This is a genomic window from Sphingosinicella microcystinivorans, assembly GCF_003634215.1.
GTDB lineage: Bacteria > Pseudomonadota > Alphaproteobacteria > Sphingomonadales > Sphingomonadaceae > Sphingosinicella > Sphingosinicella microcystinivorans.
Window position 1 is genome coordinate 57,672 of record NZ_RBWX01000012.1, and the last position, 57,671, is coordinate 115,342.

Consider the following 57,671-nt stretch of genomic DNA (forward strand, 5'->3'; position numbering starts at 1 on the left):
TGAATATCGAACCGGTGCGGCTCCAAAAACTCTCTCTCGTCCCGGCAAGCCGCGGCGTAAAGGAACAGCACGGATTGCCCTTCGCGCATCGTCTCGCCGTGAAAGGATCGATCGCGAACCAACCTGCGGCCGAGCAGGTTCGTCGGCTGGTCGAAGCGTGCAGCTTCCTCGAAAGCGGCCCCGGCCAAGCTCGGATCGTCTCGCAGAGCGGCAAGCTGATCGGGATGGCGATCGAGCTGATAGATGCAGCCCGCCGTCGAAAGCGGCAGCGTATCCGATCCCGTTATCACCATAGCGAATATGTTGAAGAACAGCTGATCTACGCTCATTCCACCGTCGAACCCGGCGTTCATCCACGCGACAAGATGGCTGTGTTCGGCGGGCGGTGCACGGCGATAGTGTTCGATCAGTCCGACGATGTAGGAATGCGCCTCGGAAAAGGCCTTCGCACCGGCCTCGGTCGTCCCCCGCACGCCGGACTCGCGCTCATAAAAGCGGTCCACGTATTCCCGTATCTGCAGCACTTCTTCCAGACGCAGACCGATGAATGCTGCGATAAGCTCCAGCGCCGTGCGGCTGGCAAGGCGATACACGTCAAGACGGCCTTCCTCCAGCATGGGAGCCATCAGGCGCCTGACGATATCGCGGACGTGGCTTTCGATCGTCGCGATCTTGTCCTTGGTGTAATCGCGCGCGATCAGATTGCGATACTGGGCGTGTTGCGGTGGATCCATGAACAAAAAAACGGCGGGCGGCGGATTTGCCGAGAGAAACAATGCATCCGTGGATGTGCCGTGCGTGGCGGTGAAGGATGCGCGGTCCATGCTGGCCTGCCAGACATCCTCGAACCGGGACAACACCCAGCAATCGAGATCGTCGATATAATAGGCGGGGGCCTCCGCCTGCATTCGGGCGTAGGTGGGCCACGGATTTGACCACAACGTCTCGTTATAGGGTGAATAATCGATTGCCATCGGCGAAATCCTCATCCCTTTACCGAGATCTCTGCGAGCAACGCCTTGAGCGCGCCCTCATGTTCGATCCCACTGTGCGCGAGTGCCTGAAGGCTTGCGCAGTGATCCAGAAAATAGTCGAGCCGCGCTGTCTGTCCGCTGACAAGCAGGCGCTTGGCCATACGCAGCGCCCGGCGTGGTTTGGCTGCAAAGTCCCGCGCCATATCCTGTGCCCGGGTCAGAAGGTCATCAGGCGTGCAGATTTCCAGCAGCAGGCCGATCGCCAGTGCCTCGTCGGCATCGATGACACGGCCCGAGAAAGTCAGTTCGGCAGCGCGCTGAGCTCCGACGATGCGGGGCAAGAACCAGGCACCGCCGTCACCCGGTACAAGACCGACGTTGACGAAGGATTCCGCCATACGCGTACGCGTCGAGCCGAGGCGGATGTCGCACATGCAGGCAAGGTCGAGACCAGCTCCGATCGCCGGGCCGTTCACGGCGGCGATCACCGGAATCTCCAGTCTGTGCATGGCCAACGTCATTTTCTGGATACCGCGGCGGTATCCGTTCTGAATATCGAACGGCTCGCCCGCGAATATGCCGGTTTTCGACGCCATATCCTTGATGTTGCCGCCAGCCGAAAATGCGCGGCCGTCGCCCGTCAGCACAAGCGCGCCAACGCGCTCGTCCATGCTCGCCCAGTCGCACACGGCAATAATATCGTCCGCAAGCTGCGTACCCGTCAGGACGTTTCGAACGTCATCGCGGCAGAAACGAAGGGTCGCCACGCCGTCAGCAAGGACAAGCTCGCTGTCGCGGCATATCGGCAGGCCGGTTGTGGCACTCATTTCAATGCCTCTCGCTCTGCTTCGAGCAGCCGGTCACTCCTTGCCGTCAGCCAATGCCAAAGGGGAATTGGGCGAGCGGCAAGCGTGAAGCGACCTATCCACTGCGCCCAATATTGTTCGGATCCGTGCTCGCCGCGCCATTTGAGGGCCTGCAAGCTGAAGCGGTGCAGCGGATATTCGCGGGTGAAACCAATTGCGCCGTGCACCTGATGCGCAATGTCCACGGATATCGCCGCAGCGCGGTTGGCACGCCACTTCGCTGCAGCGATTTCAAAACGAGCATCACCGTACGTTGCCGCCTGACACGCGCTGGCGGATGCACAAGCGACGGCAGCGCACTCCTCGGCAAGGACGGCCAATTGCTGTTGCACGGCCTGCAGCCGGGCAAGAGGCTTTCCGAACTGGACGCGAGCGATCACATGCTCGACCGAAAGCCCCAGCATGCCTTCCATCGCACCCGCGATCTGGCAGCTCCGCAGCAGGGCGGCTTCGAAATGCAAGGCGTCGACATCCAGCGTCATGCGGCCGGAAGCGATGATCTCGCCGTCCTCCGCGGACAGGAGCGTCCAATGCCGGCGCTCCAAAACCAGGCTCCGCCGGTCTCCTGGCGAATGTGGATGCGCTTGTCGACCGCCCATACCCTCCGCGAGAATGAAGCCCACCGGACCGCTCGGAAGAACAACACCCATCCGCGACAGCCACGACCGGGCAAGTATGGTTTCGCCGACCGGTATAGCCAAACCGTGACGGCCTGCGGCGTGGAAGACGACCCCGGCATCCTTCCAGGAACCGCCGAAACCGCCAGCCTCCTGCCCGACCAGCAAGTCGTGCAAAGACAAAGCCTCGATCTCTGCCCAGATATTGCCCTTGGCTTCCTTCCCAGCGCTTCGCGCGGCAAGATCGGCAAACAGACTGTCAGCCATATCCTGGATGAGGGCCTGGTGACTGTCGTTCATCGCAAACCGAGTCCCCGGGCGATGATCCCGCGGAGGATCTCGCGCGTTCCGCCGCGCAGTGAAAAGCACACGCTTGTTCCCAGAAGAAAGTTCAGCGTCTCATCGAGTTCTTCATCCCAACCGCCGAAACTTGTATCGTCACATAAAGCCTGCAGATCCCGGGGTACGGCCTGCTCGAAGCGCGCACCCAAATCCTTGACGATCGACGCCTCGATCATGGGGTTCTCCCCCCGGCCGAGCTTCGCGGCCACCGACAAGGACATCTGCCGAAGCGTCCATATCTCGGCGGCCCAGCTGCCGACGAGGCCCGAGGCAGCATCGGACGCTTCGATGTCGATGGCCGCCAGCGCCGTTTCGACGAGAACGTGACTGCTCAGATAGCGTTCGGGCCCGCTGCGCTCGAACGCCAACTCGGTCGTCACCTGTTCCCAGCCGTGGCCGACCTCTCCGAGCACCATGTCGTCCGCGACGAAGACATCATCGAGAGAGATTTCGCAGAAATGCTGTTCGCCCATCTGGTCCACGATCGGCCGGATGGTGATTCCGGGAGAGGCAAGATCAACAAGAAGCTGGCTGAGGCCCCTGTGCTGGTTTTCCGTCCCGTTATCCGTTCGAACGAGTGCGATCATGTAGTGCGAATGGTCCGCGTGCGACGTCCAGATCTTTGACCCGCTGACCTTCCAGCCGCCCTCGACACGCCGGCCCCCCGTCGAAAGTGCGGAGAGGTCTGACCCGGCACCCGGTTCGCTCATGCCGATACAGAAATACAGCTCTCCGCGTGCCATGGCTGGCAGGAAGCGACGCTTCTGCGCGTCCGATCCGTAACGCAGCAACATTGCGCCGCTTTGCCGATCCGCAAACCAGTGGGCCGCGACCGGCGCGCCGGCGGCGATCAACTCCTCAGCGATGCGATAGCGCGCGAGGTGCCCGGCCTCCTCACCGCCGAATTCACGCGGCCATGTGATGCCGATCCAACCCCTGGCTCCGAGCGTGCGGCTGAATTCCTCGTCACGCGCGGACCAGCTTCGCGCGCGCTCGGACGTGGAGAGATGACGGACAGCCTCATCGATAAGCGCCCTGACTTCGGCCCGGGTGGGGCCGGCTTCGGGAGCGACATCAATCGGCGTCCAGTTGGAAAGATACGTCATTCATTTCCCCGATGGTGACGGCGGCGCCGGACCATTGGGCCAAAACTACCAGAGCCGGTTTCCGGGGCACCTCGCATTCGGCTCACGTCTCTTTCCGCGACTTCAGTCCCGCGAGGCGTACACGTGTTTCATCGCTGCTGATCAGTTCGGAAAGTTGATCCATTTCCGCCGCCATGATTTCCGCGACGCATTGACGTTTTGGCGATCGCATGAGGGCACGGCAAGCATCGACCGAGGATGCCGGCAACGCCGCCAGGCGTTCCGCTGCGGAACGTGCATCTGCTTCAACCAAGTCGTCTGATACGATTGCGGAAACCAGCCCTATATCACGGGCTTCAGAGGCACTCATGGGCTCGCCGAGCAGCAGCCAGCGTGCCGCGCGCGCATGTCCCGCCATGCGGGGTAGAAAATAGGAGGAAGCAAATTCCGGGACGAGCCCGAGCCGTGTAAACGGAAAATGAAACCGCGCATCAGGCGTACAATAGACGAGATCGAAATGCAGCAGCATCGTCGCGCCGATGCCGACGGCATTGCCGGAAACTGCTGCTATCAACGGCTTGGAGCATTCGGTGAGCGCTTGCATGAATCGATACCCGGGCCGCTCATGTTTCGGCAGGCGGCGCACAAGGTCGAATCCGGCGGCATCGTTGCCAGCGCAGAACGCAGGCCCCGAGGCGGTGACGAGAACGGCTCTTGTTGCGCGGTCTTCTACGGCAGCCTTTATCGATCTGCGCATTTCATCGTACATCGCAGGGGTCAGCGCATTGCGCGCCTCCGGTCGGTTCAGTCTGAGGTGAATAACGGCGCCGCACCGCTCGACCGAGAGCCCTTCCGCTGCCCGCAGGGCTTCAAGCGGCAATGTGGAAGCCGCCGTCAACAGAAAGATGCTGCCCTGTGATATAGCTCGCCGCGTCGGTGAGGAAGAACCAGGTGGCTGGCGCTACCTCTGCGGCGTCCGAGAACCGACCCAACGGAATCTGCCGCAGATATCGATCTCTGAATTTCTCGTTGCGGATCGTGTCGGTCATCGGCGTCTCGACCACACCGTAGCAAATGCTGTTCACCGTGATACCATGTCGCGCCCATTCGCGTGCGGCACTCATCGTGAGACCAAGCACGCCGGATTTTGCCGCGCCGTAATTGATCTGCCCGATCGTTCCCCGGCGGCCTGCATCAGAGGAAATATTCACAATCCGGCCGGGATTAGGATCGCCGCGTTCTGCCTTTTCGATCAGCCGACGACCAACCGCGCAGAGACATAGGAACGCGCCGGTAAGGTTCACATCAATCACTTTCTGCCACGTCGCAAGCGCCATCTCCTGAGCCATGGCAGCACGAACGATCCCGGCATTATTGATGAGTCCGTGTACGTCCCCGAACCGTGCGATGGTGCTCTCGACCATGGCTTCGACATTGGCTTCAACTGCGACATCCGCCGTAAAAGTCATCAGCCGTGGATGATCAAGGTGCGCAGCCGCATCGTCGAGTTGCGCTGGGTTGATATCGACCATCACCACGTTGGCACCGCGGGACAGGCCGAATTCCACGAGCGCATAGCCGACGCCCTGCGCACCGCCGGTAACAATGTACGTGCGATCCTGAAGTTGAAACGGGTCGGTCATGCGCGGAATAATCCTGTCCTTGAGGAGCGCATCAGCACGTCCCGAAGATCGAGACACTGCAAACATTCTTGTTGGGATACCCGCCGAGATTATGGGTGAGCCCCAGGCGCGGCGCGTTCAACTGCCGGTCCGCGGCAGTCCCGCGAAGTTGCTGATAAATTTCGTAAGCCATGCGCAGTCCGGTGGCGCCAATCGGATGGCCGAAGCACTTCAGTCCGCCATCGATATTGCACGGGACTTCACCAGAACTGTCGAATGTCCCATCAAGGACCGCCCGCCAGCCTTGCCCTGGTTCCGCGAGCCCGAGATCTTCCATCGTCACAAGTTCGGTGATCGAGAAGCAATCGTGGACCTCGACAAGATCGAGCTCGCGCCGCGGATCTCGAATACCGGCCTCCCGGTATGCGCGCTCGGAAGCCAGGCGGGTGGTTAGTGCATAGCTGCCGTCCCAATTGTCGTAGCCGACCTCAGAGCCGTTGCTGAGTGCCAGCTGGATGGATTTGACGGTGACAAGAGGACCTGTGCGCCCCAACCTTTCGGCAATTGCCGGTGTCGTGACGATCGCACAAGCTGAACCATCACTAACGCCGCAGCAATCATAGAGCCCGAGAGGATAGGCGATCATTGGCGCCGCGAGAATCTTTTCCTTGCTCACACGTGCCCGCAGATGCGCCTTCGGATTTCGCGATCCGTTCTCGTGGCTTTTCCACGAGACATGAGCCATCGCTTCTTTCAAGCCATCCATATCGATGCCGTGTCGCGCCACATAGGCACTCGCGAACTGCGCAAAGCTGCCGGGTGCGGTAACGCTCGGAAACCAGAGGTCTTCGAAGGTGCCCTTCGTGCGTTCCGGCAGGCCGCCGTAACCTGTGTCCTTGAGCTTTTCGACACCCATGGCGAGGGCGATATCGTAGGCGCCAGATGCGACCCCGTAAACCGCGCCTCGGAGCGCTTCCGTACCGCTCGCGCACATGTTCTCAACCCGTGTCGCCGCGATATTCGGCAGTCGCAGCGCGGTGGTCAGCGAGAGTGCGGACTTGCCCAGGCCGTGCTCGTCCACGGACATGCCGAACCATGCGGCGTCGATCCTGTCCCGTTCTATCCCTGCATCAGCCAATGCTTCCGCGAAGGATTCGACCATCAGATCCTCAGCGCTGCAGTCCCAACGTTCGCCGAAGCGGCTACAGCCCATGCCGAGGATTGCGACCTTGTCTCGAATTCCCTCAGCCATGGGGCGTGTCCTCCGATGTCGATAAGGCCGGGCGGACGCCGGGTGGCGTCGCTTTCCAGCAATAGCGTCTGAAGCCCCGCTTCTCGTCGATGTCCTTGATACGGAACGCCAGTTCCAACGGCGCGCCCACCCGAAGCTCTCCGGGCTCGAAGTCGCTGAACTCGAGCATGGCGACACCACCACCTTCGAACCGGATATTTCCGTACATCAACGGAGGGCTGAACGAGAGCGCCAACCAATCTTCCGTAAAGGATTTCACGGACGCACGTTTGTGGGCGAAACCTTCCGGTTCCTGGGTATCTGTCGCGCGACACTCAGGATTGACGCATACGCGCGTGCGCGGGAACTGGGGTGTATCGCACTTCGTGCAACGGCCCCCGACCGCCTGTGTCACCGTTTGGCGATGACGATAAAAGGCGGATTGCGCCGTTCGGTTATCACGCTCGGCGCGCATACCCCTATCGATGGGGAGAAGGCCGTTGAAGCACAGGAAACGGAGATAATTCCGATCGGTCAAGCCGTGTGTCAGCAGGTCATCGGCACCGATCATCGACCGGGCCTCGATAACGCGATCTGTAGCGCGGAAAAGTATGACCTCTCCTCCGTGCCCGTATCCGAGTAGAAGGATAAAATCGCCGGGCTCTGCGGATTGTAGTGCCTTTGTCAACAGCAGCAGCGGGTGTGCGCTTCCCGTGTCACCGACCTTATCGTGGAGATCAGCGATTATGGCGGCGTCATCTATTCCGCAACGTTTTGCAATTCCACGCGATTCCTGGGCCGAAAAATTGGCAAACACGCAGTGTTGAAGGTCTGCTGCAGCCACATCTGCCTTTTCGAGAAGGGCCGCGATCAGCTTCGGCACGATCTCGAATTGCCCTTGCTCGCGTGCCCAGCGTTCCTCAAGCACATAATCAAATCGTGCTTCGCGCGAACGATAATGGTCGTTGAAATCGACCGACACCGAATGCGAGTCCACATATTCGGCGATTAAATCCTCCGATCCGACAAGAACGGCGGCCGCGGCGTCTCCCAATCGCAGTTCCTGGGTGCTGCCCGGCGCAGCCTGCCGGTTGTCGGCGGCGATAACGAACCCGGTGCCGCCCGCTTCGATCGCGCTCAGAAGCGCACCGACACCCGAACGAAGAGAGCCCGCAACATCGGCCGTGCGTATCTCCGACGGCAGCGAAAGTGCCTCGCCGATGAGGGTTGCATTCTGCCGGTCGGCAAACGGCATGGTTGTCGATGCGAACCTTAACGATGAAACCTGCCTTTTCCCTACGCGCGGCATCAGCGCGGCGCGCCCTGCCGCAACTGCCATCGTCAGGCTGTCTTCATCATGCGCGCACATTGCACGCTGGCCGCGCGCGGCTCCGACGAGCACGGGATTGGCCCACGCATTCGCCTCGGCGATTGCCTGTCGGTCAAGCCGGCGTCGAGGGATATAGGCCCCGAACGACATGATACCGCGTTTCTGCAAAAGCTCACTCCTGATTGACCGCGATTTGATGAATAGGTCGCGCCGGACGGCAAGGGGCTATCGCCTCGCCCGCTCAGCTTGAACTCGCTTTCCCATTGCGCGCGGCTCGGGTCGGCGGGTCCGAAGACGGCACCGATTGCGAGTTTGATGTGAGGCGCCGGCTTCCTAGGCTCGAATAGCATTGTTCGACCAGAAAACCGGAGTGAGACCCGCCGATGAATGTCGCCGAAGACTCGGAACACATCGTGATGCTGCGCGACACGTTGCGGCGATTCATCGAAAAGGAAATGCCGCGCGATCAGGTCAGTCGCTGGGATAAAGAGAATATGTTTCCCCGCGACGTGCACGACAAGCTCGTCGCGCTTGGGCTCACCGGGCTGACCGTTCCTGAAGAATACGGCGGCAGTGGACGCGATATCACCGCAACGATCGTCACCATCGAGGAACTCTGTTCGCGCAGCATGGCGGTCGGCTGCGCCTATATCCAGTCCAGCTGTTATGCCGGGCTGAACCTTGTCGAGGTGGGATCCGAAGAGCAGCGCCGGACACTTCTGCCGCGCGTGGCGTCGGAAGGCCTTATGTTTGCGTATGGCTTCACGGAGCCTGATGTCGGCGCCGATCTCGCCTCTGTTCGGACGAGTGGTCGCCGCGAGGGCGATGAACTGGTGATAAGAGGCAGCAAGCGTTTTTGCTCCGGCGCCGCCATTTCAGACTATATCTACGCGCTCGTACGGACCGGGCCGGCCGAAGAAAAATACCGCAACCTGTCGCTGGTCCTGATCCCTCCCGATACACCGGGGGTTGTGCTTGAACATCAGGAAACGATGGGCCTGAAAGGCGGCGGCACGTTTGATGTGAGTTTCGATGATGTCCGCGTTCCCGTTAAAAACGTCGTCGGCGGAGCGGAAGGCATTGGTCAGGGCTGGCCGAAACTTGTGGGACCGGGCCTCGATGTCGAAAAGATAGAGGTGGCGGCGATGGCGCTCGGCATCGCCAAGGGCGCCATTGGCGATGCCTGGGCCTATGCGCAGGAGCGTGTACAGTTCGGAAAGCCGATCTGCTCGATCCAGTCGATCCGTCACATGCTCGCCGACGTGAAGACGCGCTTCGAAGCGTGTCGGCTCATGACCTACAGTGCCGCCGCACTGATCGATTCACGCCGACCCGCCGCTGCGGAAACGGCAATGGCCAAACTCTTCGTTTGCGACACGGCGCGCGACATTGTGCTCACATGTCAGCAGATACTGGGCGCATACGGCTACGTCCGCGACTTCGACATGGAGCGCTATGTGCGCGATATACTGGTAATGCCGATCCTCGGCGGCTCGTCCGCAATCCAGAGGAACAATATCGCTAATCTTCTCAAGTTACCGCGATAATCGTTAGATGAGCGGCTTCAATGCGCTGGTTGGGCTGCGCATAATCGGCAAAGAAGGAGAGGAGTTCGTGGTGAGGCTCGACGTTGACGAGCGCCACCACCACGATCTCGGATCTGTTCATGGCGGCATCTTTCTCGCGCTTGCAGACGTCGCCATGGCCCGTGTCGCGATGAGCGCCCTCGAAAACGAGTCGGTGCAGACCGTGGAGCTCAAGGCGAATTTCCTGCGTCCTTTTACATCAGGAACAATCGCTGCACGGGGCAGAATTGTGTCTTTGGGACGGCGTCTTGTCTATACGGAGGCGCACATCAAGAGCGGCGAGCGTCTGCTCACCACGGCATCCGCCACGATGATGAGAAACGGTAACGGGGAGAGTATGAAATGAAGATGGGCTGCCGCAACATACAAGGACTATTCGTCGTTCTCTCAATGGTCGCGGGGTGGACGTTTCCGGCTTCGGCGAATACCACAGCAACACCTCCCTTCGAACTGGTCACGCTGGGAACGGTCGGCGGCCCCCTTCCGAACCCGGTGCGCGGACAGCCGGCAAATCTGCTGACCAATGGTTCGGATTCGTTCCTGATCGACTGCGGGGATGGCGCCGCGGAGCGCATGGCGGCGGCAGGCGCGGGCTTCCCCTCACTCCGGGCGATATTTCTCACGCATCATCACTTCGATCATATCGGCGGTCTTTTCGCGGTGCTGGGCCTACGTTTCCAGCTTGATACGCAAGGCCCTCTCACGATTTACGGACCACGCGGCACGAAAACGATCGTGAACGCGCTACTTGCGGCCATGGGGCCGAGCGCCGAGGTGCGCTACGGCGTACCGGGTGAACGTTTCGTTTCCCCCGCGCAGAATATCGATGTCGTGGAGCTGACGGACGGTTCTGTTGTAAAGTTGAACGGTGCCACGATAACGGTCGCGCTCAACAGTCACTACAGCTTCGACCCGGGGAGCGCTGATCACCAGAAGCATCAATCGCTGTCGTACAGATTTGATTTACCCACCCGGTCAATCGTCTTCACCGGCGACACCGGCCCGTCTTCCACGGTTGAAAAACTCGCTTCCGGTGCAGACGTACTCGTCGCAGAAATGATCGATCTGCCGAACACGCTGAAAAAACTGGAAGCCTTCGCGCGCGACCTGCCTCCGCATATCAAAGTCCACATGGCGGAACACTTCGAGAAGCAGCACCTGGTTCCTGCCGAAGTCGGCAAAATGGCAAGCCGTGCCCGGGTCGGCTCGGTGATCGTTACACATTTGGCCGGTACGCGCGACGAGGACGCTCTCGACTATTTATCTGATATAGCCAGGAATTACTCTGGCCCCACCATTGTTTCCAGCGACATGCAAAGGCACTGAGGCACGTGCGATATGCGCGATGACCAAGCATTCGAACGGAAGACAAAGAGAAAAATCGCACTCGTTGGAAATCTCGGCAGTATCAATACCGTGCGGACCGATTTCGAACACCACATGATCAGCGTGGTACACATGTAAAAGTCATCAGTGAGCATGAAAAATGCGCCGCCATGGGAATCGCATTGAGGACCTCCATTCTGACGGTACGCCATGCGCGCTACGAATTTTCATCCAATTGAAGATTTAGAGAAATTATGTGTATTGGATTTCAGCCATACCACGAGGGCTCATAACGGATTGAAAACGCTAGTGCTTGTTGGCGATTTCTGTCGCTTCCCTCAATCCGAAGACTGTAATTCCGCCGCTAGACAGGCGACGAGGTCGGCGGCCGGCATAGTGCGGGACAGCGGCGCGCCTTGTCCTGCCCACTGGGCCGCATAGCCGGTCTCACCAGAGGCCTTGGCCGCCGCGATCAGCGCCTTGCCCGCGTCGTAGGTCATCGGATAGCCGGGAGATGGCAGGCCGACGCTATCGCCCCATTGCGTGAAGCGATTCGGCAAGCCCCGCGCGAGCCGACCGGAAATTGCGGAGGTCATGACCGTGCTCATCGCGGCAGGACCGGCAAGCGGCTCGCGATAGGCCGCATCGGCACTGCTTTCGGGGCAGGCGACGAAGGCGGTGCCCAATTGCGCGGCGATGGCACCGAGATCAAGCGCGGCGCGGATGCCCTGGCCATCCATGATTCCGCCAGCCGCAATAACGGGCAGGCCGCATCGCTGCACCAGCAATCGGGTCAGCGCCACGGTACCAAGGCGACCGTCAGGCGCATCTGGATCGAAGACGCCGCGATGGCCGCCCGCTTCCCATCCCTGAGCCACGACGGCGTCAATCCCCGCTTCCTTCGCGGCCAGCGCTTCGTCGAGGTTTGTGGCGGTCGCCAAGAGCGCGCAGCCCGCGCCCTTGAGCGCGCTGATCCGTCCGGCATCGGGCAGGCCGAAGTGAAAGCTGACAACGGCTGGCGCGGTATCGATCAGCAGCGCCAGCATCTCGTCGTCTTCGATGAAGCTCTTGTAAATCGGACGAAGCGCCGTCGGCGGGCGCGCACCATATGTTTCGAACAGTGGCGTCATCGCAGAGAGCCACGCTTTTTCGCGCGCGGCATTCTGCTGCTCTGGCTGATGGACGAAGACGTTGACGTTGAACGGCCGAGGGCAGAGCGTCCGCACGCGCGCGATCATCTCCCGTGCGCCGGCAGCCCCGGTAGCGGCAACGGCTATCGAACCCAGAGCGCCCGCATTGCTGACGGCTGCGGCCAGTTCCGGTGTGGACACGCCCGCCATTGGGGCCTGTACGATTGGGAGCGGTACTCCGAGACTATCCAGCAGCGCCATGCTGCTGCCCTAGCATGATGTCCGGTGATTGCGAACAGAAGGGAAAAGCGGCGGCTGCCTTAATTCCCGGAGACACGAATTGACACCACTTCGATGGCATCGTTCACGTTTGCGAAGTCCAGCGTGTCTCCCGGCTCAGCCTCCATCAGCGTGCGGCTGAGCGGTGCGGAGAAGGAGAGAAGCCCGGCGGCCGGGTCCGCCTCGTCGTTGCCGACAATGGTGACGGTGCGCTCGGTACCGTTCAGCCGGAAGGTGACGGTGGAGCCGAACGCCACGCGGGCGCCGTCCGCCTCTTCCATCAATTGCATCGTGGCTTGCCGGTTGCGCCAATAGCGCAGGTCGCGCCGCGTCGCCTTGATCGCGTCTTCGTCGCTGAGGCCCTGCAGCACGGCTTCGAGTTCGGCCACCTGGGCGCGTATCTGTGCTTGCCCGCGCGCGGTCACGAGGTTTGGTCCGGGCGGGATCGGAAGCTCGAACTTGGGTTCCAGATGTTCATCGTCGCTTTCGCGGCGAAAGGCGACACTCATGCTCCGCTCTCCTCTGGCGCGATCCAGTCCGCGATGTCGGGTGCCGCGCCGATGAGCGCAAGCCCATGTGCGATCGAAGTGAGCTCCTCGCCGCCGGCAAGTCGGCTCTCCCCAAAGCGTTCGGCGAACACCTGGCGAACCGCCGGTATGAGCGACGAGCCGCCGGTCAGGAACACGTGGTCGATGTCGGCGGGCGCGAGGCGCGCTGTCGCGAGCGCGCGGTCCACCGTTTCGGCGATAGGCGCGAGGTCAGGTGCGATCCAGCGCTCGAAGTCGGCGCGGGCAACCTCGACATCGATCGAGAAGTCGGCGCTCTCGAAGTCGAACTTTGCATGGTCCTCGGTCGACAGAGCCCGTTTCAGCGTGCCGACGGCTTCGTAAAGGCCATGGCCGAGTTCGTGTTCCACCACCGCGATCATGCGGTCGATTGCGGCCGGATCGAGCGCCGCGCGCTTCAGTCGTGCCAGTTCATCGAGCGTTCTGCGGCTCCGCATGAGCGCGAGCCGCGACCAGTCCCCAAAATCCGTGAAATGGCCGGCCGGAATTTCCAGCACCTTGTCGAAGGAGCGATACCGACCGCCCTTGCCGAGCAGCGGCAGGACAAGGCGGTCCATGATCCGGTAGTCGAACCGGTCACCGGCGATGCCGATACCCGCTGCCCCGAGCGGCACGCACCGTTGCGCCGCATCGGGCACGACGCGGACGATCGAAAAGTCGCTGGTGCCGCCACCGAAGTCCGCCACCAGCAGTGTCGCGGGTTCGCTCAGCCGCGAGGCGAAGCTGTAGGCGGCGCCAAGCGGCTCGTAAACGTAGTGGACCGGTCGGCCCAGGGCCTCGAACATCGCGTCGTAGCGCGCTCGCGCGAGCGCCGGATCGGGCCGTGCGCCGACATAGCGCACGGGGCGCCCGACGACGATGCGCTCCGGCAGGTCGGCAAGCGCATCGCCGCCGTGGGCCCGCAGGTGAGACAGGAAAATCTGCCCAAGCTCCTCGAAGCGCATCCGCGCCTCAAACACGCTCGCATGCTCGAAATTGGGGTTTGCAGCGACTGACTTGAAGGATTGCAGGAAGCGCGAGCCTTGCGGAAATTCGAGGAACTCGGCGATGGCCCACGGCCCGGCTTCATGCGCAAGGCCGCCGCGCGCATCCTCGACCTGCCAGAAGCACAGCGCCGAGCGAAAAACGCTCGCCGGCCCATCAGGCCCCGCGAAGCTGACAAGATCTGCCGCTGCCTCGCCATTGGCGCGCGCCACCACCGAATTGGTTGTGCCGAAATCGATGCCGATGGCGCTGGCTTTGTCGGCGGACACTGCATTTCCTTTCCAGCCTCGAACGGCCGGCGGCTATGGCAGTACAGCGCCCCTTGGACAACCATGGCTTGGGATTTTTTGTCGACCACAGTGGCGATGAGGGAAAGGCGGCTTCCAGCTAGTTCCATACGTCACTCCGCCCGTTCTCACATGCCGACACGTGTGGCGTGTTGGAAGAACTTAGTGCGAGCAGAGTGCTGTGGAACCAGCGACAGATTTCGCCAAAGCCTCGTTAAGGATATTTACAGTCGTGTGACGGCATGATTCGCTGTGTCTGGGTTCCACAGGGAAGGAGCTTGCGATGCACGATGACGGACCGCACGGCGTTGATGGTGATTTCGTCCGGCAGATGCAGGATTGGCGACCGCTGATCGCCAACATCCTCTATCATATGCCGGATCATCCGCACGTGCTGCAGAGCTTCACGTGGCAAACGCTGGACAAGGCGCCGCGCTTTCCGCGGTTGATCCGGTTCCTCGATTTCTGGTCTCACAGCATCGACGGAATGCTGCATTCGGTACGGATCATGCACGGCGCATCGATCCGACCGGCAGAATACCGCTTCGTCGACCACGAACTCCGTCTGAACTGACGCCTATTTGAGCGCAGTGATATCCAGCGGTGTCAGCGCCGCAGCCGCAGCGGCGCTCGCCTTGCGCTCGGCATCCGGCTCGGCGATCAGGCCGCGCGATTTGAGATAGCCTTCAGGGCCGAATGCCGCTTCGCTCGTGTATTCCTGCAGGAACACGGCGAGCGCGGGCTTGGCGCGAGCGTGCTCGCCCTTCACGTAGATGTAGAGCGGACGTGAGGCCGGATAAGCACCGCTCGCGATCGCTTCGTATTCCGGCGCGACGCCGTTCATCTTCACGCCCTCGATCTTGTCGAGGTTTTCTTCGAGATAGGAGTAGCCGAAGATGCCGACCGCCGTGGGGTTTGCGACGAGCTTCTGGACGATGAGATTGTCGTTCTCACCGGCTTCCACATAGACGCCGTCCTCACGGAGCTTGGTGCAGCGCGTCTTGTATTCGTCCTCGTTCGAGTCCTTCAGCGCCTTCAGGTTCGGGAAGGTGGAGCAGCCCGCTTCCATCACGAGTTCGTTGAAGGCGTCGCGCGTGCCCGAGGTCGGCGGCGGACCGAGCACTTCGATCTTGCGGCTCGGGAGCTTCGGATCGATCTGGTTCCAGGTGGTGACGGTGTTCTTCGAACCATCCGGCTTCGTGGCAGCGAGCGCGAGGAATATCTGTGCGGGCGTCACGTCGAGATGCGCATCGGACTTCGACTGGGCGATGGCGATGCCATCGAGGCCGACCTGAATCTCTACGATCTGCTTGACGCCGTTCGTGTTGCAGAGCTCGACCTCGCTCTTCTTGATGCGGCGCGAAGCGTTGGCGATGTCCGGATGCTGCGTGCCGACGCCGCCGCAGAACAGCTTGATGCCGCCGCCGGTGCCGGTCGATTCGACGATAGGCGCGGCTGCCGCCGGATACTTGCGGCGAAAATTCTCGGCGACCGCCGTGGTGAATGGGTACACGGTCGACGAACCGACGATGCGAAGCGCCGGGCCGGAGACGTTGACGCCACCGGTCGCGGCCGTGTCGCCGCCCTGCGGCGGCGTGGGCGCAGGCGAAGAATCGCAGGCGGCGAGCGCCAGAAGACCGATACCGGCAAGAGCAAGGCTGGTGATGCGCATGGGATTCCGTCTCCGCTTCAACGATGACCTGTTTCTGACGCCGCCCCTAGGCGCGTTCGATGACGCTTTGGTGACAGAGAAATGTCGGATGCGTGACAGTGCCAATCAGTGGGCAGCGTTCCAGTTCTGGCCGGTGCCGACTTCGACGACGAGCGGGACGGCCAGTTCCACCACGGGCGCGCAGGCATCCTCCATCACGCGCTTGATAACGGCACCCGCCGCTGCGGCTTTTTCCGCAGGCACTTCGAAGACGAGTTCGTCGTGGACCTGCAGCAGCATTTGGGCATCCGTGAGGTTCTCGGCTTCGAGCGCATCCTCGATACGAATCATCGCCCGCCGGATGATGTCCGCCGCCGTGCCCTGGAGCGGCGCGTTGATCGCAGCGCGCTCGCCGAAGGCGCGCTCTGCCTGATTCGACGACTTGATGAGCGGCGTGTGGATACGGCGGCCGAACAATGTTTCGACATAGCCGACATCGCGCGCGCCCATCTTGGTGCGCTCCATGTAGTCACGGATGCCGGGGAAGCGCTCGAAGTAGCGCTTGATGTAATCCCCGGCCGCACCGCGATCGATGCCGAGATTGCGCGCGAGGCCGAACGCCGAAATGCCGTAGATGATGCCGAAGTTGATCGCCTTCGCCTGACGCCGGATGAGCGGTGTCATCTCCGCCATCGGCACACCGAACATTTCGGACGCGGTCATGGCGTGAATGTCGAGCCCGTCGGCGAACGCCTGCCGGAGTTGCGGAATCTCAGCGATCTCGGCGAGTAGACGCAGCTCGATCTGGCTGTAGTCGGCCGACAGCAGGACGTTGCCGCCCTCCGGCACGAAAGCGTCGCGGATCTTGCGGCCTTCCTCGGTGCGGACGGGAATGTTCTGGAGGTTGGGATCGGTGGAGGAGAGGCGACCCGTGGTCGTGGAGGCGAGCGCGTAGCTGGTGTGGACGCGGCCGGTTTCGGGGTTGATCTGTTCCTGCAGCGTGTCGGTATAGGTGGACTTGAGCTTGGCGAGCTGGCGCCAGTCCAGCACCTTCTGCGCAATCTCGATGCCTTCGCCGGCGAGTCGGTCGAGCACATCGACGTCGGTGGAATACGCGCCGGTCTTGGCAGACTTCTTGCCGCCCTGAAGCCCCATCTGCTCGAACAGGATCTCGCCGAGCTGACGGGGCGAGGCGACGTTGAACGGCGTGCCCGCAAGCGTGTGAACTTCCGCCTCCAGCCGTTCGAGGCCCTGCGCGTAATCTGCCGAAAGACGCGCGAGCGCCGCGCGGTCCACCTTGATGCCGCGCCGCTCCATGCGCATCAGCACCGGCGCGAGCGGACGCTCGAGCGTTTCGTAGACCCCGGTCACATGCTCCCGCCACAGGCGAGGCTTCAGATGCTGCCAGAGGCGGAGCGTGCAGTCGGCATCTTCGGCGGCGTATTTCGTCGCGGCATCGAGCGGCACCTTGTCGAAGGTGACCTGCGCCTTGCCGGTGCCCGCCACCTGCTTGAACGGGATCGGCTTGTGGCCGAGCAGCCGTTCCGAAAGCCCGTCCATACCGTGTCCGGCCGGGCCGCCGTTTTCGAGCGCCTTTCCCGAATCGAGCGCATAGGAAATCAGCATCGTGTCGTCGAACGGCGCGATCGTGATGCCCTGCCGCGCGAGGACGAGCATGTCGTACTTGAGGTTCTGGCCGACCTTCAGCGTCGCGGCGTCTTCGAGCAGCGGTTTCAGCCGCGCGAGCGCTTCCACGCGGTCCACCTGTACCGGCGTCTCGCCGAGCAGCCCCTCGCTCGCGACGTGGCCGAGCGGAATGTAACAGGCGCGGTTCGGCGCGGTCGCGAGGCTGACGCCGACGAGATTGGCGCGCATCGCATCGAGACTGTCCGTCTCGGTATCGACCGCGACGGTGCCCGCCGCGAACGCCTCTGCGATCCAGCCATCGAGCGCCTCAAGCGTCGCGACGGTCTCGTATTTGTCGTGTTCGAAGGGCAGCAAGGGCGGTGAGAAGGCATCGGGCGGCGGCAGCGCGGCACCCGGCTCACCCGACGCGGCTTCCATCGCGGCATGTTTGCCGAGCTTGGAGAGCAAAGTGCGAAAGCCGTGCTTCTTGAAGAACGCCGAAAGCGGCTCGTGCGGCGGGTCCTTGAGCGCGAAGGTTTCGATCGGCTCGGAAAGCGGCCAATCGGTTTTCAGCGTGACGAGCACGCGCGACATGCGGATGTCATCGACGCTCGACGTGATCATTTCACGCAGCTTGTCGCGCTTGATCTCGGCCGCGCGCGCGATCAGCGTCTCCGTATCGCCGAACTGCTGGATGAGCTGCGTCGCCGTCTTGGGGCCGACGCCGCGCACGCCGGGGATGTTGTCGACCGCGTCGCCCATCAGCGCCAGCACCTCGCCGACCTTTTCCGGCGGCACGCCGAACTTCTCCTCGACATGCGCCACGTCGATGCGGAGGTCGCGCATGGTATCGAGCATGTCGATGCCGCCGCCGACGAGCTGCATCAGATCCTTGTCCGACGAGACGATCGTGACCTTCATACCCTCGTCGCGCGCCTTCACGGCGTACGCGGCGATGATGTCGTCAGCCTCGATGCCGATTTCCTCGATGCACGGCACCGAAAAGGCGCGCACGGCATCGCGGATCAGCGGGAACTGCGGAATCAGATCCTCGGGCGGCTCTGGCCGGTTCGCCTTGTATTCGGGGTATAGCTCCATGCGGAAGCTGTGCTTGGACGCATCGAGGATGACCGCGAGATGCGTTGGCCCCTCGCCCTTGTTCAACTCCTCGATCAGCTTCCAGAGCATCGCCGTGAAGCCGAAGACCGCGTTGACCGGCGTGCCTTCCGGATCGGTGAGCGGCGGCAAGCGGTGATAGGCGCGGAAGATGAAGCTCGACCCGTCGACGAGGTAGAGATGCTGGGGGGCGTCGGTCATGGACGTGCGTGTAGCAAGCCGCGCTCCGATTGGCGACTAGGGGATGAGCACAGTGTCCTCCGCGACCGGCGAGGGCTGCGGATAATCGAGCGTGTAGTGGAGACCGCGGCTTTCGTGGCGGCGGAGCGCCGAACGGACGATGAGATCGGCGGCGGTAAGCAGATTGCGCAGCTCGATAAGGTCGGGTGTCACTCGGAAGTGGCCGTAGAAATCCTCGACCTCGCCGGTGAGCAGCTTGATGCGGTGCTGCGCGCGTTCCAGTCGCTTGGTGGTGCGGACGATGCCGACATAGTTCCACATGAACCGGCGGATTTCCGTCCAGTTCTGCTTGATGACGACCTCTTCGTCCGAATCGGTGACGCGGCTCTCGTCCCATGCGCGGATTGCCGGGGGAGATGCGAGACCGTCCCAGTTCGCCGTGATGTGCTTCGCTGCCGCCTCGCCGAACACGAAACATTCAAGAAGCGAGTTGGACGCGAGACGATTCGCGCCGTGGAGGCCGGAGTGGCTGACCTCGCCCGCCGCATAGAGCCCGGGAAGGTCGGTCTTCCCATCGCGATCGATGACAACGCCGCCGCACGTGTAGTGCTGCGCCGGAACGACCGGAATCGGCTCCTTCGTCATGTCGATGCCGAGGCCGAGCAGCTTTTCGTAGATGTTCGGGAAGTGGTGCTTCACGAACTCCGGTTCGCGGTGGCTGATATCGAGGTGCACGTAATCGAGGCCGAGGCGCTTGATCTCGTGGTCGATGGCGCGGGCGACGATGTCGCGCGGCGCAAGCTCGGCGCGGCTGTCGAAGCGCGGCATGAATCGCTCGCCGCCGCCGGGGACGCCGGGTGGCAATTTGAGATGCCCGCCCTCGCCGCGCACGGCCTCGGTGATGAGGAAGTTCTTGACCTCCAGGTTGTAGAGGCAGGTCGGGTGGAACTGCATGAATTCCATGTTGGCGACGCGGCAGCCTGCGCGCCATGCCATGGCGATACCGTCTCCCGTGGCGCCGCGCGGCGCGGTGGAAAACAGATAGGTGCGGCCCGCGCCGCCGGTGGCAAGCACGGTGGCGCGCGCGGTCAACGTCTCGACGCGGCCGGTGGCGCGGTCGAGCGCATAGACGCCCCAGACGTGGCCGTCGCCAGAATAGCGCTCGCCGTGACGGCTGGTCACGAGGTCGATGCCCACCCGGTCCGGCAGCAGCGTGATATTGGGGCTGGCGGCAGCGGCCTTTTCGAGCGCCTGCTGGACGGCCCAGCCGGTCGCGTCGTCGACGTGGACGATGCGGCGATGGCTGTGCCCGCCCTCGCGCGTCAGATGCCAGCGCTCGGTGCCGCCCGCGTTGAAGGGCACGCCGATCTCGGCGAGGCGCTCGATCGCGGCGGGGGCGTTTTCAACGACGAATTCCACGATGTCGCGGTGGTTGAGCCCGGCACCCGCCACCATCGTATCTTCGATATGGCTTTCGAACGTATCGCCCGGCTCCAGCACCGCCGCGATGCCGCCCTGCGCCCATGACGTCGAGCCGGCGGACAGGTCCGCCTTCGAGATCACGCCCACCTTGAAATGCTGCGCGAGGTTGAGCGCGCAGGTGAGCCCGGCAGCGCCTGAGCCGATGACGAGAACGTCGAACTGCATCAATTCCATCCGCATCCAAAAATCGTATGATCAGCGTTCGCGGGTGAACGGGCCAGCGTCAAGCTGTGCTCGTAACCGTCACTATCCGGGAGACTGATCATTTCTTGGGTGGTTACAGGGAAGCCAGCTGCTCTCAGCCGTTCGCGAACCTGTTCGAGAGGGACATCGAGCACAAAGTGGAAATCGCCCGGGTCACCGCCCTCGGGAAAAGACTGGGAGATTTCCAGCAGTCGCATTCCGAGCCAACGCCCGGATACCGAGGTGCTCACGACCTGATAGCCATCCGCACGGCGGTACTGAATTGGGCCAAACGCGGCAGAAAGCGCATGGGACGCCGCTATCCTTCCCGGATACACGGTTTCGTTATCGATCCTGACCATCGCGTTCATGAAAGCCTCGTGTTGAGGAGATCTCTCGCAGGTTTCCGGACGAGCAAACGCAAGCAAATTGTCGAGGTCGACCACCACAGCGCGGCGCGACTGGCCGGTGGCACACGCTGCAAGCACCAGAGCTATGGCGACGGGTGCAAGGCGCACCTCACGCCGCCCGCTGCTGCGTGAGGTGGAGGAAGATGTCTTCAAGGTCCGCCTCGCGTGTCGAGACATCGACGACGCCGAGGCCGGTGGCGCTGATCGCCTGCAGAAGTTCGCCGGCGGTCAGCACGCTGCGATTGTAGGTGAGGATGAGCTGGCGGGTGCCCTTCATCTCGACCTTCTCGGCGGGGAGACCCGCGGGCGGGCTATCGAGATCACGGTCCACCGTGACGATCAGGCACTTTTCCTGCGCGCTCGCGAGGAGCGCATGCGTTTCGTCGTTCGCCACGACCTCGCCGTTGTTGATGATGGCGATACGGTCGCAAAGCTGCTCCGCCTCTTCGAGATAGTGCGTGGTGAGCACGACCGTGGTGCCCGCCGCATGGAGCTGGCGCACATAGGACCAGAGCTGCTGACGAAGCTCGATATCGACGCCCGCGGTGGGCTCGTCGAGGATCAGGATCGGCGGATTGTGAACGAGCGCCTTGCCGATCAGCAGGCGCCGCTTCATGCCGCCGGAGAGCGTGCGGGCGTAGGCGTGCGCCTTATCTTCGAGGCGCAGTGCGCGGAGGATTTCCATCGAACGGCGCTCGGCCTTGGGCACGGCGTAGAGCCCGGCCTGAATCTCCAGCGCCTCGAAGGGCGTGAAGAAGGCGTCGAACAGGATCTCCTGCGGTACGATGCCGATGGCGCGCTTGGCGTTCCTGCGGTCGGCGTCGATGTCGAAGCCCCAGATGCGCGCAGTGCCGCCGGTCTTGTTCACAAGGCCCGCGAGGATGTTGATGAGAGTCGATTTGCCCGCACCATTGGGGCCGAGCAGGCCGAAGATTTGACCGCGCGGCACGTCGAAGCTGACGCCCTTCAGGGCGCGCTTTCCGTCCGAATAGGTTTTTTCGAGGTCGCGGATTTCGATGGCGGGCTGCATGGACGCCCCGCATAGCGCGGACGCCCACGCCCGCCAAGCGGACTTACGCGGCCTCCACCATCGCGGCGATGGCATCGGGCGGCAGATTGGTCGCTTCCTTGGCGATCTCGGCGACGATGCGGCCTGCAACCTCCTTGTGATAATGTTTGCGCATCTCGCCGAGCGTGGCGGGCGGCGCGATCACGACAAGGCGGTCTGTTTTTCCTGCCAGCGCGCGCTTTTTCAGGATATCGGCGACGTCCGCTGCGAAACGATCCTCGGCGAGCTGCTTGAAATCGGTTTCCTCGTAGCCGTGGCGGCGCGCACCGACGCTCTGGAAGCTGCGGCCGGGACGGTCGGTTGAAAGTTCGCGGTCGGGAAGCAGCTCCTGCTGCTCCTCCCGGATCACCTGAAGGTCCGGGAACTTCGTGTCGCCCTCGTTGACGAGCAGCAAAAGCTTTCGCCCGTCGGCGACGCAAATCTCGGTCTTGTGCTGGAGGATCATGGCGGGTCCTTTTTCTGCCTCTGTGTGAAGCTTCAACGAAGCATGGCGAAACCGGTTGCGACCCAAAGGCGCGCGTTCCATAGAGCCTTCGCCATGCATGATATCCGTTATATCCGGGAAAACCCCGCCGAATTTGATCTGGGTCTAGCACGCAAGGGCCTCGCGCCCCTGTCGGCAGAGATTCTGGGCCGGGACGCTGCGCTGCGCGAGACCGTGACGGCCCTACAGGCCGCGCTGACCCGCCGCAACGAGGCCTCGAAGGCAATCGGCGCCGCGAAAGCGCAGAAGGATGAAACAACCGCCGCCGCGCTGATGGCAGAGGTGAGTGAGCTCAAGACACGCATTCCCGACCTTGAAGCGAAGGAACGCGAGCTTTCCGACGCACTGAACGCGCAGCTTTCAGCGATTCCGAACCTGCCCGCCGCCGACGTGCCGGAAGGGCCGGACGAAACCGCGAACGTGGTGCTGAAGACATGGGGCGAACCGCGTGCCTTCGATTTCGAAGCGAAGGAGCACGATGCCGTCGCCGCGCCGCTCGGCCTTGATTTCGAGCGTGCCGCCAAGCTTTCCGGTGCGCGCTTCGCGGTGATGAGCGGCGGCGTCGCCCGTCTGCACCGCGCGCTCGCACAGTTCATGCTCGACCGGCAGATCGCGAACGGCTTCACCGAAACCGCCGTGCCGTTGCTGGTGCGCGACGAGGCGGTTTACGGCACCGGCCAGCTTCCCAAGTTCGCCGAAGACCTGTTCCAGACGACGGACGGCCGCTGGCTGATCCCGACCGCCGAGGTCTCGCTGACCAACCTCGTAGCGGATGAGATTCTCGACACGGCGAACCTGCCGCTGCGCCTCACCGCGCTCTCCCCCTGCTTCCGCGCCGAAGCAGGATCGGCGGGGCGCGATACCAAGGGCATGATCCGCCAGCACCAGTTCGAAAAGGTCGAGATGGTGGTGATCGCGGCGGCGGACCAGTCCGAAGCCGAGCATACGCGTATGACCGAATGCGCCGAGGGCATCCTGCAGGCGCTCGGCCTTCCCTACCGCGTGATGCTGCTCTGCTCCGGCGACATGGGCTTCGCTTCCCGCAAGACCCATGACCTTGAGGTGTGGCTGCCCGGGCAGGGCTGCTATCGCGAGATTTCGAGCGTTTCCAACTGCGGCGACTTCCAGGCGCGGCGCATGAACGCGCGCCACCGCGCGGCGGGCGAGAAGGGGACGGCGTTCGTCCACACGCTGAACGGCTCCGGCCTCGCTGTTGGCCGCACGCTTGTCGCGGTGCTGGAGAACTACCAGCAGACAGATGGATCGGTAACGATCCCCGAGGTGCTGCGCCCGTACATGGGCGGGGTGGAGGCGCTGCGGCCATGAGAATCCTGCTGACCAACGACGACGGCTACCATGCCCCCGGCATGGCGGTTCTGGAAGCGATCGCGCGCGAACTCAGCGACGACATCTGGGTGGTCGCGCCCGCCGAGGAACAGTCGGGCGCCGGGCATTCGCTGACGCTCTCGCAGCCGATCCGCCTGCAGAAGCACGGCGAGCGCCGCTTCGCGGTGCGCGGCACGCCGACCGACAGCGTGATGATGGCGCTCGGCCTGCTGATGAAGGACAGCCCGCCCGACCTCGTGCTATCGGGCGTCAACCGCGGCGCGAACCTTGCCGAGGACGTCACCTATTCGGGCACCGTCTCGGCGGCGATGGAGGCGACGCTGTACGGCGTGCCCGCGATCGCGCTCAGCCAGTGCCTCGGTTCGATGCGCGCCGTGGAGGCGTTCGAGACGGCGGCGAAATGGGGCGCCACGGTCGTGCGCGCGCTTGCCGCGAAGACATGGCCGAAAGGCGTTCTGATGAACGTGAACTTCCCTGCCGTCGCGCCCGACGCGGTGAAGGGCGTGCGTGTGACCGAGCAGGGCTTCCGCGACTACGGCGCCACCGCCATCGAGGAACGCGTCGATCCGCGCGGCTTCACCTATTACTGGTTCGGGCTGGGGCGCGAAGCGACGGAGGCCGGGCATCTGACCGATCTGCAGGCGACGCATGAGGGCCTGATCGCGGTGACGCCGCTCCACCTCGACCTGACGCACTACGAAACGCTGGAATCGCTGAAAGATGCGGTGAAGCACCTGTCTTAGGCGCGATCGGCGATTCAAATCCGTATCGCACCGGGTTAGAGACTTACCCATGTTCCGCTTCGCCGTTCCGCTCGTCCTGCTTTTCGCCGCTGCCTGCTCGGCCCCGTCGCGGCCGCAGTTTCCCGTGCCGACGCCGAAGAAGCCGATCGAAGGTACGGCGACCCCCGCACCCACACCCCCGACGGCACCCAAACGCGCGCCCTGGAAACCGGTGAAGGTGGTGCCGGATGCGGTGGACGTACCGCAGCAGACAGTGACCGTGGTGCGCGGCGATACGCTCTCCGGTATCGGTCAGCGCACGGGTTCATCGGTGCAGGCGATCGCACAGGCGAACAGGATCGCGCCGCCCTACACGATCGAGGTGGGGCAGGTGCTCACCATCCCGGGCGGGCGCTATCACACGGTGAAGGCGGGCGAGACGGGCATCACCATCGCGCGCGCCTATGGCGCGGACTGGGAAGGCATCGTCACCACCAACGAACTGAAGGCGCCCTATACGCTGCGCGTCGGCCAGCGGCTGCGGCTGCCGACGAAGGCGCAGGTGCGCGAGATGACGCTCGCCGAACGCGCCGCCGCCTTCACCATCGACATCGACGACCTGATCACCGGCAGCGAACCCGCTGCGACCGAAGCCGCTGCAGCCGCACACCCCGCAGGCGAAACCGCGCCCCCGCAGGCCGTGGCCGCGCTACCCCCACCGCCCGCTTTCAACGGTCGCTTCATGGCGCCCGTGGAGGGCAAGCTCATCAGCCGATTCGGCGCCAAATCGGGCGGGCTCTACAACGACGGCATCAACCTCCGTGCGCCTGCAGGCGCGCCGATCCGCGCGGCGGCGAACGGCGTGGTCGTCTATGCCGGAAACGCAGTCGAGGGCTTCGGCAACCTTGTGCTGCTGAAGCACGATGGCGGCTGGGTGACGGCCTATGCCCACGCCGAAGACCTGCTCGTGATCCGCGGCGACACCGTCCGCCAGGGCGACCCCATCGCCCGCGTCGGCAAGACCGGCTCCGTCGACGAGCCGCAGCTTCACTTCGAGATCCGGCAAGGCAAGAAGCCGGTCGACCCGATGCCGCTTTTGCCGGGGGCGGGGTGAGCCCCCCCTTGCATCCCGGCGTGTTTTCCGTCACTGGCGCGCGTCTCATGACCGTGAAAACGCTCCCCGCGCCGCCGAAGGTCGGCATGGTGTCGCTCGGCTGCCCAAAGGCGCTGGTCGACAGCGAGCGGATTCTGACCAAGCTTCGCTCGGACGGTTACGCGATGAGCCCGGATTATGCGGGCGCGGACGTCGTGCTGGTGAACACCTGCGGGTTCCTCGATAGCGCCAAGGAAGAGAGCCTTGCCGCGATCGGCGAGGCGATCGCCGAGAACGGCCGCGTGATCGTGACCGGGTGCATGGGGAACGAGGCGGACGTGATCCGCGCACGCTTCCCCGATGTGCTCGCCGTGACGGGCGCGCATCAGTATGAGGCCGTCGTCGAGGCCGTGCACGAGGCCGCGCCGCCGGTGCCCTCGCCGTTCGTCGATCTGGTGCCGGAGGCGGGGCTGAAGCTGACGCCGCGCCACTATTCGTATCTGAAGATTTCCGAAGGCTGCAATCACCGCTGCAAGTTCTGCATCATCCCCTCCCTGCGCGGCGATCTCGTCAGCCGGCCGGCAGCGGCAGTGGTACGGGAAGCCGCGAAACTGGTGGAAGCGGGCACGAAGGAACTGCTCGTCATCAGCCAGGACACGTCGGCCTACGGCGTCGATATCCGCCACGCGACATCGAAGTGGGAAGGGCGCGAGTATCGCGCGCACATCACCGATCTGGCGCGCGATCTGGGCAAGCTCGGCGCGTGGGTGCGGATGCACTACATCTACCCCTATCCGCACGTTGATCAGCTGATGCCGCTGATGGCCGAGGGGCTCGTGCTGCCCTATCTCGATATCCCCTTCCAGCACGCGAGCCCGGCGGTGCTGCGCCGTATGGCGCGGCCCGCGAACGAGGCGAAGGTGCTGGAGCGCATCCGCTCGTGGCGTCAGGTCGTGCCCGATCTCGCCATCCGCTCCACCTTCATCGTCGGTTTCCCCGGCGAGACGGAAGAGGATTTCCAGTACCTGCTCGACTGGCTGGAAGAGGCGGGGATCGATCGCGCCGGCTGCTTCAAATACGAAGCCGTTGAAGGTGCCGCCGCGAACGCGCTGGATGGCGCTGTCCCCGAAGAGGTGAAGGACGAGCGCTGGCACCGCTTCATGGCGGCGCAGGCCCGGATTTCAGCCGCGCGCCTGCAAAGCCGCATCGGCCGCGAGATCGACGTGATCGTCGACGAGGCCGACGACGAAGGCGGCGCGACCGGGCGATCGCAGTGGGACGCGCCGGAGATCGATGGCCAGGTGCTGCTGCGCGACGCCGATGTCGCGCCGGGCGACATCGTGCGCGTGCGCATCGAGGATGCCGACGAGACGGACCTGTTCGGCGTTCCCGCTTAAGACTTCAGACGAAAATTTTGCCCGGGTTCATTATGCCGTTCGGATCGAGCGCGGCCTTCACGGCGCGCATCGCGGCGAGCTTCGCCGGATTGCCGAGTCGGGCCAGCGTTTTCGCCTTCGACGTGCCGATGCCGTGCTCGGCGCTGATCGAGCCGCCATACCGCGCGACGATATCGTAGACCTGCTCGCTGAGCTCGTAACGGCGAGCCATCAGCTCCGTTCGCGGCCCCGGCTCCGCCGTCTTGACGTTGTAGTGCACGTTGCCGTCGCCAAGGTGGCCGAACGCCATCACCTGCGTACCTGGCCAGTCCGCCTCGATGATCCGCGTCGCCTCTTCCATGAAGCGCGGCATGTCGGAAACCGGCACGGAGACGTCGTGCTTGATCGAAGGTCCATCGAGACGCTCCGCCTCCGGAAGCTCCTCGCGGAGGCGCCAGAAATCGAGACCCTGCGTGCGGTTCTCGGCGAGGGCCGCATCAACCACGAGCCCGTCTTCAAACGCAGCGGCAAGCGCGGTTTCAAGCGCCTGCCGCTGCGTTTCGCCGGCCATCGCCGAAGTCACCTCCACGAGCACGTACCACGGATACGGCGCCGAAAGCGGATCGCGCGCCCCCGGGATATGCTGAAGAACGAGATCGAGGCCGTGGCGCGGGATCAGCTCGAAGGAATCGACGTTGTCGCCGGTCGCAGCCTTGAGACGGGCGAGAAGCGTAAGCGCGGCGTGCGGATCGGCGAGCGCGACGAATGCCGTTGCCACCTCGCGCGGTGCCGGCACCAGCCGAAGCGACGCGGCGGTGACGAAGCCGAGCGTGCCTTCGGCGCCGATCAGCAGCTGCTTGATATCGTAACCGGTGTTGTCTTTCCTGAGCGGTGTCAGCTGATCGAGGATACTGCCATCCGGCAGCACGGCTTCGAGCCCGATCACCTGCGCGCGCATGTTGCCGTAGCGAAGCACCTGCACGCCGCCGGCGTTTGTGGAAATAAGACCGCCGATCGTTGCCGAGCCCTTGGCACCGAGCGAGAGCGGGAACATGCAGTCCGCGTCTTCAGCGGCCTTGTGCAGCGTTTCCAGGACGACGCCCGCTTCTGCAATGACCGTGAAACCCGGCGCATCGAGCGCACGGATGCGATTCATGCGATCCATCGAAACGAGCACGGCCGCGCCGTCTTCCTCGGGCACACCCGCGCCGACGAGACCCGTATTGCCGCCCTGAGGAACGAGTGGCGTGCCGGTTTCGTTCGCGATCTTCACGATACGCGCCAGCGTTTCCGTATCGCGCGGAAGCAGCAGCAACGGAGAAACGCCGGTTTTCTGATTTCGCCAGTCCGTAAGTTTGGACGCGAGACGATCAGGATCGTCGGACCAGCCGCCGGGCCCGGCGGCTTCGCGGAGTCGGTCGAGGGCTGTCATATCAAGGTGTGTCGCCATGGGTCCGACGCTCTAGGCGAAACCGCTACATTGCGGAAGATGCAACGTTTGGCGACATGGACCCTGCAAAAACCGATAGGCTGAATGGTCACAAACGTTGCAATCGGGCAACGCTCTGCTGTCAGCGGTGTCAGTATACCTGTTCAAAACCGGGGGGCAGCGCAGCGCCGCTGGACAAGCCCTTGAATCCGGGTTTCTATGCCCTTCAAGCGGTACAGGAATGGCCGTCGCTGTGATGGGCCGGCCCTTCCTCCGCGATCCGACGCGCTACATCAGACTGGCGCGCGGATGCAACGGTAACCTTGGGAGGGTACTCGTCATGCAATCTCGTTTCCGCGCACGTAGTGTATTCGTTTCCAGCGCATCTGCACTTGCCGTTCTTGCCGCTTCACCCGCGTTCGCACAGGTGACCGAGCAGAACGATTCCGGCATCGAAACCATCATTGTTACCGCCCAGCGCCAGGCGGAATCGCTGCAGGATGTGCCGATCGCCGTCAGCGCGTTTTCATCTGATGCGCTGGAGCGCCAGCAGATCGAGAATTCGAGCGACCTTCAACTTACCCTGCCCAACGTGACCTTCAGCAAGACGAACTTCACGTCTTCGAGCTTCACGATCCGCGGCATCGGTGACCTCTGCGTCGGCGTGACCTGCGACCAGGCAACCGCCATCCACGTGAACGACACACCGCTGCTGCAAACTCGCCTGTTCGAGACGGAATTCTTCGACCTTGAACGCGTCGAAGTGCTGCGCGGCCCGCAGGGCACGCTGTTCGGACGCAACGCGACCGCCGGTGTCGTGAACGTCATCACCGCGAAGCCGGATCTCGGAAGCTTCGGCGCCGCGGGCGACGCCGAATACGGCAACTTCAATGCCTACAAGCTGAAGGGCATGATCAACCTGCCGATCGGCGAAACGATCGGCATCCGTCTCGCCGGTTTCTATCAGAAGCGCGACGGCTATACGGAAAACGTCTACGACGGCAGCGACATCGACGACCGCGACATGTACGCGATCCGCGGGTCGCTGCGCTGGGAGCCGACCGACTCCACAACCATCGATCTGATGGCGTATTACTTCCGCGAGGACGACAACCGGTCCCGCATTCAGAAACAGAAGTGCCAGCGCGATCCGACCGGCATTCTCGGCTGTCTTCCTGCCAACCTGAAGTTTGAGACGCTGAACGGCAATGCCACGATCGCGGGGCTCCTGACGTCGCAGCAGTTCCTCTCCAGCCAGGGCATCCCGACCGCATTCGCGCTTGGCAGCATCTATGGCACGGACGTCTATGCAGGCTTCACCAACCCCGCCGACGTCCGCAAGGTGAATACGGACTTCACGCCCACGTACTTCACGGATGAGGAGCAGTATCAGGCCCGCATCACGCAGGACATCGGCGCGTTCACAGCCCAGCTGACGGGCCTCTACCACGTGAGCCGCGTCGATTCGATGCAGGACTACAACCTCTCCGTGCAGAACCGGGCCGGATACACGCCCGGCCTCACCGCGCTCTATGCCGGCGCGAACGGCCTGATCCCGCTGCCGCCGGGCCTTGCGGGCTATCTCGCCCCCGTCGCGTCCGCGCTCATCCCGAGCGGCCCGGGCGGAGAGCTTTGCACGTCGCAGGCCGAACCGAGCGGAACCGGCAGCTACGGTGGCCACTCCGTCTGCGCGATGACGCCGCAGGATTTCGACCGCTCCGTCCAGACCAGCAAGGACTGGTCGGTCGAAGGCATTCTCACCAGCAACTTCGATGGCCCGCTCAACTTCCTCGTCGGCGGCATCTATGCGGACCTGAAGCTGAGCGAGAACAGCTACTACGTGAACGCCTTCGGCCTCGACTACGCGACGGGCCTCCTCGGGGCATTCAACTCCTACAGCAACGCCCTGCCGCCGAGCTTCCTGGCAACGCCGTCGTACCGCAACAATACGGATTATTTCCGGCTGAAGTCGTACGGCCTCTTCGGTGAGGCCTATTACGAGTTCAGCGACCGCGCGAAACTGACGCTCGGCATTCGTTACAACAACGACAAGAAACTGGTGCGCGCGCGGACGACACTGGCGAACTTCCTGGTTCCCCACGGCCTTGATCAGGCCTTCGACTCCCCGTTCGTCGGCCTCTACGACGCCGATCCCGGACTGGCGGGCAACCAGATCATTCAGGAACGCCGGGTGTCGTTCAAGGAATGGACCGGCCGCGCCGTGTTCGACTTCAAGATCACCGACGACAACCTGCTCTACGCCTCGTACTCGCGCGGCTATAAATCGGGCGGCATCAACCCGCCGCTGTCGCCGATCTTCGCGGTTTCCGACAGCTTCGAGCCGGAGTTCATCGATGCCTTCGAAATCGGTTCGAAGAACAGCTTCCTCGACGGGACGCTGCAGTTCAACCTCACGGCGTTCTACTACAAGTACAAGGCCCTGCAGCTGAGCCGCATCGTCGCCCGCACCTCCGTGAACGACAACGTCGACGCCGACATTTACGGCATCGAGGGCGACGCGATCCTGAGCCCGACGCCAGGGCTGCTGTTCAATGTCGGGTTCAGCTACCTGCACACCAAGGTTGCCAGCGACAAATACCTATCGAACCCGCGCGATCCTTCGGGCGGACGTTCGGACGTCGTGATCATCAAGGACATCACGAACGCTTCGAACTGCGCGGTGGTGCCGACCACCGCCGGCAATGCCGCGGGTGCCAACGCGTTTGTGAACTACGTGAACGCCAACGTGATCAACCCCAGCATCGTCACCTCGGGCGGGCTGGTCCCACGGACGGCAGCGCAGCCGAATACCGCACCGCTGGCCGGCACGACGCCGTTCCCGTCGGGAAGCGGAATCGACGCCACGGGCGCATTCAGCATCTGCAGCGTGCTCAACGCCGCCGCCGCTTCGGCCGGCGCACTGTTCGGGGGCATCTCGGTCGCGCCTTCGGGCGTCGAGGTCAACCTGAAGGGCAACAAGCTGCCGCAGGCGCCGAACTACAAGTTCTCGGTGGGCGCACAGTACACCGCCGACTTCGACAACGGCATGTCGCTCGTCCCGCGCGTCGACCTGACCTACACCGGCGAAAGCTACGGCAGCATCTTCAACGGGCAGGTCAACAAGATCTCGGGCTACGCCCAGATCAACGCCCAGTTGCAGCTGAACGGCGCGAACGACCGCTGGTACATCCGCGGCTTCGTCCAGAACCTTCTGGATAACAACGCCACGACCGGTCTTTACGTGACTGACGCCTCTTCGGGTCTGTTCACCAATATCTTCACACTGGAGCCGCGCCGCTACGGTGTGGGTGCCGGCTTCAAGTTCTAGAACAGTTTTCGTACCGGGATGTGGGCGGGACTTCGGTTCCGCCCGCGTTTTTTATAAAGGCTTAATTCAGGTTCCACGCTATATCGCGCTTCAAACGGGCGGGGACTCATGCTGAATCAAGGCTTCTACATGACCGAGAAGCGCGCGGTGCGGGCGAAAGGTCCGTTCACCACGGGCCCACTCATCGTCGGCCTTGCGCATTTCATCATCGCGCTCATCAACATCCGTCTGACGGGCTGGTCCGTCGGCATGGCGACGGTGTGGGCGGCGAACGCCCTGGTTTTTGCCGCGCTGGTCGTCGTACCGACGCGGCGCTGGACACCCTATGTGATTTCCGTCTGGATCGCGGGGTTCGCGGCGAATCTTCTGGGCGGCTATCCAGCCTTCGCCGCCGCGCCCTTCGCCGCGCTCAATATCGCCGAAGCCGCGCTCGCCGCCCTCCTCACCCGGCACCTGATCGGCGGGCCGCTTCAGCTTGAGCGTCCCGACCATCTCCTGAAATTCATCGGTGCCTCGATCGTTGCCGCCGCATTTTCCGCCTCGCTCAGCGCTCCGTTCATGTCGGCAGCCGTCGACGAGGCAATGGGGCGAAGCTGGCTGTCGTGGTTCGCGTCCGACACGCTCGGGCTCTTGTTGGTGACACCCATCCTGCTGATCGTCTTCGCCATCTGGTCCGGCAAGCGTTCGTTCCTGCAAGGCCGCAGCGCCGTGGAGGCGGCAGGCTTGTTCGCGCTCGTGACGGGTCTCAGCGTCCTCGTGTTCGCGCAGACGCGCTGGCCGATGCTGTTCCTGCTGTTGCCGCCGATGCTGCTGACGACCTTCCGACTGCGTTCGGCTGGGGCCACGGTCGCCATCGTTATCGTCGCGTGCGTCGGCTCCTACTTCACGACAATAGGTTCCGGCCCCATCGCGCTGATGCCCGGCGACCTTGCGGACCGAATCTACTTCTTCCAGTTCTTCCTCGCGGTCGCTTTCCTGCCCTCGCTTCCCGTCGCCTGCGTGCTTGACGAGCGCGACGCGCTCGCGGCGATCGCCGAACGGCAAGCCTCGACCGACGAACTGACCGGAACCGCTTCGCGCCGCATGTTCCTCGCCCGGCTCGAGGCCGCCGGCGAAGCCGCCAACGCCAACGGCACCGCCTTTTCGGTCGCGCTGTTCGATGTCGACCACTTCAAGTCCGTCAACGACCGCTTCGGCCACGACGTCGGCGACGCTGTGCTGCGCCACGTCGGCGCGCTCGCGATGGCCATCGTGGGGCGCCACGGCCTCGTCGGGCGCCTCGGCGGTGAAGAATTTGCCGTGCTGATGCCGGGCCGCAGCCTCGACCAGGCGGCAGGGCTGTGCGAGGCGCTGCGCAAGGCCTGCTCCGACACCGACGACATGCCGGAGGGCGTCGTGCCGGTCACGATCAGCGTCGGCGTGGCGGCGCTCGCGCGCGGCCGAGCGGCCGCAGACGTGTTGAAAGCCGCCGACGCGGCGATGTACCTTGCCAAGTCGAGCGGTCGCGACCGCGTACAGATCGTCCGCTGAGGACGCGGTCTCTTGTCGCTGCACCGCGCAGTTTCCTTGACATTTTGCGGGGAAACGCCAAAAGCGCGGCGCAAGGCACTCTGTTAACGCCTGCACAAGGTCATTGAATTTGAGCTTTCACGCCCTCGGCCTTTCGGACGAGCTTCTCGCGGCTGTTGAAGACAGCGGCTATACCGAGCCTACCGCCATTCAGCGGCAGGCGATTCCGCTTGTTCTGATGGGCCGCGACATCATCGGCGTTGCGCAGACCGGCACCGGCAAGACCGCCTCTTTCGTGCTGCCGTTGATCGACATCCTTGCCCACGGGCGCGGCCGCGCCCGGATGCCGCGCTCGCTGATCATCGCGCCGACGCGCGAACTTGCCGATCAGGTGGCGCAGAACTTCCTGAAATACGGCAAGAATCACAATCTTTCGATGGCGTTGCTGATCGGGGGCGTCGGCTTCGGCGATCAGGACAAGGCGCTGGAAAAGGGCGTTGACGTGCTGATCGCGACGCCGGGTCGCCTGCTCGACCAGTTCGAGCGCGGCAAGATCCTGCTGTCGGGTGTCGACATCCTCGTTATCGACGAGGCCGACCGGATGCTCGACATGGGCTTCATCCCCGATGTGGAGCGCATTTGCTCGCTGCTCGGCCCGAACCGGCAGAGCCTGCTTTTCTCTGCCACGATGGCAGCACCCATCAAGAAGCTGGCCGACCGCTTCCTGAAAGACCCGCGCATGATCGAGGTGGCGCGGCAATCGAGCACAAACGCCAACATCGCGCAATCGCTGCAGATGACCGGCCCGCGCGAAAAGAAGCAGGCGCTGCGCGCGCTGCTGCGCGCCGAAGAAGTGACGAGCGCGATCGTTTTCTGCAATCGCAAGCGCGATGTGAAGGAACTCGTCGAGTCGCTGAAGCGCGACGGCTTCCGCGCCGGGCAGATTCACGGCGACATGGAGCAGCGCGACCGCCTGTCGACGCTGGAAGACTTCAAGGCGGACCGCATCTCCATCCTCGTCGCCTCCGACGTCGCGGCGCGGGGTCTGGACATCAAGGGCGTCAGCCATGTTTTCAACTTCGACGTGCCCTTCAACGCCGAAGATTATGTTCACCGCATCGGCCGAACCGGACGCGCGGGGAAGACCGGCATTGCGGTAACGCTGGTGACCTCCGCCGACACGGACCTCATCGCCGACATCGAGAAGCTGATCGGTACTCGCATCGAGCGCCGCGGCGCAGTGCCGCAGCAGGACGACAGCGCCAAAAGTGCCGCCAAGCCTGCTGACACGGATGCCGACAGCAATGCGGAAAAGGACGCCCGCCCGGCAGGCAGCCGTGCGCGGGGTGGAAAACGCGCGCGGGGCGGCGATCGCAAGCCCGAAGTGCCGCGCGCAGAGGTGGCTCCCAAGGCAGCACCCAAGCCGGCCGCGCGTCCTGCGCGCGAGGAAGACTCTGACGACGGCGGCTGGAATGGACCCCTTCCCGACTTCCTTTCCGTATCCGCACGCGGCTGATTTTATCTTCCTTTTCGGAAATTTTAACCTGCGCCTGCCATAGCTTGCAACGAATGGGCTGGTCGGTGGTTCTCCGTGCGCCGCAACGGGCATGGAAATCTGCGACTTTGGTCCGAGGGGACATTCGGTGGGCTATAAATGACGGATTCGAAACAGATCTTCGAAAATATCCGCCAGCACTTGGAGGCTGGGGCCATTTCGCCCACGCCCGCCAACTACGAATTCTGGTATCGTTACGTCACCGGGTCCGATCCTGAACTTCGCGTTGCCGTAGACGCCGTTATGCACACCGTGGGCCGCGTATCGACGCGCGCGATGCACAACATCCGCCGCGAACTCTACGGCGCCTCCATGCCCGCCGATCTCAGCGTTCTGATCGACCAGACGCAGGCGCAGTTGAAGCGCATGTCGCACTTCGTCGAGGAAACCGGTGGCGACGCCAAGGATTACAGCCGCACGCTGCGGGAAAGTTCCGACAGCATCAACGCTGCCGCCGACATCGATACACAGCGCGCGCTTCTTGCCGATCTTGTCTCCGCGACGGGTGCGATGATCGACAAGACCGAGCGGCTGGAGGCGCAGCTCGCGATTTCCGGCCAGGAGATCAACATCCTGAAGCAGGATCTGGAAACGGCGCGTACCGAAAGCCGCACCGATCCGCTGACCGGGCTTTCGAATCGCAAGGCGTTCACCTCGTATCTGGAAGCACAGGCAGGGCGCGCGCTTGCCGACCGCAAACCGCTGTGCCTTGCCTTCTGCGACATCGATCACTTCAAGCAGTTCAACGACACGTGGGGCCACCGCATGGGTGACGAGGTGCTGCGCCTCGTCGGCCAGAGTCTCGAACAGCTTTCGCACGGCGTCGGCTACCCGGCGCGCTTCGGCGGCGAGGAGTTCGTGATCGTGCTCCCCGGCAAGACGCTGCAGGCCGCGCACGACATTTGCGAGCAGATTCGCGACTACATCTCGTCACGCAGCGTCCGCGCCAAGAACAGCAACAAGGAAGTCGGGCGCATCACACTGTCGCTCGGCATTTCGCAGCTACGCTGGAACGACACGGTCGACACGCTCGTCGAGCGTGCGGACATGGCGCTTTACCGGGCGAAGGCGACCGGCCGCAACCGCGTGGTGGGCGAGGATGAGCTCGAAGCTGCCGCTGCGCCCAAGGCGACCGCACACGCCGCCTGACCAGTGCCGAGCTGCGTGTCAGCCGATTCTGAAGCGATCTGTCTCTTCGATCAGCCGGTGGAGGATTCCCGGCTCCGAATAGGCATGGCCCGCACCCTCCACGAGATGGAAGGCCGCATCGGGCCACGCCTTGTGGAGCGCCCAGGCATAGCGCGCAGGGCAGGGCATGTCGTAGCGGCCATGCACGATCGCACCGGGAATGCCGCGAAGCCGACCGGCGTTATTCAGCAGTTGACCGTCCTCCAGCCAGGCACCGTGGTGGAAATAGTGGTTCTCTATGCGCGCGAAGGCGAGCGCGTAGTGACCGTCGTGAAAGGGTGCCGAGAACGACGGATCGGGGAGCAACGTGATCGTCTCGCCTTCCCAGATGCTCCAGGCCTTGGCGGCTGCTAGCTTTGCCCCCTCGTCGTCTCCGGTGAGCAGGCGGCGGTAAGCGCCGATCATGTCACCGCGCTCCGCCTCAGGCACCGGCGCGATGAAACGCTCCCACTTGTCCGGGAACATCTCCGAAACGCCGAACTGGTAGTACCATTCCAGTTCGGGCCGCGTGCACGTGTAGATACCGCGCAGGATGAGCGCGCTGACGCGTTCGGAGTGCGTTTCCGCGTAGGCGAGCGCCAGCGTCGAGCCCCACGAACCGCCGAACACCAACCACTTTTCGGCACCGACCATGACACGCAGCCGCTCGATATCGGCAACGAGGTGCCAGGTCGTGTTCGCCTCCAGCGAGGCATAGGGGAGCGACCGGCCGCAGCCGCGCTGATCGAACAGCATCACGTCGTAGACGTCGGGATCGAACAGGCACCGATGCGCGGGCGAAATGCCGCCGCCGGGGCCGCCGTGCAGGAACACCGCAGGCTTGCCGCCCCGCTTCCCCGAACGCTCGTAATAGATCTGATGGCCGTCGCCCACGTCGAGCATACCCGTCTCGTACGGCTCGATCTCCGGATACAAAGTCCTCAACGCACCCATCGCCCGCTTCCTTTCGTCTAGCGGGAAGCGATGCCGCATTGCCGGCGCGAGGACAAATGCCTTTAACGCCAGGGACGCAGCGGCACCGTGATCGCGCTCGCGGCATCCGCGCCGAGCGACACGCGGAACCGCTCCGGACCCTCCTCCGGATAACGGCGGAACAAGTCCGCATCGGCGCCCGCGACGGCGACGCGCAGGCGGTGCCCCTTGCGGATGAGCGCCGCAGTGGGGTTGAGCGCGAATGCCATGCGCATCGTCTTGCCGGGCGTGACGGGAAGCGCGTCGGCGCGCCGGAAGCTGTGCGGCGCCGGCCCCTGATCGTACGGCAGAGTCTCCGGATCGGCGGGCGCGCGGTGGATCGCACGGAGCTGGCCCTCGGTGATGTACGTCACGCGGCCATCGGGCGCGACGTCTTCGAGATAGACGTAGAAAACCGGATCGTTCGATTGCGCGGCGGCGAAGAGTTCGATCACCGGCGTGCCCGCCAGTTCCATATCCGTATCGAACGCGGCGCTGTCGAACACGAGCAGTTTCGCATCCGCTTCGCGGCGATCGGGGTAAATCGGCGGCGCGCCGAACTGAGTGGACCAGCGTGTGTTCTTGCCGGTGCCCGCGGTGAAATCGACCGTGTAATCGGCATACGCGGACTGTGCCGGAGGCTGCACCAGCAATGTTCCCTCGGGCGCGAAATAGAAGCGTGTGTCGGCAACCCCGACGGGCGGCCAGACCCTGGTGTCGCGGAAGGTGTCAGCGCCGAGGACGTAGTAGTGGATGTTGCGCGTGACGGGCTTGCCTGCGCGGACGCGGTCCATGAAATCGAAGACGGTTGCGAACTGCGCGTCGCGTGTGGGCACCGGCGCGACGCGATCGGGGAAGAAGGGATCGGCGCTGCGGTCGTGGCCGTGGTTGTTGGCGGTGATGACGATCTCGACGGGCGCATCGGGCGTCGAATGGAAGCGCGTGAGCGCGGCCTGCGCCGTGGTCGCATCCATCCACGAGCCCCAGATCATCACCGGCTTGTTTTCGCGGATGAGCCCGGCGAGTTCGCTTGCGGGCGAGAAATCCAGCATCGAATGGCCGTTGCCGCCCTTGTCGTCGCGGAAGGGGGCGTTCACGTAGTCTTCGGGCGTCCAGTGGCGGCGGCCGCTGAGCGCCTGCCGCAGCAGCGTGAAATCCGTGTCTTCGTCGACCGGCTGGATATCCGGGAACAGCCCCGGGCAGTCCTCCACGCGCAGGCGGCAATCGAGCGCATCGTTCCGGGGCGAGCGGCCGAGATCGACCTTCAGCGTGTAATTGCCCCACGTGTAGAGCAGGAAATTGTTCTGCACGCCGCCCGGCAGGAACCCCTGCAGATAGGCGTCGAAATCCATCTGGCGCGGCACTGACGCGAGGAGCGCGGGCGCGGGACGGCTCAAAGCGAACTCCGCGGTGTCGGCCATGTAGGAGACGCCGTAGCCGATCACGCGGCCGTCCGACCATTTGCGCGCGGCGAGATGCGCGATGATCTCGTCCATGTCGGCGCGCTCGTCCGGCCCCATCTCGACATCCCGCGGACCGAACGAGGCCGTCGAACCGCGCGTATCGACGACGGCGACGACGTAGCCGCGCGCAAGGAACATCTCGATATCGGTGGGCGAACCGCCCCGACGCGCCTCCACGGCGCGGCCATAACGCGTCTGGATGAGGATCGTCGTTGCCTTCGCGGACGGCGGCTTGCCGCCCGGAAAATGCAGGCTGACCGCGACGCGCACGCCGTCGCGCATAGGCAGATAATAGGACTGGTCGCTCCAGCCTGCGGGGCGCTCCAAAGGGGCCTGCGCGGCACAGGCGCCGAGCAGACACAGGCCAACGAGCGCGGCCATGCCACGTGCCATCACGATACCCTCTCCTTCCGCGCTCGGGCGAATATCCACATCGCGCCGCCGAGACCCGCCCAGAGCGCGAGTGCCATGGCTTCGGGCAGTCTTTCGTCTACGTTCGCGAGGATCGTCCACGCCGAATAGGTGGCGACGCCCCCCAGCGCCAGCGCACCCGCCCATGCCGCGAACATGGGAAAGCGGCTGCCGCCCATGCCGCGCCCAAGCGAGAGACTCGACAGGCAGGCGCCGATGAACGCGACCGCGAACCCCATCGCGCCGATCTGCACCAGCGGCTCGATGAACGCCCGGCCCATGAGACCGCCGAGCAGGGCGACAACGCCGACGAACAGCACCGCGTCCGCGGGCGTGCCGTTCTTCGGATGCACGCGCGCGAGCGGCGCAGGGAGCGCGCCGTCCTGCGCGAGCGCATAGAGCAGGCGCGACGCCGCGAACATCGCTGCGTTCCACGCACTGAGCAAAGCGACGACGCCCGCGACAAGCACGATGCGACCGCCCCACGGCCCCGCGACCGATTCCATCGCCGCAACCACCGGAAGCTCCGCGCCGTCGAGCACGCCGCGCGGCGTGGCAAAGGCTGTGGCGGTGATGACGGACACGTAGAAGAGCGTGGTGAGCAGGATCACCACGCCGAGCAAACCGGCGAGCGCGCGTGCGCTCGGGCGTTCGCGCGCCTCACCCAGCGCCTGCGGCAGCGCGTTGAAGCCGCAGAACCACGCCGGGACCATGACGAGCACCGCGAGCACACCCTGCCACGGCGTTTCCGTCGGCAGGAACGCTGGATCGAGATTGGCAGGCGCTCCGCCCGCGAAACCGATCGCGACGAAGCCGAAGCTGAGCAGCACCTTGCCGACCGTGACCGCCACCTGCACGCGCGCCGATTCGCGCGCGCCGAAATGGTTGATCGCGGTGAAGAACAGCGCGCCGCCGATGATGACGGCAAGATCGAGCAAGCGCACCGGCACGCCGACCGCCGTGTAGAGCGTCGGCCCGGTGAAATCCGGCATGAGCACGCCAAGCAACCACGCCAGCGCCAGCCCTTCGAAGCCGCAGATGCCGACGTAGCCGAGAAGCGCGCTCCAGCCGACGACGAAGCCCCAGCCGCGACCGAACGCCATCGAGACATAGCCGTATTCACCGTTCGCCTCCGGCGCGCGCGTTGCGGCCTCGGCGTAGCAAAGCGCAACGAGGGCCATCACAGCGCCGCCGATGAGGAACGCGAGCGCAGCGCCGAGCGGCCCCGCGCGCGCGATCCAGCCGCCGGTGACGACGATCCAGCCGACGCCGATCGTCGTGCCCATGCCGATCGCCGCCAGCTGCATGGGCGTGAGCGTGCGGCGAAGGCCGGGCGCACTCATCCGCGCGTTTCCGCAAACAGGCGCTTCAATGCCGGCTTGTCGATCTTTTCGGTCGGCGTCTTCGGCAGCGCATCCATGAACAGCACATGTTCCGGCACCATGTAGCGCGCCATGCGGCCTTCACAGTAGGCGCGCAGCTCTTCGTCCGCGAGCGCGGCGCCGGGGCGCAGCACCACCGCCACCGCGACATCCTCCTCGGTCGCCGGGCTCGGCACGCCGAACGCCGCCGCCTCGAACACCGCCGGATGCGTTTCGATACCCCGCTCGATCTCGAGCGCCGACATGTTCTCGCCGCGTCGGCGGATGATGTCCTTCTTCCGGCCCGCGAAATAGAGATTGCCTGCCGCATCCAGTTTCCCGAGGTCGCCGGTGTGGTACCAGCCGTCGCGGATCAGCTCCGCGTTCACTTCGGGCATCCCGAGATAGCCGCTGAACATCAGCGTGGGATCGTGCGGCCGCGTGACGATCTCGCCGACCTCACCGGTGGGCACCGGCTTCCGCGCGTCGTCCAGCAATTGCAGCTCGAATTCCGGCGCGACCTGACCGCAGCTTCCCTTCGGATATACTTCGCCGGGGTTCTGGAAGACGCAGACACCCCCTTCGGTGCTGCCATAGCCTTCGTAGAGCGGAAACCCGAAACGGGCTTCGAAATCCGCCCGGAATTCCGGCATCGGCAGCCCCCACGCAAGACGCACGCGATGGTCGCGGTCGCGCGGATCGGGCGCGCGCTGATAGAGGAAGGTGAGCGTCGAGCCCATGAAATCGAACATGGTGGCTTCGAAGGCCCGGATATCGTCCCAGAAACGCGAGACGCTGAAGCGTTCGCCGAGTGCCGCCGTCGCGCCGATGACAAGCGACCCCATCACCGTGCCGATGGTGGCGTCCCAGTGATAGAGCGGGAACGGGCAATAGACGACGTCGCTCTCTTTCAGATCGAAGTAACGCGAGGTGAGCCGCGCCTGCCCGACGAGATAGCCGTGGCTGAGCTGCACGGGCTTCGAAACGCCCGTAGAGCCCGACGTGAACTGGATCATGGCGATCGCCGTGCGCGCCACTTCGGCGCGGGGCGACGCCGTCGGCGGAATGTCTTCAAGCGTGCGGAAGCGCACGACGTCCACATCCTGCGCGGCCGCACCGGAAACGATCACGTCCCGCACAGCCGGAACCTCGGGAAGAACGCCCGCGATCAGATCGACATAACGCGGCTCCACCAGAACCAAACGCGCGCCCGTCGCGTTCAACGCGGCGACAAGCTGCGTGCCGCGGAATTCGGTATTGATCGGCGCCCACACGGCCCCCAGCCGCATGAGCGCGAACCAGATCGCGGCTGCGGTGATGCCGTTCGGGAAGAAGGTCGGCACGATATCGCCGGGGCGAACGCCGGCGGTGTGGAGCCGTCCCGCCGTGGTTTCGGCAAGCGCGAGGAACGCGGCATAGCTGACGCGCCCGCTGTGGAATCGCAGGAAATCCTTGTCGGCGAGCGTTTCCGCCTGCGCCTCCAGCAGATCCCAGGCCAGAAGATCGATGGTCTTCATCACAGCAGCCCGTCTGCCCGACAATCGTCGAGCGCCTCGATGAACGCGCCGGTCGCGCGGTCGATCATGGCATCGTCGTGCGCGGCGGAGAGGAAATAGACGTGGAAGCTCGGCAGCAGGATGCCGCGATCGAGCACGAGCGCGTAGAACGCCTCTTCAGCAGCACGGTTGCTCGGGTACGTCTCGCGGAACGAATGGATCGGGCCCTTGCGGAAATGAAAGCACTGGATCGACGCGGCGTGCATCAGCGTCACGTCCATTTCATGCGTCTCGCAGTGTGCCGCAACCGCTCCGGCCATGCGCGCACCGCGCGCTTCGAGCGCCGGGTAGAGCGTGTCCTTGCGCGCTTTCAGCGCCCGCAGCGTCGCCGCGCCCGCGCTCATCGTCAGCGGGTTGCCGTTGAAGGTTCCGCCCGCGAACACGCCCGCCGTGCCGCCCTTGGCGAACAGCCCCAGAATATCGGCCCGGCCGCAGACCGCGCCGACCGCCGTACCGCCGCCGATGATCTTGCCGAACGCCGCGAGATCGGGCGTGACGCCGTAATAGACCTGCCCGCCGCCGTAGGCGAGGCGGAAGCCCGTCACCACCTCGTCGAACATCAGGAGCACGCCCGCCTCATCGCACACCGCTCTCAGGTCGCGCAGATAAGCGCCGTTGTCGAGATGCGGCACGGTGTTCTGAACGGGCTGGATCACGACCAGCGCCAGCTCGTCCCGGTGCTTGCGGATGAGATCGAACGCAGCCGCGTTTCGGTAGGGCAGCGCGAGCATCGTCTGGTCGCGCACCGCGCCGGGAATACCGCCGCCGACCGTCTTGGTGGCCGGCGCCGCCTCGGGTGTCGTCGGGTCTTCCTGCACGAGCGCATAATCGTGCGTGCCGTGATAGCCGCCGCCGAACACGGCGACGCGGTCCTTGCCCGTGAATGCCCGCGCGAGCCGCATCGCGAACATCGTGGCTTCGGTGCCGGAATTCTGGAAGGCGACTTTCTCCGCACACGGCACCGCCTCCGCGAGCAGTTCGGCAAGCTCGATCTGGGCCACGCCCGGCAGGATCGTGTGCCAGCCCTTGTCAATCTGGCTGTGCATCGCGGCCACGACCTCGGGTGGGCGGTGGCCGAGGATCAGCGATCCGAAACCCATCGCGAGATCGAGATAGGCGTTGCCGTCCACGTCGGTCATGTAGGCCCCGTCGCCGCTTTCGATGTAAAGCGGTACCGGCATCGCAAAGGTGGGCACGGCCTCGAGCGCAAGCCGCCGCTCGGCGCGCGGGCGCATCGCCGCGGAGCCCGGCGTGCGGGCGCGCAGCCTTTCGAGCGCCGCAGCTTTGCGAGGCGTGGCCTTAGACATCATGCTCTCCGAAGGTGATGGCGCGCGCCCGCACAGAGCGCAGCATTAGAAATTGCGGCGCCACTCGATACCGATCGTGCGCGGCTGATTGACGACGATGCGCGGGCGGCCCGGCGTCTGCACGCCGAGCGGGGGAATGTCCGCATAGTTCGCCGCTTCATCGAAGATGTTGTCGACGAACAGCGCGATCCTGCCCAGCCCGAATTCCGTCCCCACGCGCGCGTTCGCGACCTTGAACGCGGGGCGGCGCAGCGGTGTCGTCGGGTTATTGTTCCCGCTCCAGCTGCCGCCCGTGTAGGAATAATCGGCGTGGAGAAACGCTGGGATCGCCCCGAGCTGGAAATCCTGATCGAGCGCGACGCTCCATGTCCACTTCGGCACGTTCTGGATCGAGGCCCCGCGCGTGACCGTGGTCAGGCCGCCCGTGTCGGTGATTTCGGTATCGACGTAGCCCACATTGAACAGGATGCGCGTGTCATCAAGCGGCAGCAGATCGAATTCGAGTTCGGCGCCCTGAAGCCGCGCTTCGCCTGCATTCACGTTGAGCGAAAAGCCGCAGCCGAGACCCTGGCGCTGCTGCAGATCCTTCCAATCGATGCGGAAGGCGGCGACGTTCACCGTCATGCGGCGATCGAGCCATGATGACTTCAATCCCGCCTCGTAAGAGCGCAGCGAATCCGAATCGAACGTCGTCGTATCGCCAAGGCCGAGACCGTCGATTTCCGCCTGACAGAGCGTGGCCGCATAGAAATTCACTCCGCCGACGCGGAAGCCTTCGGACATGGTGACATAAAGCATCCGGTCGTCATCGATATCATATTGCACACCGACCTTGGGGGTGACGCCCTTCTCGCTCTGCTTGCCCGCGTAGAATTCGTCTGGGCCGATGAAGTCGCCGCCCTGGCGGAGATTGAAATCAACCTCGTTCTTGAAGGCGCGCGCGCCGACGATGAACCGGAGCGCGTCGGTGACGTGCCATGTCGCTTCCGCGAACACGGCTTTCTCGGTGACCTTCGTGGGGTTATCGAGGTTGAACGCATCGTCGGAGAAGCCCTCGACGATGGTCGTGGGGAAGCGCCAGTCCGATTTCGAGCGCTGGTAGAAGAGACCGGCGGTGAGATCGATCGGGCCTTCCCAGCCCGACACGAAGCGCAGCTCCTGGCTGAAGATCTTCTGATCGGTTTCCGAATAGGTGGTCGACGCACCCTGGAAGCCGAGCACCGCGGTCGTCCATTCCGAGAAATCCTCGGAATCGCTGTAGCTGCGATCGAAATAAGACGTCGCGGCGAGGAAGGTGCCGAAGGGCGCGTTGTATGTCGCCGTGAGCGTCGCGAGCGTCCATTCGTTCTCGCTGGGCTCGTCGATGTCGTACTGGCGGAGATTGATGCGGTTGCCCGCACGGAAATCGGCCTGCGTGCGACCGTCGCGCTCGGTGCGCTCATACATGATGCGCGGCGCGATCGTGAGGTCGCCGCCCGCGAGCGAAAGGAGCCCCGAAAGCTGCAGGCCGCGCACCGACTCGCTGTCGATGTCCTTGCGGTGGGCAAAGGGCGTCGGCGCATCGGCGCGCGGGGCGCGATCGATGAAGCCGCCGTTCTCCTGAATGTAGCCGACCGCGCGCACGGCCAACACGCCGGGGACGACGGGCAGGTTCACGGCGCCATCGACGCCGTAGTTCATGCCGCCCTCGTGGATGGTTGAGACGAGCGCGCGAGCCCGGCCGGACGTCTCATCGAGATCGGGCTGGGTGGTGATCAGCCGTACCGTGCCGCCCATCGAGCGTGCGCCGTAGAGCGTCCCCTGCGGCCCGCGCAGCACCTCGATGCGCTCAAGGTCGACGACGCGCGGATTGAGCGTCGCGAGCAGCGGGGAATCGTCGATGTAGAAACCGGTCGTGTTGTTGCCGAACACGCCACGGATCGCGATCGACAGCGCGCCATCCGTCGAGCTGGAGCCCGAGGCGGAGAAGCTGAGGTTCGGGATGCGCGTTGCGTAGTCGTCGAACTCGGAGAAGCCCCCACGCTCGATATCCTCGGTGCTGAGCGCCGAAATTGAAATGGGCACATCCTGGATCGATTGCGCACGCCGCTGCGCGGTGACGACGATCTCCTCGCGCTCCACTCCGCCTTGCTCCTGCGCCAGCGCCGAGGTTGCGGCGATCGCCAAGCCCGCAACGCCGATCAGCAAGCCGGCTGCGCGGCTTTTCACCTTCGAAACCATGAGCCCCTCCCTGCTACCCGCTGGAAATCCAGATCGGGATCGTGTCTAATTTCCCCTCACGTATACGATCGTATATATCGAATGTATACGAATGTATAGTCCTGTTTTGAAGGGTATGATTGTGAGTCAGGTCGAGCCGCAAGGCCGCCGCCAGCTTCTGAAGGCCGGGATGAAGCTGTTCGCCGAACGAGGCTTCGCCGCCGTGGGCCTCCGCGAAATCGCGGCCGAAGCGGGTGTCTCGCTCGGGTTGGTCCGCACGCACTTCGGATCGAAGGACGGCCTGCGCGAAGCCATTGATGCCCATGTGCTCGAAGAGATTCGCGCGCTTTACGCGACCGTGCTCGATCACTCGTCCGTCGAAGCGCTTGAACAGGCGGTGGAGGACGCGCTCGACTGGATCCCGCGCGACCGCGACGCGCTCATGTACGCGCGCATGTCGCTGATGGAGCGCACGCCCGGCAGCCAGGCGCTGTTCGACGAGATGCTGGCCGTGATGCGCCAGTTCATCGACAATAATGCGAGGCTCGGCTTCCTGCAGCCCGATGTCGACCGCGAATGGGCCGCGATCTACATGGTGTTCGACTTCATCGGCCCGGCCATTATCGAACCCTTCGCCCAGCACTCGCTCGGCGAGTCGATGTACGCGAAGACGATGATTACACGGCGCAACGCGTTCATGACCCGGCTGTTCACGCGCGGCTTCCTGAAGCGTGAGGGATAATCGGATTTTCGATACTGTCTGGGTGCGGAACCAAAGTCGCCGCGGACCTTTCCGTATTCGGGCACGATTGCGGGTGAACAGGGGGCGCATTTGAACAGGTGGCAGTGGGCCTTTCGTCTTCTAACGCGGCGCATGTGGTTTCGCGCGGCCCTGTTCTGTGTTTTCGCCATACTGCTCGCGCTCGCCAGCGCTTTGCTCGGGCATCTTATTCCCTACCAGTTTGCATCCAAAGTCGGCGCGCAGTCGGTCGACAACATCCTGAACGTGCTGGCGACCAGTATGCTTGCCGTGACCACCTTCTCGCTGACAGCGATGGTTTCGGCCTATTCCGGAGCGACCAGCAACATCACGCCGCGCGCGGTGCAGCTGCTGGTCGACGATTCCACCGCGCAAAACGCGCTCGCCACCTTTCTCGGCAGCTTCCTGTTCGCGATCGTCGGGATCATCGCGCTTTCGACCGGGCTTTACGGGGAAAGCGGCCGGGTGATCCTTTTCGGCGGCACCATCCTGATCATCGCCATCATTGTGGTCACCTTCCTGCGCTGGATCGAACACATCACCCGTTTCGGCAGGGTCAACGACACCATCCACCGTGTGGAAAGCGCGGCGATGAAAGCCGCGCTGGCCATGGGCACCTCGCCGCGCTTCGGCCCGCGACAGCGACGCGAGGTGCCCGATGATGCCTCGCGCATCCATCACGATTGCATCGGGCGCATCACGCATATCGACATCCCGGCACTGCACGAGGTCGCGCAGGACCTTGATGGCGAGATCGTCTTGTCCGCGCTTCCCGGGACCATGGTCGATCCATCGCGTATGCTTGCCTGGACGAAGGCCCGGATTGATGACGAGCTTGTGAAGCGCCTGCGATCGGCCTTCACCATCGCGCACGACCGCGCCTTCGATAACGACCCGCGGTTCGGGCTGGTGGTTCTTTCGGAAATCGCCTCACGCGCGCTTTCACCCGCCGTCAACGATCCGGGGACGGCCATTTCGGTGATCGAGGCGGGAACGCGGGTTCTGACGGCCATGCTGACACATGAACCGGACGAGGACGAAGCGCCGACAGAAGACGTGGTTGTGCCGGCATTCGCATTCCCCGATCTGCTGGAGGACCTGTACCGGCCGATCGCACGCGACGGCGCGGGGCTTCTTGAGGTTTCGATCAGACTGCAGAAATCCCTGGCAGCGCTTGCGACAACGGCACCCCAAGGCGCCAGCGACTGCGCCGCGATGGCGCGCAATGCTCTGGACCGTGCCCTGAAGGCCATGAGCAACGAGACGGACCGCGAGACGATCACGCAGATTCATCTTCGCTATTGGCCCGCACCATGACGCCACGCAGGCGGGGCATATGATCGGCGGTCTGGCGTTAACACCCTTCAACGCAGCAGCGGTTCTGATCGTTACAGCCGCCGTTCTCGGCTATATCAATTTCCGCTTCCTGCGCCTGCCGTCGTCCATCGGGCTGACCGTGATGGGGGCAATCGCATCGGTGCTGGTGGTGGCACTGGACGAACTGCTGCCGGCGAGTTCCGTAAGCCGTGAGTTCACGGCTTTCATCTCCGGGATCGATTTTCATTCCACACTGATGGACGGGATGCTCTCGTTCCTGCTGTTTGGCGGGGCGCTGCATGTGTCGTGGAAGCAGCTGCACCAGGGCCGCTGGGCCATCCTGCTGCTGAGCACCGTCGGCGTCGTGCTTTCCACGATCATCGTGGGTACGGGTTTCCTGTGGCTGACCCGCGCGATGGGCTATTCGCTGCCGGGCATCTGGTGCTTCGTGTTCGGCGCGCTGATCAGCCCGACCGATCCCGTATCGGTGATGAGCGTGCTCAAACGGACCAGCGTCTCACCACTGCTCGAAGCGACTGTGGCCGGCGAGAGCCTGTTCAACGACGGCGTTGGCGTCGTGATCTTTGCAATTCTGCTGGCAACAGCGACCAGCGGTGCACCGCTCGACGCAGGCCATGCCGCGCTTCTGTTTCTGGAGGAGGCCGGCGGCGGCATTCTGCTGGGTCTGGTCATCGGCTGGATCGCCTTTCGCGCGATGCGATCGATCGACGACTACAAGGTCGAAGTGATGATCAGCCTGGCAACGGTGATGGGTGGCTATGCCATTGCCAATCCGCTGCATGTCAGCGGCCCGGTGGCAATGGCGGTCGCCGGGTTGATCATCGGCAACGCCGGCGTGGCGCACGCGATGAGCGACAAGACCTGGGACTATCTGAACAAGTTCTGGGATCTGATCGACGACATACTGAACACCGTGCTGTTCCTCCTGATCGGCCTGGAAGTCGTCACGGTGCCGCGCGATCCGGGCCTGATCCTGCTTGGCGTCGGCGCGATCGCGCTGTCGCTGCTTGCGCGATCCGTATCGGTGATGCTGCCGCTTTCGGCGTTCGGAAAGGCCCGTGCCGCCGGCAAGGTCGTGCCCGTTACGCTTATCTGGGGCGGATTGCGCGGCGGAATATCCGTGGCCCTGGCGCTTGGTCTGCCTCCCGGCGACGAGCGGAACCTGATTCTCGCGGCAACGTATGCGGTCGTTCTGTTCACTGTGGTCGTGCAGGGCGGCACGATCGCCAAGGTGCTGCAGCGACTCGATACCAGCAAAAATTGAAGGCCTGACCGCGCGCAGGCTCCGCTTCCCGCGCGTGATACAATTTTATTCGTCGATGCCATCCTTGCTGGCGCGGTCCGCCAACTGACGCAGACTGCGCAGTATCTTCGCACGATTGGTGGACGATTTCATCCAGGCGGGAAGCCGGGCCATCATCGTGAGCCCGCGAACGGGACCCCGTTCCCGCAGCGCAGCGCCAAGGTAGGTCTCCAACGCGCTTAGATGCGCGAGATTATCGACCATCAGCAGGTTCCCGGCCACCTGCGCCGTCAAGTAAGGCTTCAGGCGTCGCGGTTGCTGTTGGGATGCGCGGGACGGCGCGGACCATGCGCGCGCAGGATAGGCCATCGTCTTGGCGCAATGGGGGCAGCGGACCCTGACGACGGGGCGGTTTTCATCACCGCCTCTTGCGAGGGGCCGGGATGTATCGGGCAAGGGGTTGCGGCAGTGGCTGCAGCGAGGATCGCTTATGGTGATGCGCGCCCACTGGACCGCAGCCGGTTTGATGACGGGAATCGTCATGTAGCCGCAGCGGATGCACTTCACGCCGAGAGCGTTGTGCTTGGCGGGACCATCGCATTGCGGGCAATGGACCCAGACCACGTGCCCGAACTGCTGACGCCGGAGTCCGGGATCGCTTGCACGGTGAGGCGGTGGCTTCATTGCGCGATTTTCCCCGCCGGCAGCGCGTAGTCGTAGCGCGCGGCGACTACGCGTCCATTGGCATCGGTTGCAGGTTGGAACTTGCCGCGTGCGATCAACCTCCGACAGATTGCAGTGTCCATACCGGAATGCCCCGTGGATAGGCGGTTCCGGCAGTCGGTTACCCGCCCATCGACACCCACCATCAGCGCGAAGCGGGAGGCACGCCAGTTTTTCGCTGCGACGCCGGAGAGCGCGCTGAGGATATCTTCTCCGTTGATCCAGTTTGCGCTGTTGCCGATTGGGCGAAGCGGCAGATTCGGCTCCAAAAGCGTGGGTGTGCACGCATCGAGCGCAGCGAGTGCCTGATCGAGACCCGGCGGCAACCTGAGCCTGGCGCTGAGAACGTTGCCGCGAACGAAAATCTGCGGATCCGCCTCTGCGGAGAGATGGCGGATCAGCGGCGCGTCTAGGCTGCCGAAGATCTCCGCATGGACGATGGTGCTGGCGCCATCGATCCGCTTTGCCCGAAGCGAGGAGATCGGAGGCCCATTTTCCGTGGTGCTGACCACCCAGTACACAGGGTTCATAAGGCCGGAAGCCACACCATCGTGCTCTGCACCGGGGAAATTTTGCAAATTCCGCCGGGCGATCACCGGAATCAGGGCCGAGAACGCAAGCTCACCCTCACGACGAATCCAGACCTGCGGACCATCGGACGCCGGATCGGTCGCCAGCGTGCATCGCACCGTATCCTTCTGCAGTATCCAACCCGCAGGAAGGGCTTCCGCGGACCGGGAGGCGGTAAGCAGCGCAATCAGGCCGAGGAGGAAGACGCCGGTTCGGCGAGAATATTGTCCCACGGCCTCTCTCCCGTATCCGGAAACGCCGGCTTACCCCGGCAGCGACGCCATGCGATGTGCGCGGATCGGCCCGGTCAGTTTTTCTGCCCGGATTGTTGTTCGCGCATGTATTCCTCACGCGTTTTCCCGTAGCGCCAGAGGAAGGCGTACTCGTCTATGCGCGCGATTTCAGCCTTCGCCGTGGCCTTCTCCCGTGAAAGACGCGCTTCCCATTTCTGGATGAATTCACCGTTGGCGCCTGTAACCGCATCAACGAGCACTGCGAATTTCGATGCCGGAATGCATCCCGGTGTCGCGCTTCGGCTGCACGCGTAGGGAAGAAAGACATTCAGTTTCTTTTTGCCGGTTGCGAGATAACTGACTTCACTTCCGGTGCTGCGACCGTTGCTTGTCGAAACATCGACACCGGCCTTTGAAAAGCACTCGGCCAAAGTGCCTTTCTTGCCCGCGCACCGCCACGGCAGGTAATCCGGCGAGCCCTGAAACCCACCGGCTGAAATGCCCTCTCTTGTCAACTCTCCCATGCGCTGCCGAACGAGTTCATCGCTCAGATTTTCCATCGGATACGGCATGATCAGATAGGTGATGTAGCAACTACGCCGCTGCAACAAGCGCCTGCCGAGTTCCGCATCCATGACTTTGGGCTGGGCCGGGAAATCGAAGGTGCCGCAAACCTCGTTCACAGGTCGCAGGTACTGATCGTATTTCTTCAGATTCGCAATATCGCCGGCCAGCCAGGCATCGACCATTCCTACGCCTGAGGTGCTTTCAAAATAGGAGACAGGCGATTTTTTTATCTCTTCCTTGCTGAGCAAAAGATAATATTCAAGATCCGTAACGGAATTCACGATCGCACGGTAGAGGTCGTCCGCTTCCTGCGGTGGAAAGGCCAAGGTGCCGCGCGCCTTCGCGCTTTCGCGATCGGTCTTGTATCCCTGAAGGCAATTCCGCTGGCGCTGAGCCGCCTTCGCGATCAGTTTCGATTGACGGGCGTAGGCCTGATCAAGCGTTTCTTCATAACTGATCATGGCGCCGACCAGGCTTCCGGGGCCAAACTGCCGTGTCTCCTGACAGAAGCCCACGAAGCGGTTTTGCTTTATCCATTGGGCCCACGGCAGCTCTCTGGCCGCTGCGTTCGCCTCAGCGGCCGAGAAACAGAGAGCTGCGAAAAAGATAAGCGCACGTAGCATGGGCGACAGGACTTTCGACTTGCGAGGAGATGACGAGATTGCGTGGAAATATCAGCGGTTAGACACATCCATTTTGAATCGTGCGCATTTGATATCCAGCCGAGATTAAAAGATCGTCTTTAATTGACCTTAGCGTGGATTACGCGCCGTCTCTTCCCCCGGCGGGGGGATAGGTGATGGGGCTTCATGTCCCCGGGGCCGTTTATGATCAGGCGATGATCGCCGCCAGCAGGCCGATCAACGATGCCTCTCCGTCAACGCCGCACTTGCGGTAAACGGTTTTGATCTGCCCTCTCAGCGTTTCCCGCGTTACGCCCCGTTCCTCCGCGATCAGGGTGCGGCTTTTCCGTTCCAGGAGGCGCAGCGCAATGTCCGCCTCCGCAGGGCTGAGGCCATAAAGCGCCGACAGGAAACCGGTTACACCCGCACGGTCCTTTCGCGGCGGATTGGCGATGAGCACAGCATAGGGAAACCGGCCCAGCGACCACCGGCTTTGCGGCAGCCGAAAACCTTCCATGAGCAGCGTGGGTCGATCAGGCGGCAGATCGATCTGCAATCGCACATGATCGTGACCGTTCTCGCGCTGAACGAGCGCCTGGATCGCCGCGCGCAGCGTCATCGGTCGTCCGTTCGCCGTGAGGACGCCATTGGCAAGCGCCACATCGCCGTTCGAGAGAAGCGTGTCGGCGCGCTGCGTATGTGCCAGAAGCCGCCCGCTCTGATCGATCAGAAAGGCGCAGATGCCGATGGCCTCGAAGGCACCGGCAAGGAGCTTGGCCTGCTCACCCTCGAGCCTTTCCTGCAGGCGCGCCGCACGTCTGGCGGCCTGCGCGGCTTTGGCGAAATGCCGCCGATCCGCCGCATGGGTACGCCCCTGCTTACGCGTTCGCAGCGTTGCCAAACCGATCAACCCGCCGCCATCCAGCACAAGGTTCGTCTGGCAGCCGAACGGGATATCGAGGTGATCACAGAAATCGACGTAAATATCGGAATGCAGGCGCGACCTGGCCTCATCGTAGTGTTGCTCGTGCAAGACAGGATCATACTGACCACGCGCAATGTGATCCGCTGCGGCGGCAACGCGGAAATTGATGTACGGCGAGCCGCCGTCGAAGCCGACGAACGCCTTCAGTGCCTGCTCATCAAAGTTCGTCACCAGATTGAAGCCGATCTCGCGCCCGGCGCCGATGCCGATCAGCTGGCCGTGCTCCGCGCCCGTGGTGCGCGCAAGCACCTCCAGCGCGTCCAGCCAGCGGTCCGGCTCCAAGGCAGCAGACATGAAAAGATCGTCCCAATCCGGATGTTGCTGCGACCGCATTCCCTTTTTCTCTTGTCCATCGAAAGCCCCCAAATAGGGCATCGGGACGTCGAAATGCCAGTGTCGCCTTACGTCGGCGTTCAGCACAAGCCGAAGCGATCGGTCTTGATCGAGAACGATCGCTCCGGCCTGGCCCGGAAATCGGATTGCGGACGATCAGTATGCGCGAATACGCGCTCTCAGCGCGGCCGCGGCCGTGACCATGTTCTCGAGCGCCGGCTTCACGTCTTCCCATTTGCGGGTCTTCAGCCCGCAGTCCGGATTCACCCACAACTGTGTGGCGGACAGGCTTTCGCCTGCCTTGGTGAGCAGCGCTTCCATTTCGGCCGTGGAGGGCACGCGCGGCGAATGGATGTCATAGACGCCCGGTCCGATCTCGTTTGGGTAAGAGCAGGTCGCAAACGCATCCAGAAGTTCCATCTTCGATCGTGCCGTCTCGATCGAGATGACGTCGGCATCCATTGCGCCGATCGCGGCGATGATGTCGTTGAATTCGGAATAGCACATGTGTGTGTGGACCTGGGTTTCAGGCCTGACGCCCGATGCCGCGAGCCTGAAGGCCTCCACCGCCCAATCGAGATAGTGCTGCCACGCGGCGCGTCGGAGCGGCAGGCCTTCGCGCAGCGCGGCTTCGTCGATCTGGATGATCTTCGCGCCTGCTGCCTCCAGGTCGGTCACCTCGTCGCGGATCGCGAGCGCGATCTGGCGGCAGGTGTCGGCGCGCGATTGGTCGTCGCGCACGAACGACCATTGCAGGATTGTCACCGGCCCCGTCAGCATCCCCTTCACCGGCCGCGGCGTGAGCGACTGCGCATAGCGCCACCAGTCCACCGTCATCGGCATTGGCCGCGAGACGTCGCCGTAGATGATCGGCGGCCGCACGCAGCGCGATCCGTAGCTCTGCACCCAGCCGCCGCGCGTGAAGGCGAAGCCCGAGAGCTGCTCGCCGAAATACTGCACCATGTCGTTGCGTTCGAATTCGCCATGAACGAGCACGTCGAGCCCGATCTCCTCCTGCCAGCGGATGGCGCGCGCCGTTTCTTCCCGCAGGAAGGCGTTGTAACCTGCGTCATCGAGCACACCCTTGCCGTGTGCGGCGCGCGCCTTGCGAACCTCTGCTGTCTGCGGGAAGGAGCCGATGGTGGTCGTGGGCAGCGGCGGTAGATCGAGGATCGCTCGCTGCATGACGGTACGTTCGGCAAATGGCGTGGAGCGCACGGACCAGCCCGCGTCCACGCTCGCCAGCCTCGCGCGTACCGCCGGATCTCGTACCAGCGGCGAGGCTCGTCGCGCGGCGATCGATGCCGCATTCGTCGCCAGCGCTTCCGCGACGCTTTCACGCCCGTTGTTGAGCGCCTTGCCGAGCAGCGCGAGTTCTTCGAGCTTTTGCACGCCGAACGCCAACCAGTCCTTCACGCGTGGGTCGAGCTTCGTTTCCAGCGCGAGATCGATCGGCGCGTGCAGCAGCGAGCACGACGGCGCGATCAGCAGCTTCGTGCGCCGCGCCGCCACCGGCTCGATACGGTCGAGCACCGCGGCAAGATCGGTCTTCCACACGTTGCGGCCATCCACCACGCCGAGAGACAGCGTCAGGTTCGTGGGCGCCTTTTCCGCGACGGCGTAGAGCTGCTCCGGCGCGCGCACGAGATCGACATGCAGCCCTGCGACAGGCAGCGCCACCGCAGTGTCGAGATTGTCGCCGAGCCCCCCGAAATACGTCGCGAGCATCAGCTTCAGCCCCGAAACGCGCTCCGCAAATTCGGTGTAGGCGGTGCGGAATGCCGCGCGCGCCGCATCATCGAGGTCGAGCACCAGCGCCGGCTCGTCGATCTGCACCCAGTCCGCCCCCGCGTCGCGCAGCCGCGACAGCAGCTCGACATAGACGGGCAGCAGATCGCTTAGCCGCGACAATGGTTCGAACCCCTCCTGCGCGGGCTTGGCGAGCAGCAGCCACGTCACCGGACCGATGATGACCGGGCGGGTATGGATGCCGAGCGCCTTCGCCTCCCGAAACTCGTCCACGGGCTTTGTCGTCGTCAGTTCAAAGCGCTGACGCGGGCCGATCTCCGGCACGAGATAATGATAATTGGTGTCGAACCACTTGGTCATTTCCTGCGCCGGTACGTCGGCGCCGCCGCGCCCGTGCGAACATCCGCTTTCAGCGCTTTCCGCCTGCGTCCCCCGTGCCATGGCGAAATAGACGTCGAGCGAGTCCGGCGCACCAAGCGACCGGTATGCCGCCGGGATCGCGCCGACCATGACGCTGGTGTCGAGTACCTGATCGTAGAACGAGAAATCACCCGACGGCACGCAATCGAGCCCGAGCGCCTGCTGGCGCCGCCACGTCGCGGCGCGCAGGGTTCTCGCGGTCTCAAGCAAAGCGTCACGTCCCGTCTTGCCGGACCAGCAGGATTCGAGTGCGGTCTTCAGTTCACGGCGCGGGCCGATGCGGGGAAAGCCAAGGTTGCTGACATAAACGGGCATAAGAGGTCTCCTGCCGGCAAGGCGTGCGGCCTGCCGGGTGCTGTTGTGCGGAAATGCTGTGAAGTAGAGGCGCGCCGCGTCAGCCGGACGCAGCGCGCCTGCTCATTCGGACGGGGAACATGGGACGCGTCATCGGTTCACACCTGTCGTTTTGGGCGGATACACCAATGGCGCGCGAACGCACGGGGGCCGTGCGCGACATCTCGCGCGATCCACCGGAGCACCCCGCCCGAGGAACGTTATCGCGACGAGGCAGGTCTCCTGGCTCGCGGGTCGTCACGGCGGCTCGGGCCTTCCCGGCGCGAATGGGCGCCAGTGACACAGGATGAACCGCCGCTCACCGCTTACAGTTGCGGGGGCAGCGCCGGATTCCGCCTGCTTGCAGGCGCCACCGGCTTCCCGTCTTAGCCCGGTGCGCGCGCGCCCACCGGGAACCTCGACGCATGCACTGTATGCATCCCATGCGCCCTGTCAACGTATATATAAAGAAATCTTTATATGATGCTCAGGATGGCACCACGGTCTTCACGATGGATGCGTCCAGCGCTTCGTAATCGTGCAGCCCGATGGTGTCGTAAAGTTCGGCACGGGTCTGCATCGCCTCCACCATGTGGTGCGCGCCCCCGTCTCGACGGATCGCGGCGTAGAGCACTGCCTGCGCCCTGTTGGCGACGCGCAGGCTGGAGACCGGCCAGATCACCATGCGATAGCCCATCGCTTCGAATTCGTCGGCGGTGAAGAAAGGCGTCCGGCCGAACTCGGTCATGTTGGCGAGCAGCTTCACGCCGGGCAATGCGGCGGCGAAGGCGGTGAACATCTCGCGCGTCACCAGCGCCTCCGGGAAGATCGCGTCGGCGCCCGCCTCGACATAGAGCTTCGCGCGCGTGACCGCAGCGTCGAAGCCCTCCACTGCCGCCGCGTCGGTGCGCGCGACAACCACGATGTCGCGCGCCGCCTTTTTGGCTGCCGCCACCTTCGTCGCCATATCCATCGCATCGACGAGCTTCTTGCCGTTGAGGTGCCCGCATTTCTTGGGCAGGATCTGGTCCTCCAGATGCACGGCGCCTGCGCCCGCGTCCTCGAAGGTGCGCACCATGTGCATTACGTTCAGCGCTTCGCCGTAGCCGGTGTCGCCGTCGACGAGCAGCGGCAGGCCGGATGCGCGTGCGATCTGCCGGATGAAGAAGGCGACCTCGTCCACCGTGATGATGCCGAGATCGGGAAGCCCCATGCTCGCCGTCATCGCCGCGCCGGAAAGATAGAGTCCCTCGAACCCTGCCGCCTTCGCCTGCAGGGCGGCGTGACCGTTGTGCGCGCCGGGAAGTTGGAAGATTTGCGGACGTTCAAGCCGCGCTCGGAAACGCCTGCCTGCGCTGTCCTTCGGCAATTCGTCTGCAACGAGATAGGGCAATCGTCGTCTCCTCAGGCAGCGGTGCCTTCATGCCGCTCGGCGAGCGGAACGAAGGTCAGGTTTTCGGGGCCGGTATAGTTGGCGGACGGGCGGATGATCTTGTTGTCCTGCCGCTGCTCGATCACATGGGCCGCCCAGCCGGAGGTGCGCGCGATCACGAACAGCGGCGTGAACATCGCCATCGGCACGCCCATCAGATTGTACGATACGGCGCTGAACCAATCGAGATTGGGGAACATGCGCTTTGCATCCCACATCACCTGCTCGATGCGTTCGGCGACCGCGAACTGCCGGTGTGCACCCTGTCCGTCGGCAAGCGCCTTCGCAACGCGCTTGATGACGACGTTGCGCGGATCGGACACGGTGTAGACCGGATGCCCGAAGCCGATGATGACTTCCCTTGCATCCACCCGGCGACGGATATCGGCCTCCGCCTCGTCGGCGTTCGCGTAGCGTTTCTGGATTTCGAAGGCGACCTCGTTGGCGCCGCCGTGCTTCGGGCCGCGCAGCGCGCCGATCGCGCCCGCGATGCACGAATACATGTCCGATCCGGTGCCCGCGATCACGCGCGCGGTGAAGGTGGATGCGTTGAATTCATGTTCGGCATAGAGGATCAGCGAGGTGTGCATCGCCCGCACGAAACTGTCGGAGGGCACGCGCCCGTGCAGCAGGTGCAGGAAATGCCCGCCAATGCTGTCGTCGTCCGTTTCCACATCGATCCGCCGCCCGTGGTGCGCGAAGTGATACCAGTAGAGCAGGATCGAGCCGAGCGACGCCATCAGCCGGTCGGCGATATCGCGTGCGTCGGACAGGTTGTGGTCGTGCGTTTCGGGCAGCACGCAGCCGAGCGCGGAGACGCCGGAACGCATCACGTCCATCGGATGCGCGGCGGCGGGGATCGCTTCCAGCGCCTCCTTCACGGATTGCGGCAAGCCCCGAAGCCCCTTCAGCTTCGCCTTGTAGGCGGAAAGCTGCACAGGCGTCGGCAGTTCGCCATGCACGAGCAGATGCGCGATTTCCTCGAAGTCGCTGCTCCCCGCGAAGTCGAGAATGTCATAGCCCCGGTAGTGCAGGTCGTTTCCGGTTTTGCCCACCGTGCAAAGCGCGGTGTTGCCCGCCGTGACGCCCGAAAGCGCGACGGACTTCTTCGGCTTGATGCTCATCTTGCCCTCCATCAGAA

Annotated in this window: 47 protein-coding genes and 1 riboswitch (2 of these 48 cut by a window edge); of the genes, 15 read left to right on the top strand and 32 right to left on the bottom strand. The window is 63.8% G+C overall.

The genetic code is table 11. The annotated features are described in order from the left end of the window. The 8 genes from DFR51_RS17585 to DFR51_RS17620 form a co-directional block, all read right to left on the bottom strand. Nucleotides 1-974 carry the 5' portion of a cytochrome P450 gene (locus DFR51_RS17585; protein WP_160119095.1) on the bottom strand. Its footprint begins 208 nt before the window's first position, so only the first 974 of its 1,182 coding nucleotides appear in the window; its start codon is at nucleotides 972-974; its stop codon lies beyond the left edge, outside the window. 11 nt (nucleotides 975-985) lie between these two features. Continuing rightward, nucleotides 986-1,801, bottom strand: coding sequence for an enoyl-CoA hydratase-related protein (locus tag DFR51_RS17590; RefSeq protein ID WP_121053485.1), 816 nt, complete (start codon nucleotides 1,799-1,801; stop codon nucleotides 986-988). Further along, nucleotides 1,798-2,724, bottom strand: a complete 927-nt coding sequence (locus DFR51_RS17595) for an acyl-CoA dehydrogenase family protein (protein ID WP_207790690.1) — start codon at nucleotides 2,722-2,724, stop codon at nucleotides 1,798-1,800. Before DFR51_RS17595 ends, DFR51_RS17590 begins: the two co-directional genes overlap by 4 nt. A gap of 29 nt (nucleotides 2,725-2,753) precedes the next feature. Then, a complete protein-coding gene (locus DFR51_RS17600) occupies nucleotides 2,754-3,905 on the bottom strand; it encodes an acyl-CoA dehydrogenase family protein (protein WP_121053489.1) in 1,152 nt (383 codons plus the stop codon). Nucleotides 3,906-3,987: 82 nt separating this feature from the next. Further along, a complete protein-coding gene (locus tag DFR51_RS17605) occupies nucleotides 3,988-4,764 on the bottom strand; it encodes an enoyl-CoA hydratase-related protein (protein ID WP_170151808.1) in 777 nt (258 codons plus the stop codon). Further along, on the bottom strand, nucleotides 4,754-5,527 hold the full coding sequence (locus DFR51_RS17610; RefSeq protein WP_121053493.1) for an SDR family NAD(P)-dependent oxidoreductase: 774 nt from the start codon (nucleotides 5,525-5,527) through the stop codon (nucleotides 4,754-4,756). Before DFR51_RS17610 ends, DFR51_RS17605 begins: the two co-directional genes overlap by 11 nt. A gap of 31 nt (nucleotides 5,528-5,558) precedes the next feature. Continuing rightward, complete coding sequence (locus DFR51_RS17615) at nucleotides 5,559-6,758, bottom strand: acetyl-CoA acetyltransferase (RefSeq protein ID WP_121053495.1); 1,200 nt, start codon at nucleotides 6,756-6,758, stop codon at nucleotides 5,559-5,561. Continuing rightward, entirely contained in the window at nucleotides 6,751-8,217 is a 1,467-nt protein-coding gene (locus DFR51_RS17620; protein ID WP_243446582.1) for a 3-oxoacyl-[acyl-carrier-protein] synthase III C-terminal domain-containing protein, read from the bottom strand. Before DFR51_RS17620 ends, DFR51_RS17615 begins: the two co-directional genes overlap by 8 nt. 233 nt (nucleotides 8,218-8,450) lie before the next feature. On the opposite strand from DFR51_RS17620, the gene DFR51_RS17625 reads away from it, so the two are divergent. Genes DFR51_RS17625 through DFR51_RS17635 form a run of 3 tightly spaced genes read left to right on the top strand, consistent with a single transcriptional unit; the run spans nucleotide 8,451 to nucleotide 10,979 of the window. Beyond that, entirely contained in the window at nucleotides 8,451-9,614 is a 1,164-nt protein-coding gene (locus DFR51_RS17625; protein ID WP_121053499.1) for an acyl-CoA dehydrogenase family protein, read from the top strand. A gap of 7 nt (nucleotides 9,615-9,621) precedes the next feature. Beyond that, nucleotides 9,622-9,999 (top strand): PaaI family thioesterase, encoded by a 378-nt coding sequence (locus tag DFR51_RS17630; RefSeq protein ID WP_121053501.1) that lies wholly within the window; start codon nucleotides 9,622-9,624, stop codon nucleotides 9,997-9,999. Then, the gene (locus tag DFR51_RS17635; RefSeq protein WP_121053503.1) at nucleotides 9,996-10,979 is read left to right on the top strand and encodes an MBL fold metallo-hydrolase; all 984 of its coding nucleotides are present in this window, start codon (nucleotides 9,996-9,998) and stop codon (nucleotides 10,977-10,979) included. Before DFR51_RS17630 ends, DFR51_RS17635 begins: the two co-directional genes overlap by 4 nt. A gap of 338 nt (nucleotides 10,980-11,317) precedes the next feature. On the opposite strand, the gene DFR51_RS17640 is transcribed toward DFR51_RS17635, so the two are convergent. The 3 genes from DFR51_RS17640 to DFR51_RS17650 are packed head-to-tail and all read right to left on the bottom strand — an operon-like array spanning nucleotide 11,318 to nucleotide 14,207. Then, nucleotides 11,318-12,370 (bottom strand): NAD(P)H-dependent flavin oxidoreductase, encoded by a 1,053-nt coding sequence (locus tag DFR51_RS17640; protein ID WP_121053505.1) that lies wholly within the window; start codon nucleotides 12,368-12,370, stop codon nucleotides 11,318-11,320. A gap of 59 nt (nucleotides 12,371-12,429) precedes the next feature. Then, nucleotides 12,430-12,897 carry a GreA/GreB family elongation factor gene (locus DFR51_RS17645; protein ID WP_121053507.1) on the bottom strand — a complete coding sequence of 156 codons (468 nt, stop codon included), beginning with the start codon at nucleotides 12,895-12,897 and terminating at the stop codon, nucleotides 12,430-12,432. Next, a complete protein-coding gene (locus tag DFR51_RS17650) occupies nucleotides 12,894-14,207 on the bottom strand; it encodes an Hsp70 family protein (protein WP_121053509.1) in 1,314 nt (437 codons plus the stop codon). The genes DFR51_RS17645 and DFR51_RS17650 overlap by 4 nt, the downstream gene beginning before the upstream one ends. A 301-nt stretch (nucleotides 14,208-14,508) precedes the next feature. On the opposite strand from DFR51_RS17650, the gene DFR51_RS17655 reads away from it, so the two are divergent. Beyond that, nucleotides 14,509-14,799 (top strand): usg protein, encoded by a 291-nt coding sequence (locus DFR51_RS17655; protein ID WP_121053511.1) that lies wholly within the window; start codon nucleotides 14,509-14,511, stop codon nucleotides 14,797-14,799. A gap of 3 nt (nucleotides 14,800-14,802) precedes the next feature. Here the strand turns inward: DFR51_RS17655 and DFR51_RS17660 are convergent, their stop codons facing one another. The 6 genes from DFR51_RS17660 to DFR51_RS17685 all read right to left on the bottom strand — a co-directional run bounded on the left by DFR51_RS17660 (nucleotide 14,803) and on the right by DFR51_RS17685 (nucleotide 22,387). Then, the gene (locus DFR51_RS17660) at nucleotides 14,803-15,897 is read right to left on the bottom strand and encodes a PstS family phosphate ABC transporter substrate-binding protein (protein WP_121053513.1); all 1,095 of its coding nucleotides are present in this window, start codon (nucleotides 15,895-15,897) and stop codon (nucleotides 14,803-14,805) included. Between the two features lie 105 nt (nucleotides 15,898-16,002). Next, nucleotides 16,003-18,819 (bottom strand): DNA polymerase I, encoded by a 2,817-nt coding sequence (gene polA, locus DFR51_RS17665; RefSeq protein WP_121053515.1) that lies wholly within the window; start codon nucleotides 18,817-18,819, stop codon nucleotides 16,003-16,005. A gap of 36 nt (nucleotides 18,820-18,855) precedes the next feature. Further along, on the bottom strand, nucleotides 18,856-20,445 hold the full coding sequence (gene nadB / locus DFR51_RS17670; protein ID WP_420853144.1) for an L-aspartate oxidase: 1,590 nt from the start codon (nucleotides 20,443-20,445) through the stop codon (nucleotides 18,856-18,858). Then, nucleotides 20,445-21,026: a hypothetical protein gene (locus DFR51_RS18875; RefSeq protein ID WP_147423402.1), complete on the bottom strand. Its 582-nt coding sequence runs from the start codon at nucleotides 21,024-21,026 to the stop codon at nucleotides 20,445-20,447. Before DFR51_RS18875 ends, nadB begins: the two co-directional genes overlap by 1 nt. Further along, nucleotides 20,983-21,903, bottom strand: coding sequence for an ABC transporter ATP-binding protein (locus DFR51_RS17680; protein WP_121053521.1), 921 nt, complete (start codon nucleotides 21,901-21,903; stop codon nucleotides 20,983-20,985). Before DFR51_RS17680 ends, DFR51_RS18875 begins: the two co-directional genes overlap by 44 nt. Before the next feature lie 43 nt (nucleotides 21,904-21,946). Further along, complete coding sequence (locus tag DFR51_RS17685) at nucleotides 21,947-22,387, bottom strand: host attachment family protein (RefSeq protein WP_121053610.1); 441 nt, start codon at nucleotides 22,385-22,387, stop codon at nucleotides 21,947-21,949. Nucleotides 22,388-22,480: 93 nt separating this feature from the next. On the opposite strand from DFR51_RS17685, the gene serS reads away from it, so the two are divergent. From serS to rimO, 4 genes are read left to right on the top strand one after another with little or no spacing between them, the layout of a single operon-like run. Next, the gene (gene serS, locus DFR51_RS17690) at nucleotides 22,481-23,752 is read left to right on the top strand and encodes a serine--tRNA ligase (RefSeq protein WP_121053523.1); all 1,272 of its coding nucleotides are present in this window, start codon (nucleotides 22,481-22,483) and stop codon (nucleotides 23,750-23,752) included. Further along, nucleotides 23,749-24,516: a 5'/3'-nucleotidase SurE gene (gene surE, locus DFR51_RS17695; protein WP_121053525.1), complete on the top strand. Its 768-nt coding sequence runs from the start codon at nucleotides 23,749-23,751 to the stop codon at nucleotides 24,514-24,516. Before serS ends, surE begins: the two co-directional genes overlap by 4 nt. A gap of 49 nt (nucleotides 24,517-24,565) precedes the next feature. Continuing rightward, the gene (locus tag DFR51_RS17700) at nucleotides 24,566-25,609 is read left to right on the top strand and encodes a M23 family metallopeptidase (protein ID WP_121053527.1); all 1,044 of its coding nucleotides are present in this window, start codon (nucleotides 24,566-24,568) and stop codon (nucleotides 25,607-25,609) included. A gap of 47 nt (nucleotides 25,610-25,656) precedes the next feature. After that, nucleotides 25,657-26,985 (top strand): 30S ribosomal protein S12 methylthiotransferase RimO, encoded by a 1,329-nt coding sequence (rimO, locus tag DFR51_RS17705; protein WP_121053612.1) that lies wholly within the window; start codon nucleotides 25,657-25,659, stop codon nucleotides 26,983-26,985. Between the two features lie 4 nt (nucleotides 26,986-26,989). Here the strand turns inward: rimO and DFR51_RS17710 are convergent, their stop codons facing one another. After that, on the bottom strand, nucleotides 26,990-28,414 hold the full coding sequence (locus tag DFR51_RS17710) for an FAD-binding oxidoreductase (protein ID WP_121053529.1): 1,425 nt from the start codon (nucleotides 28,412-28,414) through the stop codon (nucleotides 26,990-26,992). A gap of 319 nt (nucleotides 28,415-28,733) precedes the next feature. On the opposite strand from DFR51_RS17710, the gene DFR51_RS17715 reads away from it, so the two are divergent. The 4 genes from DFR51_RS17715 to DFR51_RS17730 all read left to right on the top strand — a co-directional run bounded on the left by DFR51_RS17715 (nucleotide 28,734) and on the right by DFR51_RS17730 (nucleotide 35,934). Continuing rightward, nucleotides 28,734-31,721 (top strand): TonB-dependent receptor, encoded by a 2,988-nt coding sequence (locus DFR51_RS17715; protein ID WP_121053614.1) that lies wholly within the window; start codon nucleotides 28,734-28,736, stop codon nucleotides 31,719-31,721. Nucleotides 31,722-31,829: 108 nt separating this feature from the next. Then, nucleotides 31,830-33,251, top strand: a complete 1,422-nt coding sequence (locus tag DFR51_RS17720) for a sensor domain-containing diguanylate cyclase (protein ID WP_121053531.1) — start codon at nucleotides 31,830-31,832, stop codon at nucleotides 33,249-33,251. Between the two features lie 109 nt (nucleotides 33,252-33,360). Further along, entirely contained in the window at nucleotides 33,361-34,746 is a 1,386-nt protein-coding gene (locus DFR51_RS17725) for a DEAD/DEAH box helicase (protein ID WP_121053533.1), read from the top strand. Nucleotides 34,747-34,884: 138 nt separating this feature from the next. Further along, nucleotides 34,885-35,934, top strand: coding sequence for a GGDEF domain-containing protein (locus DFR51_RS17730; protein WP_121053535.1), 1,050 nt, complete (start codon nucleotides 34,885-34,887; stop codon nucleotides 35,932-35,934). An 18-nt stretch (nucleotides 35,935-35,952) separates the two neighbouring features. On the opposite strand, the gene pip is transcribed toward DFR51_RS17730, so the two are convergent. The 6 genes from pip to DFR51_RS17760 form a co-directional block, all read right to left on the bottom strand. Further along, nucleotides 35,953-36,906, bottom strand: coding sequence for a prolyl aminopeptidase (gene pip, locus DFR51_RS17735; RefSeq protein WP_121053537.1), 954 nt, complete (start codon nucleotides 36,904-36,906; stop codon nucleotides 35,953-35,955). Nucleotides 36,907-36,968: 62 nt separating this feature from the next. Next, on the bottom strand, nucleotides 36,969-38,780 hold the full coding sequence (locus DFR51_RS17740; RefSeq protein WP_170151809.1) for a CocE/NonD family hydrolase: 1,812 nt from the start codon (nucleotides 38,778-38,780) through the stop codon (nucleotides 36,969-36,971). Next, nucleotides 38,780-40,141 carry an APC family permease gene (locus tag DFR51_RS17745; RefSeq protein WP_121053541.1) on the bottom strand — a complete coding sequence of 454 codons (1,362 nt, stop codon included), beginning with the start codon at nucleotides 40,139-40,141 and terminating at the stop codon, nucleotides 38,780-38,782. The genes DFR51_RS17740 and DFR51_RS17745 overlap by 1 nt, the downstream gene beginning before the upstream one ends. Continuing rightward, complete coding sequence (locus tag DFR51_RS17750; protein WP_121053543.1) at nucleotides 40,138-41,676, bottom strand: AMP-binding protein; 1,539 nt, start codon at nucleotides 41,674-41,676, stop codon at nucleotides 40,138-40,140. The genes DFR51_RS17745 and DFR51_RS17750 overlap by 4 nt, the downstream gene beginning before the upstream one ends. Then, nucleotides 41,676-43,022, bottom strand: a complete 1,347-nt coding sequence (locus DFR51_RS17755; RefSeq protein WP_160119092.1) for an aspartate aminotransferase family protein — start codon at nucleotides 43,020-43,022, stop codon at nucleotides 41,676-41,678. The genes DFR51_RS17750 and DFR51_RS17755 overlap by 1 nt, the downstream gene beginning before the upstream one ends. A 45-nt stretch (nucleotides 43,023-43,067) precedes the next feature. After that, nucleotides 43,068-45,242 carry a TonB-dependent receptor gene (locus DFR51_RS17760; RefSeq protein WP_121053547.1) on the bottom strand — a complete coding sequence of 725 codons (2,175 nt, stop codon included), beginning with the start codon at nucleotides 45,240-45,242 and terminating at the stop codon, nucleotides 43,068-43,070. A gap of 121 nt (nucleotides 45,243-45,363) precedes the next feature. On the opposite strand from DFR51_RS17760, the gene DFR51_RS17765 reads away from it, so the two are divergent. The 3 genes from DFR51_RS17765 (at nucleotide 45,364) to DFR51_RS17775 (ending at nucleotide 48,583) form a co-directional block, all read left to right on the top strand. Beyond that, a complete protein-coding gene (locus DFR51_RS17765) occupies nucleotides 45,364-45,963 on the top strand; it encodes a TetR/AcrR family transcriptional regulator (protein WP_160119091.1) in 600 nt (199 codons plus the stop codon). Between the two features lie 132 nt (nucleotides 45,964-46,095). Then, on the top strand, nucleotides 46,096-47,298 hold the full coding sequence (locus DFR51_RS17770; protein WP_121053551.1) for a DUF2254 domain-containing protein: 1,203 nt from the start codon (nucleotides 46,096-46,098) through the stop codon (nucleotides 47,296-47,298). Between the two features lie 19 nt (nucleotides 47,299-47,317). Beyond that, nucleotides 47,318-48,583: a cation:proton antiporter gene (locus DFR51_RS17775; protein ID WP_121053553.1), complete on the top strand. Its 1,266-nt coding sequence runs from the start codon at nucleotides 47,318-47,320 to the stop codon at nucleotides 48,581-48,583. Nucleotides 48,584-48,628: 45 nt separating this feature from the next. On the opposite strand, the gene DFR51_RS17780 is transcribed toward DFR51_RS17775, so the two are convergent. From DFR51_RS17780 to DFR51_RS17815, 8 genes are all read right to left on the bottom strand, one after another. Beyond that, nucleotides 48,629-48,826 carry a hypothetical protein gene (locus DFR51_RS17780; RefSeq protein WP_147423403.1) on the bottom strand — a complete coding sequence of 66 codons (198 nt, stop codon included), beginning with the start codon at nucleotides 48,824-48,826 and terminating at the stop codon, nucleotides 48,629-48,631. A gap of 416 nt (nucleotides 48,827-49,242) precedes the next feature. Further along, nucleotides 49,243-50,088: a hypothetical protein gene (locus DFR51_RS17785; protein WP_121053557.1), complete on the bottom strand. Its 846-nt coding sequence runs from the start codon at nucleotides 50,086-50,088 to the stop codon at nucleotides 49,243-49,245. Between the two features lie 74 nt (nucleotides 50,089-50,162). Further along, the gene (locus tag DFR51_RS17790) at nucleotides 50,163-51,278 is read right to left on the bottom strand and encodes a hypothetical protein (RefSeq protein ID WP_126494525.1); all 1,116 of its coding nucleotides are present in this window, start codon (nucleotides 51,276-51,278) and stop codon (nucleotides 50,163-50,165) included. A 208-nt stretch (nucleotides 51,279-51,486) separates the two neighbouring features. Further along, nucleotides 51,487-52,557: a helix-turn-helix transcriptional regulator gene (locus DFR51_RS17795; RefSeq protein WP_126494523.1), complete on the bottom strand. Its 1,071-nt coding sequence runs from the start codon at nucleotides 52,555-52,557 to the stop codon at nucleotides 51,487-51,489. A gap of 195 nt (nucleotides 52,558-52,752) precedes the next feature. After that, on the bottom strand, nucleotides 52,753-55,080 hold the full coding sequence (gene metE, locus DFR51_RS17800) for a 5-methyltetrahydropteroyltriglutamate--homocysteine S-methyltransferase (protein ID WP_121053562.1): 2,328 nt from the start codon (nucleotides 55,078-55,080) through the stop codon (nucleotides 52,753-52,755). A gap of 234 nt (nucleotides 55,081-55,314) precedes the next feature. After that, nucleotides 55,315-55,534, bottom strand: a riboswitch (cobalamin riboswitch). Nucleotides 55,535-55,585: 51 nt separating this feature from the next. Continuing rightward, entirely contained in the window at nucleotides 55,586-56,491 is a 906-nt protein-coding gene (gene prpB / locus DFR51_RS17805) for a methylisocitrate lyase (RefSeq protein ID WP_121053564.1), read from the bottom strand. An 11-nt stretch (nucleotides 56,492-56,502) separates the two neighbouring features. Next, nucleotides 56,503-57,654 carry a bifunctional 2-methylcitrate synthase/citrate synthase gene (gene prpC, locus DFR51_RS17810; RefSeq protein ID WP_121053616.1) on the bottom strand — a complete coding sequence of 384 codons (1,152 nt, stop codon included), beginning with the start codon at nucleotides 57,652-57,654 and terminating at the stop codon, nucleotides 56,503-56,505. An 11-nt stretch (nucleotides 57,655-57,665) separates the two neighbouring features. Continuing rightward, a protein-coding gene (locus DFR51_RS17815) for an MmgE/PrpD family protein (RefSeq protein WP_121053566.1) crosses the window boundary here: on the bottom strand, nucleotides 57,666-57,671 show its 3' end. The gene runs 1,494 nt beyond the window's last position; only the last 6 of its 1,500 coding nucleotides appear in the window; the start codon falls outside the window, past its right edge; the stop codon is at nucleotides 57,666-57,668.

Bases quoted from the DNA above. Each gene is read 5' to 3' on its own strand.
- DFR51_RS17590 (WP_121053485.1), bottom strand. From the start codon at position 1,801: ATGAGTGCCACAACCGGCCTGCCGATATGCCGCGACAGCGAGCTTGTC.
- DFR51_RS17595 (WP_207790690.1), bottom strand. From the start codon at position 2,724: ATGGCTGACAGTCTGTTTGCCGATCTTGCCGCGCGAAGCGCTGGGAAG.
- DFR51_RS17600 (WP_121053489.1), bottom strand. From the start codon at position 3,905: ATGACGTATCTTTCCAACTGGACGCCGATTGATGTCGCTCCCGAAGCC.
- DFR51_RS17610 (WP_121053493.1), bottom strand. From the start codon at position 5,527: ATGACCGACCCGTTTCAACTTCAGGATCGCACGTACATTGTTACCGGC.
- DFR51_RS17615 (WP_121053495.1), bottom strand. From the start codon at position 6,758: ATGGCTGAGGGAATTCGAGACAAGGTCGCAATCCTCGGCATGGGCTGT.
- DFR51_RS17620 (WP_243446582.1), bottom strand. From the start codon at position 8,217: ATGTCGTTCGGGGCCTATATCCCTCGACGCCGGCTTGACCGACAGGCA.
- DFR51_RS17625 (WP_121053499.1), top strand. From the start codon at position 8,451: ATGAATGTCGCCGAAGACTCGGAACACATCGTGATGCTGCGCGACACG.
- DFR51_RS17630 (WP_121053501.1), top strand. From the start codon at position 9,622: ATGAGCGGCTTCAATGCGCTGGTTGGGCTGCGCATAATCGGCAAAGAA.
- DFR51_RS17635 (WP_121053503.1), top strand. From the start codon at position 9,996: ATGAAGATGGGCTGCCGCAACATACAAGGACTATTCGTCGTTCTCTCA.
- DFR51_RS17640 (WP_121053505.1), bottom strand. From the start codon at position 12,370: ATGGCGCTGCTGGATAGTCTCGGAGTACCGCTCCCAATCGTACAGGCC.
- DFR51_RS17645 (WP_121053507.1), bottom strand. From the start codon at position 12,897: ATGAGTGTCGCCTTTCGCCGCGAAAGCGACGATGAACATCTGGAACCC.
- DFR51_RS17655 (WP_121053511.1), top strand. From the start codon at position 14,509: ATGCACGATGACGGACCGCACGGCGTTGATGGTGATTTCGTCCGGCAG.
- DFR51_RS17660 (WP_121053513.1), bottom strand. From the start codon at position 15,897: ATGCGCATCACCAGCCTTGCTCTTGCCGGTATCGGTCTTCTGGCGCTC.
- polA (WP_121053515.1), bottom strand. From the start codon at position 18,819: ATGACCGACGCCCCCCAGCATCTCTACCTCGTCGACGGGTCGAGCTTC.
- nadB (WP_420853144.1), bottom strand. From the start codon at position 20,445: ATGCAGTTCGACGTTCTCGTCATCGGCTCAGGCGCTGCCGGGCTCACC.
- DFR51_RS17680 (WP_121053521.1), bottom strand. From the start codon at position 21,903: ATGCAGCCCGCCATCGAAATCCGCGACCTCGAAAAAACCTATTCGGAC.
- DFR51_RS17685 (WP_121053610.1), bottom strand. From the start codon at position 22,387: ATGATCCTCCAGCACAAGACCGAGATTTGCGTCGCCGACGGGCGAAAG.
- serS (WP_121053523.1), top strand. From the start codon at position 22,481: ATGCATGATATCCGTTATATCCGGGAAAACCCCGCCGAATTTGATCTG.
- surE (WP_121053525.1), top strand. From the start codon at position 23,749: ATGAGAATCCTGCTGACCAACGACGACGGCTACCATGCCCCCGGCATG.
- DFR51_RS17700 (WP_121053527.1), top strand. From the start codon at position 24,566: ATGTTCCGCTTCGCCGTTCCGCTCGTCCTGCTTTTCGCCGCTGCCTGC.
- rimO (WP_121053612.1), top strand. From the start codon at position 25,657: ATGACCGTGAAAACGCTCCCCGCGCCGCCGAAGGTCGGCATGGTGTCG.
- DFR51_RS17710 (WP_121053529.1), bottom strand. From the start codon at position 28,414: ATGGCGACACACCTTGATATGACAGCCCTCGACCGACTCCGCGAAGCC.
- DFR51_RS17715 (WP_121053614.1), top strand. From the start codon at position 28,734: ATGCAATCTCGTTTCCGCGCACGTAGTGTATTCGTTTCCAGCGCATCT.
- DFR51_RS17720 (WP_121053531.1), top strand. From the start codon at position 31,830: ATGCTGAATCAAGGCTTCTACATGACCGAGAAGCGCGCGGTGCGGGCG.
- DFR51_RS17730 (WP_121053535.1), top strand. From the start codon at position 34,885: ATGACGGATTCGAAACAGATCTTCGAAAATATCCGCCAGCACTTGGAG.
- pip (WP_121053537.1), bottom strand. From the start codon at position 36,906: ATGGGTGCGTTGAGGACTTTGTATCCGGAGATCGAGCCGTACGAGACG.
- DFR51_RS17740 (WP_170151809.1), bottom strand. From the start codon at position 38,780: ATGGCACGTGGCATGGCCGCGCTCGTTGGCCTGTGTCTGCTCGGCGCC.
- DFR51_RS17745 (WP_121053541.1), bottom strand. From the start codon at position 40,141: ATGAGTGCGCCCGGCCTTCGCCGCACGCTCACGCCCATGCAGCTGGCG.
- DFR51_RS17750 (WP_121053543.1), bottom strand. From the start codon at position 41,676: ATGAAGACCATCGATCTTCTGGCCTGGGATCTGCTGGAGGCGCAGGCG.
- DFR51_RS17755 (WP_160119092.1), bottom strand. From the start codon at position 43,022: ATGTCTAAGGCCACGCCTCGCAAAGCTGCGGCGCTCGAAAGGCTGCGC.
- DFR51_RS17760 (WP_121053547.1), bottom strand. From the start codon at position 45,242: ATGGTTTCGAAGGTGAAAAGCCGCGCAGCCGGCTTGCTGATCGGCGTT.
- DFR51_RS17770 (WP_121053551.1), top strand. From the start codon at position 46,096: ATGTGGTTTCGCGCGGCCCTGTTCTGTGTTTTCGCCATACTGCTCGCG.
- DFR51_RS17775 (WP_121053553.1), top strand. From the start codon at position 47,318: ATGATCGGCGGTCTGGCGTTAACACCCTTCAACGCAGCAGCGGTTCTG.
- DFR51_RS17780 (WP_147423403.1), bottom strand. From the start codon at position 48,826: ATGGTCGATAATCTCGCGCATCTAAGCGCGTTGGAGACCTACCTTGGC.
- DFR51_RS17790 (WP_126494525.1), bottom strand. From the start codon at position 51,278: ATGCTACGTGCGCTTATCTTTTTCGCAGCTCTCTGTTTCTCGGCCGCT.
- DFR51_RS17795 (WP_126494523.1), bottom strand. From the start codon at position 52,557: ATGTCTGCTGCCTTGGAGCCGGACCGCTGGCTGGACGCGCTGGAGGTG.
- metE (WP_121053562.1), bottom strand. From the start codon at position 55,080: ATGCCCGTTTATGTCAGCAACCTTGGCTTTCCCCGCATCGGCCCGCGC.
- prpC (WP_121053616.1), bottom strand. From the start codon at position 57,654: ATGAGCATCAAGCCGAAGAAGTCCGTCGCGCTTTCGGGCGTCACGGCG.